Raw genomic sequence first — 57671 nt, forward strand, 5'->3', positions numbered from 1 at the left:
TCTGCGTAACATAGGTACTATATTGTACAATGCCTGGAGACATACGTCAATCTCTTCTTCCGTGGTAAATACGGAAAAGCTGAAACGTATGGTGGAATCCAGCAGGGATTTATCGATGCCGATGGCTTTCAGTGTAGCAGAAGGCTGCGGCTTGTGTGCAGAGCAGGCGCTTCCTGCAGAAACATAGATTCCCTTGTCCTCCAGTGCATGCAGGAGTACTTCACTCCGGACTCCCGCAAAGGATACACTGACGATATGCGCCGCCGTACCCTCTCCGTAAGGAGCATCCGGCAAAAGTCCATTGACCTTCACCTGATCCAGTCTTTCCACACCTTCAATGAATCGTCTCTTGCAGGCGCAGAGTCTGGCATGATCCTCATCAAAATGACTATAGAGCATTTCCGCTGCTTTTGCAAGTCCCGCAATACCGGGCACATTCTCGGTACCGGAGCGGAGGTTCTGCTGCTGTCCGCCACCGAATACGATGGGCTGGATCTTCACCCGTTCCCCTACATACAGCAGTCCGACGCCCTTCGGTCCGTGGATCTTGTGTCCACTGACGGACAGCAGATCAATGTGCATCTTCTTGGGATAGATCCGGGATTTTCCGAATCCCTGTACCGCATCCACATGGAACAGCGTATCCGGGTTCATCTGTTTGATCAGAGCTCCGGCTTCCTCAATGGGCTGCAGGGCTCCGATCTCGTTATTCGTGTGCATGATAGATACCAGAATGGTCTCCGGTGTCATGGCTCTGCGTAAGTCTTCCAGCCGGATACGTCCGCAGGGATCCACCGGCAGATAAGTGACACGATACCCCTGGGTCTCCAGATAACGCATGGTCTGCAGGATAGCGGGATGTTCGATCTGCGTCGTGATCAGATGATTGCCTCTGCGGCAATTCGCCAGGGCGCAGCCGATCAGTGCCATATTATCGGATTCCGTTCCCCCGGAAGTAAATAAAAGCTCTCTCTCCTCCACCTTCAGAATCCTTGCCAGAGTCTCCTTGGCATAGCGGAGGTATTTCTCTGCCTCCACTCCCTTCATATGCAGGCTGGAGGGATTACCGTAATCTTCACACATGATCTTCGTCATCAACTCTGCCACTTCCGGGAATGTCCTTGTGGTAGCGGAATTGTCCATATAGACTTCCATTCTCTTCTTCTCCTTGCTATCTATCTCTTCAGTAACTATTCAGCGCCCTATTCGCCAAATCGACTCTTCCGGGCTTTCCTTTTGCTCTGAATAATTACTATATTCTTCTTATGATTAAAATATGCCGCAGGCAGGCGATCCGTGCCGTCCGCTGTCTAATTTTCCAACTGATACATCAGCCATGCGATAGTCGTAAATCCGGCCGTCTCCGTCCGCAGGATCCGTTTCCCCAAAGTGATCGGTTGAATTCCCGCCTCCGTGGCAAGTCTTATCTCCTCCGGATCAAATCCGCCCTCCGGGCCGATGAAAATAGCGATCTGCTGTCCGGGTCTTGCGCTTTCGATGAGCTGTTTCGTCTGTGGCATTCCTTCCGCCAGCTCGTAAGGTACCAGTTTCAGATCCATTTCAGAAGCCGTTTTCACCGCCTGCACATAACTCATAACCGGTGCCACCGTGGGGATCACGCCACGCTTACTCTGCTTGGCTGCTGCCTCCGCAATTCCCTGCCAGCGTTTGATTTTTGCATCCGCTTTTTTCTCATCCAGCTTGACCACGCAGCGCTTCATGGACACCGGGATCACCTGAAAGGCTCCCAGTTCCACGGCCTTCTGGATGATGAGCTCCATCTTGTCCGCCTTGGGCAGTCCCTGGAACAGATAGATCTTCGCCGGAAGCTCTACTCCGTCTTCCTTGATAAAACGAAGCTCCAGACGGACACAGTCCTCTTCCAGTGCAAGGATCCCACAGCGATATTCCTTCCCGTCGATTCCATTGCTGACAGCCACTTCTTCGCCGGGGCGCATCCGCAGTACATTTTTGATATGATTCACATCGGTTCCCCGGATGATAACGCTCTTCGCTGCCACGTCGATCTGTTCCGGTTCTACAAAAAACTGATACATAGAAACTCCTATTTTAAGCGCTTAATTCTTTCTTGCGGTAACGCTGACCCATTCTCCCTGGTAGGTCACTTCCAGTACTTCCAATCCAGCGGCCTTCACAGCCTCCACCACGGTCTGCTCCTTGTCATCAATGATGCCAGAGGTGATGTAGATACCGCCCTTCTTCAGCTGATGTACGATGACAGGAGTCAACGGTACCAGTACATCTGCCAGAATATTGGCCACCACGATATCATAACACTCATAGCCTACCTTGTCCTGCACTTCTTTGTCTGTAATGATATTGCCGATCATCATGTCAAACTGTGCCGGATCGATTCCATTCACTTCGCAGTTCTGTGCCACAGCTTCCACAGCACAGATATCCAGATCGGTTCCCACGGCATGTTTTGCCCCGAACATGAGGGATAAAATTGCCAGAATACCGCTGCCGGTGCCGACATCCAAAAGCTCTGTCTCAGGAGTGATGAACTTACGCAGCTGACGGATACACAGCTGTGTGGTCTCATGCATGCCGGTGCCAAATGCCGTACCGGGATCGATATGAAGCACCATCTTGTCAGTATCTTCCGGTTTGATATTTTCCCAGGAAGGGATCACCAGGATATCATCGATATAGAACTGGTGGAAATACTGTTTCCAGTTGTTGATCCAGTCAATGTCCTCCGTCTCATCTACCACAACAGAAGCCTCGCCGATATCCATAAACTGGCGTAAGTCTTCCAGTTCCCGCTTTACATCCGCAAGTACAGCTTCGGTCGTGGTCTTCTCCCCGGCCACTTCCAGACTGCCGTCCTCTTTTTCCTCTACAAAAAAACTTAAATAGGCAATGCCGTCATCCTCCGGTCCGTCCGGCAGGATATCTACAAACATCTGCTCCTTCTCCATGGCGGTCAGGGGCACCTTGTCTTCGATCTGTGCTCCTTCCAGTCCGAGATCGTACAGGGTGCTGATAATAATATCTTCCGCTTCCGTTACCGTCTTTATTCTGAATTTAACCCACTTCATTGTTCTTTTTTTCCTTTCTTTTCCATTGTTCCAACACAGCATATATCATTGCAGCCACTATTGCAATAAAACTGTCGATTTCCAATACGCTGACCGCATCCAGCTTCTCTCTCCAGGTGTACCGGTTCAATGCCTGTCCGTCCACAGTTGCTTCATGTACCACCAGTTGCTGATTTTCCGGTACATGCGCCTTTTCCGTAGTAGTATATACTACCTGCGGCAGATTCTCGGAAATACTTTGATTCACGATCCGGTATTCATATACAGCGCCCCTTTTCAGCCGGGTCTCGATGACGGCAGGGAAAAATGTTGTCGATTCCATGGCATCATAAGGAATTACACCTTCATATATCTTCTGATCCTCTTTCCATATCTCCAGACCCAGAAGTCCGTTCCGTTCTTCCTCCTGATTATAGCTCACCGCGATTTCCAGTGTTTTCAGAAAATCTGTCTCCGCAACAAAATACTGCGAAGCATATTCTCCCACCTGCAGGGGCTCTGTATATCCATAATCCTCACTTAAGGAACTGTCCTTTTTATCTTCACGGATTCCTCCATACGGCCATACAAACAACATGGAAAGTATCGCTGCCAGCAGGACTCCTCTTTCCACCCATTTAATCATTTCCCGTTTCCTCCGTTATGTTCACCTTTAAAATATCAAAATCCGTATTCCCGTCCATATACTGAAATCCATAATGTCCCATATTTTCATAGGTTACGGTATATTTATCCGATTCCTCCAGCAGATGTCCGAAACACTGGAAATACCAGACTCTTTTCCCCACCAGTTCTTCCAGATCCGGCACCTCTTCCATGGTATAAAAGATCTGGTCCGGCATATAGCATCCGAATAGCTGTCCGAAGCGGGAATCCGTATCGTAGACGACCACATCTCCCGGCTCCATATTCTCCGCTATAAATGCCTTCGTCTCTTCCAGATATGAGATTGTACCATATTCTTCATGATAAGAGATTCCGTAGGCCGACACTCCCATCCACACAGTGAAGGACAGACAGGCGATCCATTCCTGTAAATTGATCCTGGATAAAATGATCGCCATTCCCAGCCAGAACAATCCCATGCTATGCATAACATGGCGGTAGGTAAAAAAGTGGGACGCATGTAATGCCAGCAGCGCCGCCATCAAATAGCTTACTGGGAAAATACAGGTACACAGAACCGCAAAAACACCGTTTCTTCTCCCCAGCCGCTTCCAAAAGAGGATCGCACAGACCAGTGTCAGTACAAAAAGAAGTTCTCCCATTTTGGTCGCATACTTCACTCTGGTTCCGAAAATGAAATTAAAAAATTCGTAAATACCGAATTTGGACTGGTTCGTCGGGTTTCCATCAGAAACCAGCAGATGAAAGAAATCGGATTTTATCAGCCATGCCACAAAAAGCAATACAACGGAACCACCACAGACAAACGGCTTCCAGATCTGTTTTCTGTCCTGCTGCCAAATCACCGCCACCAGATACAGGTAGATAAACAGGTAACTGAACGCGGTAAAGTAATGACTGAAAATACCGCAGAAGGTCGTCAGAAACAATATCGTCCACAGGGCCTTACTGTTCAGCCGCTCCCGCAGGAAATAAGCGGTCAGTCCGCAGACGGTAACTCCAAACACCGTCCAGGAATACATTCTGTTGTTCACACTGATCTTCATCATTGCAGGTGTCAGGCTTACCATGATCATATAAAGGGCTGCTGTCTTCGCTCCCCACTGCCTGCGGATCACAACAGGCCCCAGCAGCATGGACAATACCGTTCCCAGCAATGCAAACATTTTGTAGGCAATAATGCCGTCTCCTACCAGAAACGACCACAGCCGCAATCCCATATACCATACCGGCACATCCGTATCATGGGCCGCCAGTACCACGCGAATGATTCCCATCATCGTATTGTCATGGGCGGTGCGATAACTGTATGCTTCATCATAGTCGATCCCCTCACTGAGACACAGGGAGAACAATACCGCCGTGCACAGAATGAGGATCAGCCATAAGCCAATGGTTGTAATTTTATGTTTCTTTTCCGAAGTCATTTTTTTCATCTTCATCAGATCATTAATCCTGTCTTCTCTTTACTCTTCTCTATCATATGATTCAGCTTGCGGAACGGCGGCTCCAGTGCCAGACCAAGCAGCAATGCAATGATCATGAACAGTGCCATCTTACCGACATTGATCCAAAAATCCACTCCGTACATTCCCGCAATACATTCCTTGAAAGCTTTCATGCCGAACTGAAAAGGCAGGAACGGATAGATCCACTGGAATACCTGCGGAAGAACCTCGATAGGGAACGTTCCGCCGCTTCCCGCCACCTGGATGACCATGACTACAATAGCCAGTGCCTCACCCACGTTTCCAAAAGCGAAAGTCACAGAATACATAAAGCAGCTGAATGCCGCACTGGCCACGGCTGCCGCCAGCCAGTATAAAAACCTGTGCTGACACTGTATCTCAATATAATAAAGGTTCCCAAGAACAATAAGCAGTGTCTGTGCCTGTCCGATCAGGAAAAACAGCAGATATCTGCCAAAATATCTCTCATGCGCCTTATAATGATCCCCCGGTTCAATGGGTTTCACACCCACGTGAATAATAGCCACCAGGAACAGCGCTCCCACCCAGATTGCCAGGATCGTATAGAACGGCGATGCCGCAGAGCCGTAATGATCCACCGGATAAACAGGTACCGTCTCCAGTCTGACCGGAGAAGATACGAAGTCTGCCACCGCCGTCGGATCGGCAGCCATAGCGCTTAAAATATCCTCATAGGTCTCCGCACCGGTGATCCGTTTTATATTATCTGCTATTTTGCTGACCTTGTCCAGCAGTTCCTGTGCGATCACCAGGGAATCCTGCAGGCTGACATTACCTTCCTGCAAAGTCTGCTGATACTCTTTCAGAATATCGGAAATTTCATCCATATTCACATCCGTACCGTTCATCATCGCTGCGGCATTCAGGAAAGCCTGCTGCATGGATTTGCCGGTAGCCCGGAAAGAAGGTCTGACATTGTTATTGTAATCACTCATCAGATTATTCAGCTGTTTGTTGCAGATCTGGATCTGTTCCCGGATCTGTGCCCGCAGAGTATTGATATCATGATCCACATCTCCCTTGCTGTCTTGCAGCTGTTTCAGATCCGCTTCGATCGTTTTCAGAGACTGGTTGATCTCCTGAATCTGAGCATCCTGTCCGGTGATCAGGCTTCCCAGCACATCCATATTGGCCTGCATGCCCTGTACCAGTCCGATGGCCGTGCCCAATCCGGTGTCCGTGGTGCTTCCCACATTGTTGCTGCCCATCTGCTCCAACAATCCATCAGAAAAGACCGACAGATACTGCAACGCTTCCGTGACCATGTCCATACTGCTGCTCACCATATCTCCCATAACGTCAACCGCATCGACGCTGGAATTGATCATGGTCTGCATACCGATCATGGTATTTCGTCCATTCTCCAGCATATTATCCATATCCGGGAGCATATTCTGGCTGGTCTCCATGATCATCTCCGCGGAGGTCATAATACTCTGGAAGGACTGTAACATAACCACATAATCCTGCAACTGTGCCTGCATGGTATCCAGAGATTCTTCCACACTGGTCTGCCCGCCGGCATTCACCACCGAAAGGGCATTTCCCGCTTTCATCACCGCTTCTGCCACAGTACTGATAAAGGTGGCATTTACCTGTTCCTGCACAGCATTTTTCGCTTTGCCCGTGATTTTGGGGGCAATACCATTCTTTTTCTCATTTTCATAGTAGTAAATGGTGGGATGATCCACTTCACCGTCGATAAATCCCAGCATTTCCTGAGTAAAAGTCTCCGGAATAATCAATGCCGCATAGTAATCACTGTTCTTCACGCCTTCCAGTGCTTCCTCCGTGGTCTCCGGGAACACCCAGCCGATAGTGGTATTGGCTCCCAGAGCCTCCAGCACACTGTCTCCCACGTTCAGAGACAGCCCCATGATCTCCGCCCCGGCATCATCGGAAGCCACGGCTACTTTCAGCTGACTGGTAGCTGCGGGCTCGTAAGGATCCCAGTTGGAGAAAATGTTGAACCAGGCATACAGTGCCGGGAGGATGCTGAGTCCCATGATAATAACGACCGCCACCACATTATTGCTGATCCGGCGGATGTCGGTGGTAAATATTTTCCAGATATTATACATACTATTCACCATCCTCCCAGTCTTCGGTCTCGTCTTCGTTTTCCTCTTCGCTTTCGTCTTCCGGATTCTCTTCGGTTTCATCTTCCGGATCCTCTTCGGTCCCGGTCTCGGCTGGGGAATTCAGGCCTTCACCAATCAGTTTCCGGGTCTCCCGGATGATCTGCGCCGCCCGGTCAAAGTCTGTCGGAGTCACCGCTTTGAGATCGCCTTCTTCTCCTTTGAGCTCCATGATCTTCTCCTGCAGATTATAATCCATATATTCCACAACGATCAGATAGATTGACAGGGCAAACAGCGACACGATCCACAGGATCAGGAAGATGACCTTGTTGCTGCCAGTCAGGAACAACAGTGCCAGAAAAAACAAGGGGACGATCCAGATACATTTCAGACCGATCTTTATTCTTTTTCTATTCTTCTCATGAAGGGCCTGCTCGTAATCCAGAACCTTCTGAAAAATTTCTTCGTAATTTCTCTCCATGATTTTACCTTTCTGCCTGTTCGGAACTTCATTCACAAACCCACTCCTGCGGAGTTTTCGTTTTCATGGTTCTGAACAGGTGTCACATTAACTCAGTGTCTTCCATACGCTCTTCCACAAAATGGTTCAGTTTTACGAACGGGATCCGGATCACCAGGCCGATCAACAGTCCCTCGATCATAAACAGGCTCAATTTTGCCAGTGCTTCCATATAGGCAGTACCGTACATACCCGCCAGTGCCTCACGCATGGCCCGGATGGCATAGGGGAAGGGAAAGAAAATATAAATCTTCTGGTAGGTGTCCGGTAGCAGTTCGATCGGGAAGGTACCGCTGGAACCAGCGATCTGCAATACCATAACAATAACGCAGATGGCCTTGCCCACATCTCCGAATGCCAGTGTCAGAGAATAGATCAACAGGGAAAATGCCGTAGCCGTAAAGCTTGCCGCCAGGAAAAACAGCCCCGGTTCCACAATGTTTACTTTTAACAGCCACAGATCTCCGGCCACAATGATGGCTGCCTGAATCTGTGCCAATAAGAAAAACAGCAAATATCTGCCGAAATACAATTGATAGCTCTGTACATTTTCAAGCCCTTTCGGAGAGGCTTTTACTTTCACCAGTGCCACCAGGATCGTAGAACCTACCCAGATCGCCAGTGTGGAATAGAACGGTGTCATGGCAGAACCATACGTAGCCACCGGATACATGGCTATGGTCTCCATGGTTACGGGAGATGCAAAATATGCCCCCAGACTATCCGGATCTCCTCCAAGGAAACGCACCAGAATATCCATCATTTCCTCTTCGGATGCACCGTCCAGCTTCTCTGTCAGATCTGTAAGTTTGGCGCTGATATTATCTACCACATCTTTGATCTGTCCCAGACTCTCACTGGTTCCGGACACAGTGTCACCGACACCTTCCATGACAACTCCGACATTTTTCACCGTATTGCTCAGGGTATTTACCAGATTGGTCACCTGATTCAGAGAATCTGACATATTTGTCAGAACCTTCTGCATCTGGGGCACCAGATTATTCTTATAGATTCCCTGCATATTACTTACAGAAGTCTCGCAGCTGTCAATGGCGCTCCTTAAATTATTCATGGCATTGTTGACATTGACCTTTGCATTCTCCGCAGCCTTGTCGTCCGTGGATTCCAGAACGCTGCCCACTACGGTATTCATCAGATCCAGTTCCTTCTGCATGGCTTTCAATGCTTCCATAGCCGCATCAGTTGCCGCTGCGTTGATATTGCTGCCGGTGCCGCCGTTCGCAGCATTACCGTCAGAGACGCTTTCCAGCTTTTGTTGGATCAGTGCCGCCAGCAGTGTATTTACTTGTCCGTTCAGCGTATTGGTATCTCTTGCCACCCGGTTCAGATCTCTCGTCATCTGGGCGGTATCCTCCGCCAGTTTGCTTTCATCCAGAGCCTTTTTGATACTTTCCAGAGAGTTATTGATATTGCTCATGGAAGTATCGATGTTGTTGCTGAAATTGCCCAGGGTGTCTCTGGTAGAAGACAGATCCTGACTGCTCTGGTTCAGACTGGCTGTGGTGCTGTCCAGTTTCTTCTGCATCGCGGGAATCTCATAGTTGACATGGGTGATGGCAGACTCCAGCCGCGCATTGCCTGCCTGAAAGGAGTCGATCATGGCACTGTATTCCTTCAGATTGTCATTCAGTTCCTCCAGTTTGGAACAGAATTCCTCTACATAACTGTCCCCCTGTACCTGATCCGACACCGTATTGCCCTCTTCAAATACCGTGGTAGCCGCCACCTTGATAAAGGTCTCATTGATGGTATTCTGCAGAGTTCCTGCCACCGTATCCGTGATTTTGGTGGCAATGGCATTGCTCTTCTGATTCTGATAATAGATCAGCGCCGGATTCTCAAAATCATCCGAAAATACATTGTACATACTATAAGTAAATTTATCGGTAATGACGACGGCTGCATAATATTTTCCGGCTTCCACGCCCTCTTTTGCTTCTTCCTCGGTATCCAGAAAGATCCATTTTACACTGGTGTTGGAATGCAGGCTTTCCAGTACGGATTCTCCCATATTTACCACCGATCCGTCTTTCAGCGTATAGTCCTGATCCAGGGATACTACCGCCACAGGAATTCCTCCGGTATTGGCATAGGGATCCCAGTTGGCAAATATATTAAACCACGCATACAGCGACGGTATCACGCACAACCCGATAATAATAACCAGCGCAAAAGGCTGCTTCACCAGTTTTTTCAGATCTCCGGTAAAAATCTTCCAAATATTTTTCATATAGCTTCTAGCAACTCCTCATCCGTATCCATTTGATTGGTTTTGGTCTTTTCTCCCCGGGCCGCCGCTTCACACAATCCCAGTATCAGGAAGAAAAGCGGCGCATTCAGCACCTGCTGAAAGCTGATCAGGGAATGTATCCCGTAGGTAAGCAGTAACAATACTGCGAGAAAATTCTTCCTGTATGTCTGCAGCGCCGTGATAAAAACAGCTGCATAGGCAGCCACACCCAGCAGTCCCATATTGACCAGTGTGGTGAGCCACTCATTATGTGCATTGGTAAAAACAGAACCTTCAAAATATCCTTTATCAAAAAGCACCGTGCCTCCCGGCAACAGTTCTCCCAGATACGATGCAAAACAATCCGGGCCTGCTCCCAACAGCTTCTGATGCAGATTTCCTTTCCGGAAACCCATCCATGCCATCTGCCACAATCTTCCCCGGCGATTGCCCCATTCCGCAAAATCGATTACCAACAACCGATGCAGATACCATGCCAGCACTACCGCTATTCCTGCCAGTGCACAACACAATACTCCCTCTTGCAATATTTTTTTCTTATTCTCCGGAATCCTGCGACAGGCTCCCCAAAGCAGCAGACACCCTGCTGCAACCGGAATCCATCCCTGCCAGGCTGCCAGTTTTTTGGCGATGCCATCCTGCAGGAGAATGTCAAACGTTCCCAGATATAACATCCATTTACCCCAACGGCACATTCCCAGCGCCACCGCTGCAAGAAAAAGGAAATATACTTCCCAATGTCCGGTTTGCTTCCGGTCGAGCCAAAAGCACACCCCCATGACTGTGCATGCCACGATCACACCGCTGTCACTTCCCTGTAAAAGCAGAAGCATCATGGCCAACATATTGCACGTTCCTGCCAGCAGTGTGGGACCTTTTTTCCCTGCTTCCACTGCCCGGTGAAACAGCGTCATGGAAAAGGGAAACATCACACTGTAATACCCGCTGAGCCAGTTGCTGTTCCCCAGCGTGGTCAACATATGGGTAAATTCCCAGTCCCCCACAACGTAACCCTTGAGAAGTCCCAGAGGATCATAGCCCAGCTTCTGCAACAGGCCGATCAGGGTGACCGCCACAAAAGCCGCCTCTCCTAACCATATCGCCGTTTTACAACTACCTCCGTACTTCGCCGTCAGTAAAAAACCTCCGATCATCAAACAGATCGTGACAGCTCCCATGTACCATTCCCGCTCTCCGTTCCACGCGATACTGCCATAGGGGCTGCAGATTGCAGAGAGTAACGCACAGATTCCGTACAGGCAGACCGCCGTCGTTACCGCATGTGTTCTGCATTTATCGACCGATTTTTTCACTACTTCAGCCAGAGATCTGGCAAAAATCCGATGTTCCCCTGTCCACCGGCTGCTTACAGCAAAGACACACAGTGCCAGCAATGCGATCCCCTGGCAAAGCAGTGAAACATTGCGATACAGGTAATATTTGGTATCACCCAGTTTATAATATCCATTCCAGGGAATATAATAAAGAGGCAGCACTGCCAGAATAACGATCAGATAACTCTGACATACAATTTTCAGAAATTCCTCTTTCCGGTTCTCCATCCTGCAGGCTCCTTCGTGTCACAGACAGCATAACTACTTGAATTGTAAGCGTTTCTGCCCATTCTGTCAAACCGTTCACCCTGCCTTTTGACAAAAAAACCAAACTGTATTCTATATCATTGGCCTTCAAAGATACCTTTAACTTTTTCCCAACAAACCAGTAGCCCCGGCTGGGTGTAAGAATAAGCAGTGCCGCTACGCTCTGCGATAGAGCGCGAGCGTGCCGCGTTTCTTACCCCAGCCGAGGCTACGGGGAATTTTATTTATTAACTTTTACTTCCAAAACTTTTTCTTCTTGCCGTCCCTGGAGTCATTCTCCCTGGACTCTCCCTCTCCGCTTTCCGTTGCTTTCTTCACAGCATTCAGGGAATCTCCGGTCAGTACATCGAACTGCTTTAGCAGTTCCTTTGCTTCCGGTTTCAACTTGTCGGGAGTCTGAACCACCAGTGTTACATAATGGTCACCGCGGACATCCTTATTTCTCCAGGAAGGAACACCCTTGCCGCGCAGACGGATCTTGGTGTCGGTCTGCGTTCCGGCCTTTACATCATATACCACCTTGCCGTCTACCGTATCGATCAACACTTCGCCGCCCAATGCCGCTACTGCAAAAGAAATAGGTACGGTAGAGAAAATATCGAAATCCTGTCTCTGGAAGATAGGATGACGACCTACGATCACTTCTACCAGCACATCGCCTCTGGGGCCACCGTTGACACCTGGCTCACCCAGTCCCGGCATACGGGTAGACTGTCCGTTGTCGATACCTGCGGGAATATCCACCGCATAACGTTTCTTCATAGGAATATATCCGGTACCACGGCAATCCGGGCATTTGTCCTTGATCACCTTACCGGTACCCTGACAGTCGGGACAGGTCTGTACATTACGCACAGTACCGAAGAAAGACTGCTGGGTAAATACCACCTGACCCTTACCACCACACTTGGTACAGGTCTCAGGGCTGGTTCCGGGCTTCGCACCGGAGCCGTTACAGGTCTTACAGGTTTCCTTTACCGTAAGATCGATCTCTTTCTTGCAGCCGAAAACTGCCTCTTCAAAAGTGATATGAACACTGGTACGGATGTTGGCACCTTTCATGGGGCCGTTATTTCTGGCACCTCTGCTTCTGCCGCCGCCAAAGATATCTCCGAAAATATCTCCGAAAATGTCTCCAAAATCAGTTCCATTGAAATCGAAACCACCGGCACCTCCTGCGCCACCGTCAAATGCCGCATGGCCATACTGATCATACTGACGTCTCTTCTCGGGATCACTCAGCACGGCATAAGCCTCGGAAGCTTCTTTAAATTTCTGTTCTGCATTCTTGTCTCCGGGGTTCATGTCGGGATGGTATTTTTTCGCCAGTACCCGGTATGCTTTTTTAATTGCAGCATCATCTGCATTCTTATCTACACCGAGGACCTCGTAATAGTCTCTCTTCTGCTCTGCCATTTTTGCACCTCTGTCATTTAAATCTAAAAACGGTTATGCACAGGGCACGCTTTCGCATACCCTGTGCCCCCTGTTATTCGCAATCACTGTTACACAGCATTTACTGTTATACCACGATTTGCGTTATTTGTGAAGTTTAATTATACTTCTCTGAAATCTCCGTCGATCACATCATCGTCTGCGTTAGATCCAGCATTGCTACCGGCCTGTGCATTCATGTCAGGGCCTGCTGCACCCTGTGCACCCTGCTGTGCCTGAGCAGCCTGCTCATACATCTTGGTGAATACAGACTGAGCACTCTGGGTCAGTTTCTCTTTTGCAGCCTTCAGCTCATCTACATCGCTGTCGCTCATCTCCTGGTCTTTGGTTCTCTCCAGAATTGCCTTAACAGCTTCCAGATCAGCCTGTACCTGAGTCTTGTCACTCTCGGGTACCTTGTCACCTACTTCATTCAGAGCCTTCTCGGTCTGGAATACGAAAGAGTCTGCTTCGTTTCTTGCCTCGATAGCTTCCTTACGCTTCTTATCCTGTGCTTCGAATTCAGCTGCTTCCTTGACAGCCTTCTCGATATCGGAATCGGACATGTTAGAGCCTGCGGTAATGGTGATGTGCTGCTCCTTGCCGGTACCCAGATCCTTAGCGGATACATTTACGATACCGTTGGCATCGATATCGAAAGTAACCTCGATCTGAGGGATTCCTCTGGGAGCTGGAGCAATACCGTCCAGACGGAACTGTCCGAGGGACTTATTATCTTTGGCGAACTGACGCTCACCCTGTACTACGTTGATATCTACTGCAGTCTGATTATCAGCAGCGGTAGAGAAGATCTGGCTCTTCTTGGTAGGAATGGTTGTATTTCTCTCAATCAGTCTGGTAGCAACACCACCCATGGTCTCGATAGACAGAGACAGAGGAGTTACATCCAGTAACAGAATATCACCGGCACCTGCATCACCGGCAAGCTTACCACCCTGGATAGAAGCACCGATTGCTACGCACTCATCAGGATTCAGAGACTTGCTGGGCTCTTTACCGGTCAATGCTCTTACCTTATCCTGTACCGCAGGGATACGTGTAGAACCACCTACCAGCAGTACCTGACCCAGATCAGAATAGTTCAGGCCAGCATCCTTCATAGCGTTCTGTACGGGGATAGCAGTCTTATCAACCAGATCTCTGGTCAGTTCATCGAACTTAGCACGGGTTAAATTCATATCAAAGTGCTTAGGTCCCTCTGCAGTTGCGGTAATGAAAGGAAGGTTGATATTGGTGGTCATTGCGCTGGACAGCTCTTTCTTAGCCTTCTCAGCTGCTTCCTTCAGTCTCTGCATAGCCATCTTATCACCGGACAGATCTACGCCTTCTGCCTTCTTGAATTCATCCAGCATCCACTGAATGATCTTGTTATCGAAATCATCACCGCCAAGGTGTGTATCACCGTTGGTAGCCAGTACTTCGATGACACCGTCACCGATCTCGATGATAGATACATCAAAGGTACCGCCACCAAGGTCGTATACCATGATCTTCTGTTCTTTTTCATTGTCCAGACCATAAGCAAGTGCTGCTGCGGTAGGCTCGTTGATGATACGCTTTACATCCAGGCCTGCGATCTTACCTGCATCCTTGGTAGCCTGACGCTGGGCATCATTGAAGTATGCGGGAACTGTGATAACTGCCTCGGTAACCTTCTCACCCAGATAGCTCTCGGCATCTGCTTTCAGCTTCTGCAGGATCATTGCGGAGATCTGCTGAGGAGAGTATTTTTTGCCGTCAATGGTACGGCCGCGATCGGTACCCATATCTCTCTTAATGGAAGAAATGGTCTTCTCTGCGTTGGTAACTGCCTGACGCTTTGCAGGCTCACCGACCAGTCTCTCACCGGTCTTGGTAAATGCTACAACAGAGGGTGTGGTTCTTGCACCTTCTGTATTAGCGATAACGGTGGGTTTACCACCTTCCATAACAGCTACACAGCTGTTGGTTGTACCTAAGTCAATACCAATAATCTTACTCATAATATTTTCCTCCTGTTTTTATTCTCTGTTTTCATTTTATAGTTTCTATTCTCAAAAATATGTGATAATCAAATTATTGAACAACGCCTACCATGCTGTGTCTTACGACCATGTCATGATATGTGTAACCCTTCTGAAGTTCCTGGGCTATCACACCGGATTCATACTCATCGCTCTCCACCTGCATCACTGCGTTGTGAAGATTCGGGTCGAATTCCTGTCCGACTGCCTCGATTGGTTTCACACCGATGTTCTCAAGTTCTGTCATCAGCTGTTTGTAGATACGGTTCATACCGTCTACGAAAGGATCCTCTTTGGATTCCTCGGGAACCGTTGCCAGGCCTCTTTCAAAATTATCTACTACCGGAAGGATCTTCTCGATCACACTCTTGGCACCGGTATCGAACATTGCCTGTTTCTCTTTATCGGTTCTCTTGCGGAAGTTCTCGAACTCTGCCATCTGACGCTTTACTCTGTCTTCCAGCTGATCGATCTTCTCCTTGTAGGAATCTTCCTTTTTGTTCAGCTTTGCCTGCTTCTTTGCTGCCTTTTTGTCTTCCTTGCTCACGGGTTCCTCATCTTCTGTCTCTTCTTCCTTCAGTTCTTCGGCATCTGAAAGATCCTGTTCCATTTCTTCCTCTAATATTTCTTTTTCCTGATCTGCCATTCTTACTTTCCTTTCTGGAATCTGTCTATTCTTTGCGGTAAAGGTCATCCAACTGGTTCTGCACCGTCCGCAGCGTTCCTATGACCTTGTCATAATCCATTCTCTTGGGACCTATGATTCCTATGGTTCCCTTCATGCCTTCTCCCAATTCATAAGTAGCTGTGACAACACTGCAATCCTTCATGCCCTGTACCGGTGTCTCGTCTCCGATGTACACCTGAATACCTGTGCTGCCTTCATCTGCCAGGGACTCCTGGATCAGACCGCCCAGCTGCTGCTTCTCCTCGAAAGCATTGATCAGTTCACTTGCCTTGGACTGATCTGCCAGTTCCGGATACCGGAAAATATTGTTGGCACCGCTGGTGTAGATCTCCAGGTCCTCGTCTGCCTTGATGGCATCCGCCACAGCATCGATCACCTCACTGACGATCTCACTGTGGATTCCGGCCTGCTGCTTCATTGCTGCGATCATTCCCAGATTGATCTCCTCCATGGACAATCCATTGAGGTGGGTATTCAACAGAATGTTCAGCTTCAGCAGTGTCTCATCATCCAGTTCCTGATTCACCGCCAGGATATTGTTCTTGATCACATTACCTTCGGCAACGATGACCGCCAGAATCTGTCCGGCATCTACCCGGGACAGCTGGATGAACTTTACCTTGTTGCGATGTACCTGCGGAGCACTGATCATGGTGGCGTATTGTGTGTTCTGAGCCAGGGTCTTCACCACCTGTTTTAACAGGTTCTCCAGCTTATCCTGCCTCTCTAAGAGCATATCCTTCATCTCATTGACTTCCTGCTCTCTGGTGGCCATCATGGTATCCACATAGAAGCGATATCCCTTATCGGAAGGAATTCTTCCTGCGGAAGTGTGCGGCTGTATGATATAACCCATCTCTTCCAGATCCGCCATCTCATTACGAATGGTCGCCGAACTTAGATTCAGATCTGTGTATTTTGAAATGGTCCTGCTGCCTACCGGCTCTCCCGTTTCCAAGTAGTTCCGGATAATGGCTTGCAATATAATTCTTTTTCTGTCATCCAATTGCATTCCATCACTCCCTTTGGGATTATTAGCACTCATCTGAAAGGAGTGCTAACATCTTCTTACCCTAAAATATCACTACAGGATATTATTGTCAACTGATTTTCCCGAAAATAATTCTAAACAAAATATTAAAAAAAACTATTCAGAGCCTCATTCGCCAAATACAGATTCTTGTGCAAGCACAAATCTGTACTTGGCTCATCGTATACACAAAAAGGACCGGCACTATTTCAGTACCAGTCCTGTCTCCAGATATACGGGAAGTGCCCGTACATATACCATATCTATTGTGCCTCCGACAAGGATCAGAAAACATATCGCAACCCCTGTATTCACCAGCCACCGGGGAAAGGTTCTGCCTTTGATCTTCAGTTCCGAAAGTTTTTGAATTCCTTTTATCATATAATACATCAGGGGGAGCAGCGCTGGGAGCAGGTACCGTCCCTGATTCTGATAATCCGTGGTGTATGCATAATAAATCGTCAGAAATGCCGGCATAAAAATGCAATAAAGCATATTAATATGGAAGAACCATTCTCTTCCGGATATTTTGCGACGCTTCTTATAGCAGATCACATACAGAAGGCTTCCCGCGGTGCCAAGCACAAAAAATGCTTTATACGCCCGATACAGCCAGATGCTTCCGTAGATGGACATGGAGCCGAAAGCTGCCACGAAGCTGTGGAACAGACCGGACAGTGTGCAGCGTTCCCGGAACATTTCCAGCACCGTATAACCCATGGACTGATAAGTCTGCATGGTCAGCGGATTGACACTCTCCACCGCATATTGGATCGCCATCTTTTCCCGGGTGGCCAGTCCCAGCAGATCTCCGTCCAGAACGATATAACTTCGGATGAACCACCAGCCGATCCCCGCCAGAACTACTCCGGCGATCAGACAGCCGTATTTCAGCATATTCTTCCAGTCATAGAAATAGCCGCCGTTTTCCTTCTTCTGCAAAAAGGACAACAGAAAGAGTAAAATGCAGCTTACGATATATCCGTAGGCATTATAATAAGAAAGAGCACACAGAATAATACCACCGCTCATCCACAGACTGTTGCGGAGATTTATACCATCCTGATATACGCATACCAGAGCATATACCATCATGGCTGTGGATAACATACAGCAGGAATCCGTATTCACATAAGTGTGCAGGAACAATCCCTCCGGCAGGTACGTTACTGCAAAGCAGAACAGCCAACGGAATCGGTCATCCCGGAACACTCTTTTTCCAATCAAATATACCACTACTGCCATCAGCAGGCCAAAGGTTACGTTCACCAGTCTTGCGGTATAGAGCAGTACCACTTCCGATTCCGTAAACAGGCTCACAAAGCGCATGAGATATCCCTGCACGATATAGGGAAATACGTTATACAGAGCATAGGAAAATCCGTAGGCCGGAATCCGCACCTCTTCCTCCCATCCCGTAGGGATCTTCCCATACTTGCAGATAAACTGCGGGATCAGATATCTCGCATGTTCATCCGGCGGATTACCATACAGCGGCGGTGTGTTGGCCAGCGGCTGCAACAGTGCAAGTGTAAGTGCCAGTGCCAGGAATCCCAACAGATATAATGTAAAAATAATCTTTTCTGATTTTTTCTGCATTCTGTCATCCTTTAACATTTTTATAGATACGAAGACCCCAAAGTGGTAAATTCAACTTTGGGGCCTGGTAAACTATTCAGACCCTATTCGCAAAACCGCACCTTCGGTGCTTTCCTTTTGCTCATAGGGTTACTTCGTAATATAAAAATAAGTATATATCCTTATGAATGCAAGCATTCAACGTATATATACTTATTTTTTATTACTCTGAATAGTTTATATGTAGAAGCTTCCGGTGATCTCTTTGTTCATTACATAGTAAACCATGTTCTCTTCGGGCTTTACATACAGCTCTACGCTGGTCAGGTCAGCTGCCTTCTGCTTCAGGTCGTATTTCCATACATCCTTGGCGATCTTCAGCAGATCGTCCTGAGAATAAGATTTTCCGCCGAACTGAACACTGATCTCGCTCTTTAACTCTGCTTTCTTGGCTGCAGGCTTCTTAGCGGGCGCTGCCTTCTTGGTCTCTTTCTTAACTGTCTCTTTCTTGACTGCAGGCTTCTTAACCTCTGCCTTTACAGGTGCTTTTTCTTCTGCCTTTGCTACCGGTGCCTTTTCAGCTTCCTTCACAGCGGTCTTGGTTTCTGTCTTCACTGGAGTTGTCGGTGCTGCTTTCTTCACTTCTGCCTTAGGGGCTTCCACTTTAGCTGCTGTTACAGGTGCTACAGTTTTCTTCACTACTGCCATGTTACCGTCTCCCTTCTGTACGAATCATGTACAAAAAACATTTTCATTCTCCTCACAAGTACCGTATTTCGGCGCTCGATAAGGGTAGTGTATTCCTTTTCCCTATAATTGTCAACTGTTATGCGAATACCAGAAAGTACAGCAATACGATAATACCCAGCACAATACGATACCATCCAAAGACTTTAAAGTCATGCTTTTTGATATATCCCATCAGGAAACGAAGTACGAACAGGGATACAATGAAGGATATCACTGTACCGACCAGCAGGCAGGCAAGCTCCATTCCCGTGAATGCAAATCCGAACTTCAATACCTTCAGAAGACTCGCTCCAAACATAACGGGAATCGCCAGAAAGAAGGTAAATTCCGCTGCCACCGTTCTCGATATACCAATCATAATAGCACCCAGGATCGTAGCTCCGGAGCGGGATGTTCCGGGCAGCGCCGCAGCCACCAGTTGGCAGAAACCGATGATCAATGCATCTCTGTAGGTCAACTGTGACAGTGTTGTGGTGGTAGGTACACGATTCTTGTTCCAGTTCTCGATCACGATAAACAATACACCGACCAGTACCAGCATAACTGCTACCACGATGACCTGGACCGTTACTCCACTGGTTCCGATCTCTTTTTTGAAGGCTTCGCTCACCGCATCATCAAACAGCAGGCCGTAAACGACCGCAGGGATACATGCTACAACGATCTTCACCCACATCCAGAAAGCATCCATGCTCAGTGCCACATTTCCTACCGTAAAATCTTTTTTAGATCTTACAATACCACCTTTTTTTGTCTGCTGATTTTTCTTCATATAAAAAGGCCAGATCTTGTTCCAGAACAGAACGACTACCGCCAGGATAGCTCCCAACTGAATGACAACATCAAACATATCGAAGAAACCTTCACTGGTCTCCTGAAAGGGAATCAGACGCTCCACCAGGATCAGATGTCCTGTGCTGCTGATGGGCAGCCACTCGGTGATGCCCTCCACGATACCGTAGATAATTGCCTTGATAATTTCTAACATTTTGTTTCTCCTATCTTTTTTATTTTCTGACGAATCAGAGCTTTTATTTTTCCAGATATGCCAGCAGATCTTCATAGCAGTTCTCTGCTTCCTGATAGCCCTCTTCATATAATGCGATCAGTTTGTCCTTGTCTTTCTCTATCCGTCCCACATCACTCTTCTTATGAGGTCTGATCACGAAAGCCTGACCGTTTTTCTCCTGTCTGTCAATATAGTCCAGGCACTCGTTATAACGGATATGTCGGTCTGCCATGAGTTCATATACTTTAGGATATTTCAGGTATCTGAGTTTTATGAGTCCCAGCTGTGACGCAGATGCGGGCTTTCTCACGAATCCCACCTCTTTGGTCATGACCAAGATGTTCTTCCGGTTGCCGTCCAGAATAGATTTCTCCAGCGGAATGGCATCGCTGATGCCACCATCCAGATACAGCTTCCCATCGATCTTCACATTCCGTGCCACCAACGGCAGGGATGCGGATGCCCGGATCTTGTCGATATCCTTGCGGATATCACGGACACGCAGATACTCCGGCTGTCCCGTCTCGATGTTGGTCACCACGCTGTAGGCCTTGCCAGGATATTTTTCAAAGGTATCGTAATCATACGGATACAGGTAATCCGGAATCAGGTGATAACAGAAATCCACATTGAACAAATCTCCGCTGGTCAATAAGCTTTCCAGGCTGCAATACCGTCTCGTATCCAAATAATCCACACTGACACTCAGCGCCCGTCCCTTTTGTCTGGACAGGTAGCTGCACATATGGCATGCACCGGCGGATACTCCGTAGATGTGGGAAAAATCAATTCCCTTTTCCGTAAAAAAGTCCAGTACGCCGGCGGTGTATACACCCTTCATTCCGCCGCCTTCCAATACCAGTCCTGCCTGATACATTCTCATTACTCTCCTTTCTGCTTCTGCAACTATCCAGAACCACATCAGCATATCGAAAAGCTCATTCGTGCAAGCACGATTCGCTTTTCGCATTCACTCCATGCAACTATCTAGAACCACATTCGCAAAATTGCATCTGCGATGCTTACTTTTTGCTCATGTGGTTATTTCGTCACATCAGCATATCGAAAGGCTCATTCGTGCAAGCACAATTCGCTTTCGATATGCTGCGTGACTCTAGATAGTTGCATACTCCGTCTTCACAAACTTCCGCAACGCTTCCAGAGATCTCTCCACTTTTTCGGTGTCCACACAGTAGGCCATGCGGAAATATCCCGGTGCACCAAAGCTATCACCCGGTACCAGAACGAGATCATATTTTAATGCTTTCTGACTGAATACCTTGGCATCCTCTTCCAGCGCCTTCGGGAAAATGTAGAAGGTTCCGCCGGGCTTCACGCAGGTGAATCCCAGGTCTAGCAGTTCTTTATAGAGAATGTTCATATTCGTCTCATACACTGACAGATCTGCGGTCTTATCCAGTACCTGTGCCACTGCCAGCTGGATAATGGATGGAGGACAGTTGTGTCCGATACCCCGGGAGATCTGTCCGCACATATTGATCATGGTCTCCGCATCCTCACATGCCGGGTTCACTGCCACATAACCGATACGTTCTCCCGGCAGAGACAGAGATTTGGAGAAAGAATAGCACATGATGGTATTGTCATAAAAATAGGATACGCAGGGACTGTCTACACCTTCAAACACGATCTCACGATAAGGTTCATCAGAGATCAGATAAATAATATGACCGTATTCCTTGGACTTTTCGCTCAGGATATCTGCCAGTCTCTGCAATGTCGGGGTGGAATATACCACACCGGAGGGGTTGTTGGGAGTGTTGATCAGTACTGCCTTGACCTTCTCCGTCAGCATCTCCTCAAACGCCTCGAAGTTGATCTGGAAGTTCTCCAGATTGGGGGGAACCACCTTCAGTACCGCTCCGGTGAGATCCACATAAGGATGATATTCCGGGAAAAACGGTGCAAAAGTCAGGATCTCATCTCCCGGCTCCGTCACCAGACGAAAAGCATGTGCCAACGCTCCTGCCGCCCCGGATGCCATGAAAATGTGCTCCTTACGATAAGGCAGCCCAAACTTTTTCTCCAGGTTCTCCGCAATTGCCTCCCTGACACTTGTAATACCGAGGCTGGGACTGTAGCCATGCAGTTCCAACGGTTCCTTCGTTGCCAGCATATGGATCATACGATCTGTAAATTCTCTGGGAACCGGAACGGAAGGATTCCCCAGGCTGTAATCAAATACGTTCTCGTATCCGATTTCCTGTCCCCTTGCCGTAGCAAATTCCGAAAGCTGCCGAATCACCGATTTTCCCGACAGCATGTCTTTATATTTCTGAACTAACATACTAATCTCCTTTCCGCAGACGATTCCTTTCGTCGGAGGAATCGCAAATCAAATTTCAAATTTGATTCTGCGCTGTTTATTTGATCTCTATAAACTTATCTCCGAACCTTTCCGTGGACAGACAGATACTGTTTCTTCCACAGCTTTTGGCCTTATAGAGAAGATCATCCGCTCTTGATGTGAAATCCCATTCCTTGTTATTGCCCACCGGAATCCGCACAAATACTCCCTGGCTTACCGATACATAGTTGCTGCAATTACTGCATTCATGGGGAAGTTTCAATTTGCGGACCTTCCTCAAAATATCTTCCGCCACTCTTCGTATCTTCTCCACCGTCATTCCTGTATAGAGGATCATAAATTCATCCCCACCGTATCTGGCACAGAAAATCTTACCCGGAACCTGCTGTTTCCGCAGAACTCCGGCAATCGCTTTCAGGCACTGATCTCCGGCCAGATGTCCGTAATGATCGTTGTATTCCTTGAAGAAATCAATATCCATGAGTTCTACTCCCATGAGCTCATGTTCCTCATAGGCATGTTCAAAACTGCTCGTAAAGTGTTCATGTAAAAAGGTCCGGTTTGCCAGTCCCGTCAGCTCATCATGCATAGCCAGACTTTCCAGCTCCCGGTTGGAAGCTTTCATGTTCGTCCAGTCCAACGTAACGTTCTTCAGCCGGTTCTGCAATTCTATGACATTGATCAGCGCTTCTCTGTTTTCCTGTTGGTATTTCTCATAAATATCAAAATACTGGCGGGTATAATCTATGTATTCCCAGGTGAGACCCTTCTTCTGCAGAAGTTCACTCTTGAAAGGATACAGATCCAGGAAAATATTATAATGCTCTTCGATATGCTTTTCATCAATGATCCGGATCAATTCTTCCAGATATTTTCCATCAGGCAGGATTGCCAGGATTCCCGCCAGGATCACCAGTTCATCCATGATCTCTTCAAAAACATCCCGGTCTGACAATTGCTCCAGAAGATCTGCTGCAAGCTTTAAAGCCTCTTCCTCATGCCCTTGTAATAATTCGCAGGAAATACGATACATTTCTAATGTTATTTTCGAATAATAGCTTTCCGGTGCCTCTCTGATGATCTGTTCTATTTGATTCCAAAGCCGTAAAGCCTCTTCCATTTCTCCCATATACATGTGACAGCAGCCACATTCGATCATACAGTTGATCCTGTTATAATTCAGCTGATATGTTTTCTCTGACTTACTATAGGAGTCGATTGCTGTACGGTAATGCTGTATCGCCTCCTGCCGCAGGCGCATCCTGACCAGGGTATAGGCAATATTACTCTCCGCCATGCCCTGGATATAATAAAAATGGTATTTTTCTGCATATTGAAGGCAGTTATAATAGGAACTTAAGGCCACCATCCGGTTATTCTTCCGATCGGACACCGCTCCCATCATATTATAGGTTCTGGCCAGCAGTTCATACATCTGCTCATTTTTCAGATAACCGATACTCTCTGTCAGACATTGCAAGGTGTTTTCATACTGGTCGTTCTGCCAATAATATTCTGCAAGATAATAAAGCCCCAGGCCGGCCAGCTTCTGTGAGCCGGTGTCTGCTGCATATTCCATCACTTTCTGACAGGTCTCGTTGTCCGGAAATTTACCGTTTTCCCGGTTTTGGATGGTTTCCTCTATGAAATTTTGAACGGTCTGTGGTAAACCCTTTAAATCCATGCCGGTTCCTTTCCGGAATCCCCAAGCTGTCATTGATCATCCCCTGTCAGAGGCCATCATAAACAGCCATGGTATTCTAAATAGTTATCATACCACAGTACTTTGTCACTTTACAAGATTGCTCCGCCAAAAATACACGTCACCCGTAAAAAATTAAGGTTTTATTTAGATTTCATCCTCTGCCCATGCAAGAGCACATTTCACCGCACGATGCCAGCCCTTTAACAGTTTCTTGCAGTCTTCTTCATCCATTTCCGGTGCAAAGGATGCTCCGATCTGCCAGTTCTCACGGATCTCATCACGATTCTTCCAATAGCCTACCGCAAGTCCTGCCAGATAAGCCGCTCCCAGAGCAGTCGTCTCGATACATGCCGGACGGCGTACCTGGGTGTTGACGATATCTGCCTGAAACTGCATGAGGAAATCATTGGCACTGGCGCCGCCGTCTACTTTCAGGCTCTTTAAATCAATGCCGCTGTCCTTCTCCATGGCTTCCAGCACATCTGCCGTCTGGTATGCGATGGATTCCAGCGTGGCCCGGATGAAATGTTCCTTGGTACAGCCTCTGGTAATGCCGACGATGGTTCCTCTGGCATACTGATCCCAGTAGGGGGCTCCCATGCCCGCAAATGCCGGAACAATATAGACCCCTGCGGTATCCGGCACATGCTCCGCATACTCCTGGGACTGTGCGGAGGTCTTAAGCATACGCATACTGTCTCGAAGCCACTGGATCCCGGCACCGGCTACGAACACGCTGCCCTCCAGGGCATATTCTACGTTCTTGCTTGTGCTGGCAGCAATAGTGGTCAATAGACCCGACTGGGAGGTAATGGCTTCGTGTCCGGTGTTCATTAATAAGAAGCACCCGGTTCCGTAAGTGTTTTTCACTTCTCCCTGCTCAAAGCAGCACTGTCCGAACAGCGCCGCCTGCTGGTCTCCCGCCGCACCGGCAATAGGAATCTCGCCGCCCAGTACAGAAGCATCGGTCCTGCCGTAGATTTCGCTGGAACAACATACCCTGGGCAGCAGGCTCTCCGGGATATGAAAATGCTTCAAAATCTCCTGATCCCAGCAGAGATTATGAATATCGAAAAGCATCGTACGGGAAGCATTGGTATAATCCGTTACATGTACGGCACCCTTGGTCAGATTCCAGATCAGCCAGGTATCTACCGTACCGAAAAGCAATTCTCCCCGCTCTGCCCGTTCTCTGACACCGGGTACATTATTCAGGATCCAGGCAATCTTGGAAGCACTGAAATAAGCATCCGGGATCAAGCCGGTCTTCTTCCGGATGATCTGATCAAAGCCGTCTTTTTTCAGTTCCTCAATCATATCGGAAGTACGGCGGCACTGCCATACAATAGCATTGTATACAGGTTCGCCGGTATTTTTATCCCAGATAATCGTGGTTTCCCGCTGGTTGGTGATGCCGATGGCCTCGATCTGGTCATCGGTGATACCCAGCACCGCCATACTTTCAATGGCCACTCCCAGCTGGGAGGACCAGATTTCCATAGGGTTATGCTCTACCCAGCCTGGCTGGGGATAGATCTGTGTGAATTCTTTTTGTGCCATGGAACAGATATTTCCCTGTTTATCAAACAGGATACAGCGGGAACTCGTGGTTCCCTGATCCAGTGCCATGATGTATGTCTTTTTCTGTGTGTTATGTGTATCTCCCATTGTGTTATGTAACCTCCCGTTGTTCGTTCCAGGCTCTGCCCATAGCATATCCCAATCGTGTCATTGGAATATATTGTGTCCATTGCCCCAAATATGCTCTATTCTCAATAGTTCTGTCCTCTGTCACCCACGAAACGACCGGGTTGCCACTATATTGACACCCGTGTCAGCTACGTTTTCCACAATGACATCTCCTACATGAATGGGTGCAGCCACAGTGACATCTGCCAGGGCTTTCATGCAGTCATCGATCCTGCCTTTGGGAATATCGGAAGCCGTCTTCACGGATACTACTGTGTCCGGATACCCTTCCACACGCACGGTGGAGGTGACGATCCGGGTAGGATTCGTGACTTCTTTTTCTCCGTAAGCCGCCCCTCTGGGGCACCGGTTGCCGGTCACTGTGACACTATTGTCACCTTCTATGGTCACAGTCAGAGCACACCCCACCGGGCAGCAGATACAGGTCAGTTCTCTTTGTGTTGTGTTCTTCTCTGCCATCGTCTCACCCTCTTTTCTGCCGAATATATTCTACAGCGTAGTTTCCCGCCTTTTCCGCTTCTGCGGATACATGGTCTACCAGTTCATGGACGTGGAGCACATTGCCGCAGGCGAAGACTCCGGGGATACTGCACTCCAGATTCTCTCCCACTACCGGTCCTCCGGTCTTGCCGTCCATATCTGCTCCTAAGCCTCTGGTCAGTTCGTTCTCCGGGATCAGCCCGCAGGATAACAACAGAGTATCACAGGGAACATCCCATTCGGAACCGGGAATCGGTTTTCCATTATCATCCACTTTCGTAAAGGTCACACCCTCTACACGGTCTTTGCCGTGGATCTTTGCTACCGTAGTATTCAGATACAGTGGAATATTAAAATCATCCAGGCACTGGACAATGTTACGCTTCAGTCCGCCGCTTTGGGGGCGAAGCTCTGCCACGCACTGTACTTTGGCACCTTCCAGCACCATACGTCTCGCCATGATAAGTCCGATGTCTCCGGAACCAAGGATCACCACACATTTACCGGGCATCCGCCCTCTGATATTTACATAATACTGTGCCGTTCCGGCGCTGTAGATGCCTGCCGGTCTGCTGCCGGGGATATTTAACGCACCACGGGAACGCTCTCTGCAGCCCATCGCCAGGATCACGGTCTCTGTCTCGATCTCCAACAGACCGTCCTCTTTGTTCATGGCGGTGACTTTCTTGCGTCCATCGGAGCGCAGGGAAATATTTGTTACCATGGTATTCAGCAGATAAGGGATTTTTGCTTCTTCTGCCATGTCAATATAACGTTCCGCATATTCCGGTCCGGTCAGCTCCTCTTTAAAAGTATGCAGTCCGAAACCGTTGTGGATACACTGGTTCAGAATGCCTCCCAGTTCTCTGTCACGCTCTAAGATCAGCACTTTTTCACAGCCGGCCTTTCTCGCAGACAGCGCTGCCGCCAGTCCCGCAGGACCTCCTCCGATGATGACGATATCTTCTGTGCGTTTACTCATGGAGTGCCTCCTTTCCGACAGGCGCCTGTGTCCTCTTCCATGTTCCGCCCTCTCCGGGTGCGGTGTCTTTATTTTTACCGGTCAGAATCTCTGAGCCGGTTCCTTCCTTAGTGATCTGTGCCAGATCGAGATGCAGTTCTCTCGACAGGATTTCCAACGTCTTCGGGGAACAGAAGCCTGCCTGGCATCTGCCCATTCCGGCTCTGGTGCGGCGTTTGACACCATCTAATGTCGTCGCTCCCACCGGACGGTGAATGGCTTCCAAGATCTCTCCCTCCGTCACCAGTTCACAACGGCAGATCACATTGGCAAACGCGGGATTTTCCCGGATCAGTGCTTCTCTCTCCTCTTCCGTGGCAAGTGCCATGCTGGGGATTCCTTTTCTGCTGTCAATAAAATCCGTCTTACGTTCTGCGGGATAAATATTTTTAACAATCCGTGCCACATACTCGCCAATAGCCGGTGCACTGGTGAGTCCCGGAGATTCAATACCTGCCACATCAATAAAGCCAGGATGTCCTTCTGCCTCGCCAATGAGAAAATCCGATTTTTCCGCAGGTTCTTCATGTACCAGATGAGCTCGCAGTCCGGCAAAAGAGGTGATGGTCTGTCTGCCGTCCAGCGCATCCACACTGTTACTTCCCAGATTCAGAACCTTCGTCAGTCCTTCTGCCGTGGTGTCCACATCCTGCTTATCCGGAATATCCTCCGCTGTCGGACCTACCAGCAGATTGCCATGGACAGTAGGAGTTACAAGGATACCTTTACCCATTTTAGAGGGCTGTTGGAAAATAGTGGAATTTACCAGATCGCCACAATTTTTGTCCATCAGACGATACTCGCCTCTGCGAGGCACGATGCGGATCTTCTCCTCACAGATCATATTGTGAATTTCATCCGCATAGACACCTGCCGCATTGATGACGATGGGTGCCACGAATATCTCACCATCCACCTGCACCTGATACATCCGTCCTTCCTTCGCAGGTGGGTTCTCGGTCCATACCGGTCTCTGTTCCACGATAGCTGTCACCTTGTGGTCACGATAGAACTCTACGCCGTTTTCCGCCGCATTTTCTGCCAGCGCAATATTCAGTCCGAAGGGACAGACGATACCACCGGTGGGGGCATACAGGGCTCCTACGATGTCACGGGACACCGCCGGCTCCATTGCCCAGACTTCCTCCGGGGACAAAAGCTTCAATTCTTTTACCCCGTTCTCCATGCCTCGCTGATACAGTTCTTCCAGACCGGACATGGCATCTTCTTCAAAGCATAACACCAGGGATCCGTTCCTGCGGAACGGGAAGTCCAGCTTCTTCGACAGTTCCTCCATCATTTCATTGCCCCGGACGTTTAACTGTGCCTTGAGAGTTCCCGGTACTGCATCATACCCCGCATGCACGATACCGCTGTTGGCTTTGGAAGTACCTTCGCAGACATCACTTTTCGCCTCCAGTACAGCGATCCTTAGCTTTCCCTTCGCCAGTTCCCTGGCAATGGCGCAGCCACTGACTCCGGCGCCGATAATGATCACATCATAATCCTTCATAACCTCGCCCTGCCTTTCCTATGTTTACATTTATATTTGAATGTCCACCTTTACCTTCTGAATATCCGTTTTCTCTTTATGAATGTCCATTTTTTATTTGTCGCAAATGTCTCTTTGCTATTTATTTTACCATATTCTGCGGGAAAACACGACCGAAAACCAGCAACACTCTGTGTAAAATGTAGTCGAAAAAACCGGACAGCAATCGCTCACCATCCGGTCTCTTATTATTGTTCTATTTTTCTTCTATAATCGCATATCCCATACTTCCAAGCTTTCCGGCTTCATAGGATTCACTCAAAAGCACGCTGCCCTTTCCCAAATACTCCCGCAGATCAATCGTTGTACTGCCATTATTGAGACAGACTGTAATCTTGTGATCTCCCCAGGTTCTCTGATAGATATATCCTCCGTCATGATCCATATATCGCAGAGTGTAATCTCCATAGGTCAGCTCCTCATGTTCTTTACGAATAGCAATCAGCCGGGAAAAGAAATCATCCTCTTCATCCTGCACCTTTTCCCAGGGCATGGGCCCCCGCAGTGTTGTCTCGCTACTTCCGTCCATTCCCAGTTCATCCCCATAGAATACGCAGGGGATTCCGGGAGAGGTAAACAGGAACACCTCTGCCAGCCGGAATCTTCGCAGGTCCCCCTCGCAGTACGACAGGAACCGGTTGACATCATGGCTGTCTAATAGGTTTAACTGCCCACGCAGCGTTCCGGTACGATATCGCAGTAGCATCTTCACGATACGATCATGAAATTCCTCTGCGGAAATTTTCCGAAGGGCAAAGAAATCACGACAGTTCTTCCGGAAATCATAATTCATGGTGGAATCAAACATGTCTCCGTTCAGCCAGGTCTCCGAGCTCTCCCATATCTCCCCTATCATAACACTCTCCGGATTTTCCTCATGAGCAGCCCTATGGAAATCTCTCCAAAATCCCCGATCCACTTCATTTGCCACATCCAGACGCCAGCCATCCACCTTAAATTCCCGAATCCAATAACGGCATACTTCCATAAAATAAGCTCTTTCCTCCGGATTAGAAGAATTCAGCTTCGGCATCTTCCGCTCATAAGCGAAACAACTGTATGTCGGCTTTTCTTCTTCCGTTGCCGGGCGTATCACCGGAAACTGCAGCCGATAAAACCAGTTGGCATATTCGGAGCTTTCTCCTTTTTCCACCACATCGCTAAACTGCGGGAAATACCAGCTGCAATGGTTGAACACACCGTCAATGACAATGTGCATTCCTCTGTTGTGAATATCCTGCACCAATTCCCGGAACTCTTCGTCCGTTCCCATATTGGGGGACACATGAAAATAGTCTAGCAGGTCGTATTTATGATACTCTCCCGCCGTGAATACCGGGTTCAGGTAGATACAGTTGAATCCCAGCTTCTGAATATAATCCAGATTCTCCCGGATCCCCTGTATGGTTCCGCCCAGACGGCTTTTCAACCGGATGCCGTTCTGCCATTCCATCTCTTTTCCCTGTCCTACGATCTCGCGGTGTCCGCTGGCAAAGCTGTCCGGGAAAATATTGTAAACGATTGCCTCCCGGAACCACTTCGGTTCCTCACAAATCTCTTCTCTGCGGATAAACGGATACTGGTAAAATTCGCTTCTCTCTACCGGAAGATATTTTGCGCAGATATCTGCATAATAGAACCTCGTCTCTTCCGGGTCTTTCAATTCAAAATAGTAGCATACCCTGTCATACGGAGTCTCAAAAGTTGCATCATAATAGTCAAAATGCATATCCGACAGTATCTTCTTCATGTACACTGCCGTAAACACAATAGGATCACCGGGTTGTACGCGGTCTCCGTACCACAGAACACAATCTGTCAAATTATCCTTCGCCACCCGGATACGAATTGTAAGATTCCTCTCACTGTTCGCAAATGCATACTGCGACAGCGGTATATGTAAAATTGCTTCTTGTAAAATCATAAGTTCCTCCTGCTTTTAACCTTTGACACCTCCCGAAGACAGTCCCGATACCATGTATTTCTGCACCAGGAAAAACAAAATCAATACAGGAAGTGTTGTCAGAATTGCCGCTGCCGAAAAAAGCGGCCAGTTACGCGTATAGTCCGTAGCCTGCAGAGAATACAGCGCTACCGCCAGTGTATTTTTCTCCGCGCCTGACAAAAAGACTGTGCTGAAAATATATTCATTCCACACATAGATCACCACCAGAACAGAAGAGATGATGATGCTTGGCCTTGCCAGCGGCATGACGATCTTCGTGATCAATTGTCTGTCATTCACACCATCAATTCTCGCTGCATCCTCGATAGCCTCAGGAATACTGTCAAAATATCCCTTCATATTCCAGAAAACAAAAATCGCCATACTTCCCGCATAGATAAATACCAATCCCATATAAGAATTCAACAGATTCAGAGTCTTGATAATCCGATAAATTGCAAACATGGAGAGAATTGCCGGGAACGCATTTAACACCAGTAAAATATATAAAGTCCTCTTTCGTCCGGCAAACCGCATTCTGGAAAATACATACGCAGCCGGCACAGCCACCAGCATAGTTAGCAGAACGGTCAGTGCGCTTAGCAGAAGACTGTTCACAAACCATCTCCCAAAAGGTCTCTCCGTCAGGATCGTAATATAGTTATCCATAGTGATTGTCTTCGGCAAAATATGAAATTCTGTGGAAATAATACTGTTACTCCCACTGATAGATATACTGAATGCATACAGGATAGGAATCAGTGTCAGGAAAGAAAGTAAAATGAATCCTATATTCAGCAATATCAGCTTTACTTTTTCTTTAATTTTTTTCCCTGTCATATTCCCCTCACTGTTCCGAGATTGAAAACTCTCTTCGGTTCATGGTCTTGTAAAGCACCAGTATAATCACAAATACAATAAACGCCACAGCGGATGAATATCCATAGTTGCTGGTAATAAACGCTTTTTCATATACATAGGTGATTACCGTATTAATATCTGCACCAGTCTTCGAACCGGTCTGCATCGTCATCAGATACACAATGTCAAACTGCTTAAACGCCGTGAATGTAGCCATAATGATCACCGGCATCAGAATGGGAAGAATCTGTGGAATGGTCACATAGAAATGTTTTTTCCAAAATCCCGCACCATCTAATTCCGCACTTTCATAGATATTCCGGTCAATACTCTGCATGGCACCGTCCATCATCGTGAACATATACGGAACTCCCAGCCACAGGTTCACCACCAGACAACTGATAAATGCCATACCGTTTGTGGACAGAAAATTTACCGTTTTGCCTCCAATCTGTTTCAGTATCTGATTAAACAGTCCGAATTCCGTATTAAAAATTCCCATGCGCCATAACAGAATTGATACATATGCCGGCATCGCCCAGGGCACGATCAGCAGAGTCTTGTAGACCCTTCTCAGTTTTAATCCCTTCGCATTCAGCCCAACGGCAACGAAAAAGCCAAAGATCAACTGTAATGCCATACTGGATACAGTCCATAATAGAGTCCGTAAAAAAGCAGGAAGAAATCCAGAATCAAAAGCCAGCAATGCCTTTTTATAATTGTCCAGTCCAACACAATGATAATCCTTCCAATGATAAATACTCATATTGGTAAAGGATATTTCTACGGTATACAATAAGGGCACGACAATCATCAACCCTACAATGATCAGAAACGGCATACTGTAGAACCATGCTTTCTTCTTTCCTCGTTTCATCCTGCTTTCACTCCTTACCTGTCATTACATCTGCAAATTACTGCATTGCAGAAATCTGTTCCAAAGCTTCCTTCTGATGTGCATCGCATGCCGTCTGCACATCCTCTCCACGCTTATTCACTGCTGCCAGCAGGTCATCTGTCACTGACCACATCACATCCATTTCCGGAATGTTGGGCATAGGTACTACATTGTTTGCCATAGTCTTCAGTGCCATGATCATTTGGTCCTCTGACACAGATGCATCTTCATAAGCTTTACTGTTGGCAGGTGCACAGCTTGCGGCATTTGCCAGTGCCACACCGGTCTCCTTGGATCCAAGTACCTTCAACACTTCTGCCAACGCCTCCTTTTTCGTCTCTGCTGCATGCTTCAGTACATGAACGCCCTGTACTCCGGAAAAAGGTGTCAGAGATGTGCCGTTCGGCAGGACCGGCATCGGCGCAATTCCCAAGTCAATACCGGCTTCTTTGATACCCGGTACCAGCCAGGGACCTCCGATAGTACTTGCTGCTTTTCCTTCCGTAAACAGAGTTGTCACGGTATTGTACTCACCATCTGCCGGCATATATGACACAAACTGCTTATGATATTCCATAGCTTCTACCGTCTGGGGCAGATTCAATCCCGGCTCTCTGTTCTCATTGATCAGATAACCGCCAAAGCCCTGGATCCAGGCTGCTGCATTATAGGAAGTGGAATGCTGCTCGACAAATACATACTGATCTGCCGTGGTCTCATTTTTCATAAGTTCCAACAGTTCATCCGTGGTCTCCGGTGCAGTCTCCATCAGATCCTTATTGTACAGAAACAGCAATGCTTCATAGTACAACGGTAATTGATATTTGTCTCCCTGATACTCCCCGGCGCTTAACGTCATAGGAAGGAAATCCGCCAGATCATCCTCCGTCAACACATCGGTAATCGGAGACAGGATTCCCATCTGTGCAAAGGTACCTACTTTATCATGCGCCCACATAAACATATCCGGCGCACTTTCCGGATCGTCACCCACTAATTTTAAGGCATCCGACATATTTTCTTTTCTTTCAAAAGTGACTACAATCTCCAGTGCCAGTGCATCGACCTGCTTCTGTAACGTATCGGCAATAGTGGCATCCGCACAATGCCATACGGTAATATTCACCGGCTCTGTCGTCTGCGTATTCTGATTTTCCGTTGTCGTGGTTACATTACTTTCTGTATTTACGGTTGCCTCTGATCCGCATCCGCTTAACATGGATACTACTAAAAGTGAACTTAGCAACATTGCAATTTTTTTCTTCATAGCTTCCTCCTTTTGATAAAACGTTTTTCTACTTTTATAAAACACAGCGCTATGTTTAAAAAGTATTGAATCTTCTTTGCGAATTCGATATACTAAAAATAGCAGACCGCCTGCGAAATAGCAACGAAACAGCCCATAAAAAATGCACAATTTACGCAAACGTTTTACCAATGGAGGATCTCAGATGGTAGCAACAATCAAGGATGTAGCCAAAAAAGCCAATGTATCTATTTCCACAGTCAGCCGAGTACTGAGCAATCAGATGCATGTCTCTTCTTCCACTTATAAGCGAATCCAGGATGCCGTAGCCGAATTGAATTACATTCCCAATTCTTCCGCAGTATCCCTGGTTAAAAAAAGCAGCACAACTGTCCTCTATGCTGACAGTTTTTACAAGGGACGCCCCTACGAGAATCCCCATATGTTCGACATTATCTCCGGTTCGTCCCATGAATTACGCAAAAAAGGATATTTTCTCGGCTTATTGGATCTGGATCGTTCCAAAGAAAAAGCTGAAGAGCAGATCATCAATGCCATACAATCTAAAAAAGCAGATGGCATTCTGATCAACGGTTATTACGTAACTCCTGCAATTGAGAAAGTACTATTAGCCACCGATTTCCCGCATATCTGTATCGGAAAACCCTCTTTCGACTCCATGCTGTCCTGGATTGACACCAATCATTCTCTGTCTTCTAATCTGGCAATCACTCACCTGGTCTCTCTCGGGCATAAAAAAATTGCCTTCGTCGGCGGTTCTGACAAAGACAATATTTACAGAGATCGTTTCCTGGGATATCGGCTGTCTCTGGAGCGCAACAATCTCTCACCCCGAGATGCTTATGTCATCCCTACTTCTTCCAATCTGGAAGAGATCATCCAACATACCACGGAGCTTCTGCGACTACCGGAACCTCCCGACAGCATTCTGTGCTTTAACAGCCTTATCGCCGTCGGCGTCATCCAGGCAATCCGTCAGTTCCGCCTGCGCATTCCGGAGGACATTTCTATTGTCTCCTTCGACAATTACCCTTATGCACCTCTGATCACACCATCTCTGACTGTCGTGGATATTGATATGTACAGTCTTGGCACCCGTGCCGGAGCATCTCTGCTGAAAAAGATACAGAACCCGGAGATGCTGATCCAGACCTATACCGCCTTGCCACATTTGATTCAACGAGACAGCACGGTGTTACACAGTGAAACATAATTCGTATATATCCTTAAATCTTGCGGAAAATGTTCCGAATTTTAATAAAGACCATAGCTTTTCACTTAACATTTGCTCATTAGAATTAATCAGCAGACTGGCTCCTTCATCATCATATGCGATATCAAAACAATATTCTTCCTGCTCAATCTGCTTTCGTATAGAAATCATTTATAAAATCTCCAGTCTGATAGTTTCCATCACCATGTTTGTCTTTGGCAGTTCATATGCATATTCCATAATTTGTGTCATGTCCATTTTATGGATCAGCTTTCTATAGTTACTTATTATTTCTTTGTATAGATCAAAAGAAAATTTGCGCTTATTACGTATTAATTCAATCAGCAGTCTCTCTTCATTATAAATTGTTATATCCACTCCATCATACTCTATCGTTGTCTTCCCCATTTCAAAAGCATTACTGTTCTCATAAATCTGCTTCACCCGTACATCTTCAATTTTTCTATTACTTTTGGGCGTTGCGACATAATAATGATCCGGTATGGTGTCGGTCAGTCCATAATAATAAAATGCGCTGTTAAGTGTCAGTATTGCATTCGGATCTTTTTTCATGATGATCTCTAATTCCGGCACATACCTATCCTCTGAATAGAGACCATTTTCTGTTATAAATAGATGACCTTCCTGTATGTTTTTTTAATTCGATAATCTGTACCATATTTTTCCAGACATTCATGATATGATAATAACATATTCCCCTCCTAGTTTTAGCTATTGTAGGTAAAATATATTTTTTACCTGTTTCTATTTCAATATCATCATAACTTATTATATTTGTCCCTATTTACCTTTGTGTGTCTAATATCAAGACAGTATAATTATGCATTTCACGAATTGCGTATGCAGTTAGAAAATCAAGTAGTCCAAATTCAAATACAATCCTAAGAGGCTTTTCAGATAATCTGGAGAGCCTTTTTATATTTTTAGAAACGTTAAGTTATTATTTTGTTCTTGTGTCTATAAATATTATAATGTCTATACTTCATGTAGTTGTACATTTAAGGCAATGAATACACATCTTAGGTAATGTCTATGAACCATTTTTTCAACACCTCAATATAGAAAATATAATTTATTTTTGAAAGGAACATTTTATGGAAAGCAAATCACAGACATTAGTTTGGCTGTAGTGCTTTTTATCAACATGTGTTAGACTACTGTTATACAAAATCGATATTTGTGGAGGTAAAGAGTGTATGAAAAAGGAACTGCGTATTCTGGTTATTTTAATTGCTGTGTTATTGGTAGGAACAGTAGGTTACTATTTCATGCCAAAGAAATTCGGTAAGAATGTAAATCCTTCTGAGGTAGACCATATAAATGTGTTCGATGGAAATACAGGAACTGGTTTTACTATCACCGATTCAGAAGATATCGAATATATAGTGGCGAATATTCAAGGTATTTCAATGAAAAGAGATGGCATTTCACTTGGAAGAACAGGATACAGTTTTAAAATTAGTTATATAAACAGCAACGATAAAGATATCATACCTGTATTTATTCTCAATAGTGATAATACAATTTGTAAAGATCCATTTTTCTATAGATGTGATGGTGGATTATGCTTTGATTACTTAAAAGCATGTGAAGAGAAATATAAAACTAATGCAACAGAATCTATAGAAGAAAAATAACTTATTGCTGATAAATGTTTTGATGGGGCGATGGTTTTTACATTGATAATAATGGTAATTATTTTATTGGTTTTGATACCTGTAGGAATTGTTGTAGATAAAAAGATTGAAGCTTATTTTGAAAATAAGAGAGAACCTTAAATTCTTATTTATGGAGGTATATATTATGAGAGTAATCATTTCAATCATTCTTATGGTAATTGCAGCGTTGGTCGGTTTTTTCTTTGGTGCTGGAATGAACGAAGCAATGGGTGGAGCAATACTACTTTCAATGATTACAGGTTTTGCTTGCACTATTAATGCTATTGAAAAGAACAAGAAGGACTGACAACTTCCTGTTTTGAGAATTGAGAAAATCGGGATTTGTAGAATTAGTAAATCTCGATTTTGGGAAATACAAGAATGTGTCTCATTATGGTTTTAATGCGGTTTGTAAGGAGAAACAATATGATTGGGTTTGTTATATGGTCACTTTTGGGAGTGTTTATAATTGGATTAGGAATAAAAGATATGTTTTCTAAGAATCCCGTTGGATTCTGGGCTAATACCGAAACAATAAAAGTAAAAGATGTTAAAGGTTACAATCGTGCGAGCGGACTATTGTTTATAATCTATGGAATCATTTTTGTTATATTAGGAATTCCGCTGTTAGATGGTCAAAATACACCATACGTTCTGTTGTCGGTTATTGGTGTGATGGTGGAAACAATTGTAATTATGGCTGTTTATAGTTTAGTTATCGTTAAAAAGTATGAAGAGAAGTAAATAACTTTGAAGTTGCAAGGAGGAAATTATGAAATTTATGCAAACAGAGAAAAAACAGCTATTGATTTATGTGATTATAGCATACGGAATCACATATGTAATGGGACTTCTGATGTGGTATGGCTATGGAAAAGGTCTTGATCTCAGCGCTTTTCCAAATGCGCAGATGCTGTATCCAGCAGCAGGTGTGATGATGGCTTATTTAATTACCAAAAAAGGAGATAAAAATCTTCCAACGGCTTTTTTCATATTCTTTGTAGCTCTCACGGCGGTGCTGGTTGTCTGCACGGCGGCTTCTGTTCTGGCTCCCCAAAATAGAGATCTGATGAGCATGCCATATTCTCAGTGGGCAACGATCATGGAGTACGTTATAATAGGTGGCAGCGTTATTTTCTGGATTCTTCTTCTTCTGCAATCCGGTAAAGAAAAGCGCAGATCCTATGGACTGAACAGCGAACATTGGAATATATCTATTCGTATGATCCTGTTGTTTATTGGATTATATCTTCTCAGATTTGTGATTGCCTGTGCTCTGAGCGGCCAGCTTTCTGAATTTGGCAAAATAATGGCAAATCCTACTACCTGGATCATTTTTTTTACTGTTTTGGTAAACTTTTTCCTGTCAGTAGTGGCATTCTTTGGAGAAGAATACGGATGGAGATATTATCTTCAGCCTCTTCTTCAGAAAAAATTTGGACTAAAAGGCGGCGTAATCCTTTTGGGCTGTGTGTGGGCTGTATGGCATCTGCCAATAGACTTCTTCTATTACACTACGCCGGATATGGGGCTGACGGCTCTGGCAAGCCAGTTTGTTACCTGTATTTCACTGGGGATTTTTATGGCATATACTTATATGAAAACCCAGAATATCTGGGTTCCGATAATTATTCATTTTCTGAATAATAATATGGTGGTAGTTTTTTCAGGAACGTACTCTGCGGATGTACTTCAGAATCAGCAAACCCACTGGGGAGCTATTCCTGTGGCACTGGTAATGAATCTGCTGATCTATGGATGGGTGATCTTTCTGAAGCCATTTAAGGAGAAAAAAGCATAATATTGAATTCATTCAAATTATTTAGAACAATTTGCAGGAGTACCTGCATTTTTAGGAATAGTTATTTTAATTTCATGTATTGCAGATTGGATGATATTTGCAAAAATTGAAGTGGCATAACTTATAATAGGTTAATCATAATTGTAATCAAAAATCAATGTCCATTCTGTGGCAAATCATTAAGGGTTGTACCTATAAATAGTGAAGAATATTGTCCACACTGTGGTTGTAAAATAGAACAGGAGCATAAGAAAATTCAAGTTTGTAACGGAGGTATTTGCTATGAAAGGAATTAAGGTTGAGTTATTGGGGATTGCAACAATACTTTTAGGAATTGCTGTGACAACAAATAATTTCTTTGGATATGTCCTAGGTTTTCTTGGATTTGGCGTCGCTGTAGCTGGCTGTTTTCTAAAAGATAAGCACTAATAACTTCCAGTTTGGAGAATCGAAAAAAACGGAATTTACCTATTAGGACATATAAACTGTTGACAATAAAGCTCCTATATAGTATGTTTTTGATAAACTACTATATAGGAGATTTTGTATGGAAATGAATGGAGGATTTCTTGTCACCAAAATAAAACAGCTTGGAGACCGGATTTTCGAGAAGATTCTCAGTGAAAAGAATATTGATGCGTTTAATGGAGCCCAGGGACGTATTCTTTATGTGCTGTGGCAGGAGGATGGTATCTCAATCAGGTCACTCTCGACTAAATGCGGATTAGCGATAACATCTCTTACTACAATGCTGGAAAGAATGGAAAATCAAGGGCTGATAAGCCGTGTTCAGTCTGAAACGGACAAAAGGAAAACACTCCTGTTTCTGACTGAGAAAGCACATGCCTTAAAGGGCGAGTACGATTCTGTATCTGATGAGATGGGCAGTATTTACTACAAAGGTTTTTCAGAGGAAGAAATTACCCGGTTTGAGGAATGTCTCGACCGCATCAGAAAGAATCTTGAGGAGTGGCAGAAGTCATGAGTATTTGTATCAAAGATCAGATTCAGAACATGAATATTGTCATTGGCTGCACAGTGGGGTGTACATATTGCTATGCCCGCAACAACGTGAAACGCTGGCATATGATTGATGACTTCGCTAACCCTGAATTCTTTCCGGGTAAGCTCAAGATGATGGAAAAGAAACGTCCGCAGAACTTTCTTCTTACCGGGATGAGCGATCTCTCCGGATGGAAGCCGGAATGGAGAGACGAGGTACTTGCAAAGATCCGTGAAAATCCGCAGCATCAGTTCCTGTTCCTTACCAAGCGACCTGATTTGCTGGATTTTGATACCGATCTGGAAAACGCATGGTTTGGCGTTACGGTGACGAGGAAAGCAGAACTGTGGCGTATCGATGCCCTTCGGAAAAACGTCAGAGCAAAACATTACCATGTTACCTTTGAGCCGTTATTCGACGATCCCGGCACAGTTGACCTTTCCGGAATCAATTGGATCGTTGTCGGCACCATGACCGGAGTTCAGAACAGGAAGATTCATACGGAGCCGGAATGGGCATGGTCTCTGGCGGACCAGGCACATAAGCTCGGCATTCCGGTGTTTATGAAGGAAGACCTTGTCCCTATCATAGGGGATGAAAATATGATTCAGGAAATGCCGGAAGAATTTAATAAAGTGTTAGAGGTACAGAAATCATGGAAGAAGTAATAAATGGAATCCTCATTCGTGAGGTGGAAACAAAGAACATCATGACTAAGTCTAGTCTGCCGGTAGGCGGTTACTCGGTCAATCCCTATGTGGGCTGTACACATGCCTGCAAGTATTGCTATGCTTCTTTTATGAAGCGCTTTACCGGGCACAAGGAGGAATGGGGCACTTTCCTTGATGTGAAGCATTGGCCGGAAATTAAAAATCCGAAGAAATATGCCGGACAGCGGGTGGTCATCGGTTCTGTGACAGATGGCTACAATCCACAGGAGGAGCAATTCGGGAATACCAGAAAACTTCTGGAGCAGCTGATCGGCAGTGACGCAGATATTCTGATCTGCACAAAGTCTGATCTTGTGGTACGGGATATTGATCTGCTGAAAAAGCATGGACGAGTGACCGTTTCATGGTCGATCAACACACTGGATGAAAATTTCAAGAACGATATGGACTCTGCTTCAAGCATTGAGCGTCGTATCGCTGCTATGAAGCAGGTATATGAAGCAGGGATCCGTACAGTCTGTTTCGTATCCCCGGTATTTCCCGGTATCACGGACTTTGAAGCGATCTTTGAGCGGGTAAAGGATCAGTGCGATCTGTTCTGGCTCGAAAATCTCAATCTTCGAGGCGGTTTCAAAAAGACAATTATGGATTATATCGCCGGACAATATCCTGATCTTGTACCACTTTACGACGAGATCTATAACAAGCATAACCGCAGCTACTTTGAAGCACTTGAAGTAAAAGCTGAGAAAATGGCTAAGAAGTATGATTGTGCCTTTGTGGATAATGAAATGCCTTATGGCAGAGTCCCGCAGGGGCATCCGGTGATTGTAGATTATTTCTATCATGAGGAAATCCGTGGGACAGAGAATACCGGAAAAAGAAATCGCTAATTTCCAGTTTGGAGAATTGAGAAAATCGGAATTTGACGAGGTAAGTAATTATGGATGTATGCAGTTTTATTAAGGCTGTGTTGGCTCAAGATGAGAACACAATCAGAAGTTTTTTTCACAAAGATGCGTATGTGAATTGGCATTGTTCCAACGAACACTTTACGGTCGATGAGTTCATTATTGCAAACTGTGAATATCCAGGTGATTGGGATGGAACAGTTGAACGAGTTGAAGTGATAGGCGATTTATTCATCACGGTAACAAAAGTTTATCCCCAAGATAGAAGTGTATATTTCCATGTGGTGTCATTCATAAGAACAGCAAATGATAAAATTACGTCAATGGATGAATACTGGGCTGATGATGGAAATCCTCCACAATGGAGAATAGATAAGCACATAGGCACACCAATTATATAAATTCAAGTTTGTCAATTACAGGTGACATTGAAAGAGACAGCCCATTCAAGGTGCTGGCTCTTTCAAAAATTCCATTCTAATAAATTGCACGACAACTTATCAAAAAATAAGCTCCCCATCCGGTCTTTACTATCCTATCTTTCTTACTGTCTGTCCGCAAGTTTTATGGTTTTCATCAGTGTATTCTCCAGCACACCTGCCGGACAGTCATCGCTATCCGGCTTAACTTTTTACAGCAATGTATTCAGATCCACCAGGGTTCCGCCCTCGATCTCCACGCACTTGTCACTGTTTAACTGCAGCCATACGCTGCAGGCATTGGGGTTATATACCTTTTCGTAATCCGCAGAGAACTGTAAACGTTTCGCTGCATCCATATAATCAATGATCTCGATGTTGGTGGCGTACCAGATGTCGTCTCTGCCGCCCATGTATTTACAGAAGTTCTCGATCACATCCCAGTTGTCATTATTATCGAACTCGTAGCTGTGCCCCCAGACATACATCAGCTTCAGGTACTGGCTCTTCTTGAAATCGGCGAAAAATTCCGCGTACTCCATCAGCTTCGGATCATTATGATGGCAGGTAGCATGCCACTCCAACGGATCCTTTGGCAGTGCAAAATCCGGAACCGTCTCTACCACTCTGGCATAAGCCACGCCCAACTGACGGTACAGCTGTTTGATCTCTTCACTGTAAGAACCGTTGGGATATGCATGTCCTCTGATGATCCGGCCGGTCCATTTCTCCAGACCTTTCCGGTCTTCCAACAGTTCCTCTGCGACTTCCACCAGTGGGCATCTCTCAATGGTGGGATGGGTCATGGTATGAGTTGCGATCTCATGACCGTCGTATAATCCTTCCATTTCCTCGAAGGTCATACGGGGCCGCTCTCCGACCTGTCCGTAATTCAGGTTGAAGGTTGCCTTGATCCCGTATTTATTAAAAATACCGATCAGCCGCTTATCCTGTAACTTACCATCATCATAACTCATGGTCAGAGCTTTGGCTTTTCCGCCGGGAAAACAAGTATATACTTTCATCTTTTCCATCCTTTTCTACTGTAATTTCTGTTGTGGTTTTAAAATATGATAATTTTCATCCCACATGTTTTCATCATATTACGACTGGAACAATTTTGCAACTGATAAGAATCCGGCATTAACCCTCTTTATCGTGCAGAATTTTCCATTGCCTTCCTTTCATTCATCCTTTAATATAGTAAAATATACAACCAATAAACGAATTACAATGAGAAGGGAGCATATTTATGAAAAAATTCAACTCCTTCCGTAATCGCCAGAACGGCTTTGAAGATTTAGGTTCCGGCACCGCGGAAGCAGCAAAAACGAAAAAAAGCTGGTGGAAAGTCCCCGGCATCATTCTTGTGATTCTGGTAATCGCTATTTTTGCTTTTAATTCCACTTACCAGATCCGTGAACAGGAGCAGGCGGTTCTGATCACTTTAGGCCAGGCCAAAGCGGTAACGGATCCCGGACTTCATTTTAAGATACCATTCATCCAGCAGGTTCGTAAAGTAAATACCACCATTCAGGGATTTTCCCTGGGATATGATGTAGATTCCAATTCTTCGGAAACCGATGATTCTCTCATGATCACTTCCGACTATAATTTTGTCAACGTCGATTTCTTCGTAGAGTATCGTTTCAGTGACCCGGTAAAAGCTGTCTATGCATCCAAGGATCCCGTACTGATCCTGCGTAACATCAGCCAGAGCTGTATCCGTACCGTGATCGGCAGTTATCCGGTGGACGATGTCCTGACTACCGGAAAAAATGAGATTCAGGCCGCTATTAAAGAAATGATTCTGGAGCGTCTGAGCGAACAGGATATCGGTATCCAACTGGTAAATATCACAATCCAGGATTCCGAGCCGCCTACCTCCGAAGTCATGGAAGCTTTCAAGGCCGTGGAAACCGCCAAGCAGGGAAAAGAAACTGCCCTGAACAATGCCAATAAGTACCGCAATGAACAGCTTCCTCTGGCGCAGGCACAGGCCGACGGTATCATCAAAGACGCTGAGGCGCAAAAGGCCGAGCGCATCAATGAGGCTACTGCACAGGTTGCGCGTTTTAACGCTATGTACGAGGAATATATCAAGAACCCGACCGTCACCAAACAGCGTATGTTCTACGAGACCATGGAAGAAGTACTGCCTGACCTTAAGGTTGTCATCGAAAGCCCCAACGGCAATACACAGACCTTCTATCCTTTGGAATCCTTCACAGGTACCGCTTCCGCTTCTTCGGAGAGCAGCACCTCTGAAGCTGCACAATAACCATTGTCTACAGAAAGGCAGTTTTATAAATATGAAAAAAGTGAAAAATATATCTCTGATTCTATTAGTACTGGCATTGTTGATCATCGGATCCTCCAGCATTGTCGTTACCAACGAAAACGAATACAGTCTGATCCGACAGTTCGGTAAAGTAGACCATGTAGTGAGTTCTGCAGGTGTTACCTTTAAGATTCCTTTTGTACAGAGCGTCGATAAGCTTCCGAAGGAGATCCTGCTCTATGATCTGTCTTCCTCCGATGTCATCACCAGTGACAAGAAGACCATGATCTGTGACAGTTACATTTTATGGCAGATCAATGATCCTCTGAAATTTGCCCAGACCCTGAACTCCTCCATCTCCAACGCAGAGAGCCGTCTGGACACCATCGTATATAACTCTACGAAAAATATCATAAGCAGTACGACCCAGAACGACGTCATCTCCGGGCGTGACGGAGAGCTGGCTGCAGCCATTATGAAAAACATTGGGAACACCACTGAGCAATACGGTATTGAATTGCTCTCCTTCGAAACCAAACAGCTGGATCTGCCCAGTGACAACAAAGCCGCTGTGTACGAGCGTATGATCTCCGAACGTGAAAACATCTCCGCAACCTATACCGCAGAGGGAAGCTCTGAGGCACAGAAAATCCGCAATACCACAGATAAGGAAGTCAATGTTCTCCTGTCGGAGGCCAATAAAAATGCGGAGATTCTCATTGCCGAGGGCGAAGCGGAATACATGAGAATTCTATCAGAAGCCTATTCCGATGAATCCAAACAGGATTTCTATTCCTTCGTCAGAAGCCTGGATGCACTGAAGGCTTCCATGACCGGCGATAATAAGACGGTGATCCTGTCTCCGGATTCCCCGATCGCGCAGATTTTCTACGGAAGATAACATAAAGGCCGGTGTCTGCAATATTCTTGCAGGCACCGGCTTTTTTATGCCAGAATCTCCTCAATTCTGCGTCTCTCTTCTTCACTGAATGCGGTTGCATGTACAATACCGATATTATCCAGGATCTGTGATGGCTTAGATGCTCCGATCAGAACACTGGTAATATCCCCATCCCTTAAGATCCACGAAAGTGCCATCTGTGCCAGGGTCTGTCCTCTCTGGGCTGCCAGATCGTTCAGTGCACGTACCTTCTTCAATGTCTCTTCCACGATCGCCGCTTCTTTCAAGAATCTGCCGTCGGTACGGACACGGCTGTCCTCAGGAATACCGTGGAGATAACGGTCGGTCAGAAGTCCCTGTGCCAGCGGGCTGAACGTAATGATGCCGATGCCATGGGCAGCCGCATAATCCTTCAATCCGTCCTTCTCAATATCTCTTACAAACATGGAATATTTTCTCTGGTTGATAATAAACGGTGTCCCCAGCTCCTTGAACAGTTCTGCTGCCGCAATGGTCTGCTCCTTATTGTAGTTGGAAATTCCCACATACAATGCCTTACCGGATCTGACAATGCCATCCAGTGCACGAACGGTCTCCTCCAACGGTGTATTTGGATCCGGTCTGTGATGGTAGAAGATATCCACATAATCCAGTCCCATGCGCTTCAGGCTCTGATCCAGGCTGGCCACGAGATACTTTTTGCTGCCCCAGTTGCCGTAAGGTCCGGGCCACATATCATAACCGGCTTTCGTGGAAATGATCAGTTCATCTCGATACCTTCCCAGTCCTTTTGCAAGGATCCGTCCAAAATTTTCCTCCGCACTGCCCGGTACAGGTCCATAATTGTTTGCCAGATCAAAATGTGTAATGCCATGGTCAAATGCTGTGTGGCACATGTCCTGCATATTATCAAAATTCCCATTGGAGCCGAAATTGTGCCATAATCCCAGAGAGACTGCCGGAAGCTGCAATCCACTGGCGCCGCAGCGGTTGTATTTCATTTCTTCATATCTTTTTTCATCTGCCTGATACATTTAAATACCTCCTTTTTCCGAAAGAACATTATAGACATTATTGTAACTATTCAGACCCCATTCGCAAAACCGCCTCTGCGAGGCTTCCTTTTTGCTCATGAGGTTACTTCGCCATATAAAACTGCTTATCTGCCTGAATGCAAGCATTCGCAGAACACAGTTTTGCATGGCTCTGAATAGTTACACATTATTATAAATTTATTTTCATCCCGTTTCTATGCAAATTTTATAGAATAAAGTGCAATATCTTACAAATCATCTCTTACGTTCCACGATCTTCAGCCGGCTGAAAAACAGGTAATACACAATAAAAGCAATACTGGTCACCGTCCAGGTCAGCGGATAGCTGAATACAATGGTGAGAATGTCATTTTTCAGAGGTACGGCTGTCAGGATCCATACCACGCGCAGTGCGCAGATCCCCAGGCAGCATATGATCATGGGAAGCCAGCTGTCGCCGATACCGCGCAGAGTACCGGACAAAATCTCAATGGCAATATAGGTAAAATATGTAGGTACCAAAAAATGCAGAATCTGTTCTCCGATCACTACCACCTGTGCATCCGTGGTAAACAGTTGATAACAGATCGATGCATAATTATAGAGGATCACGGACAACAGTACGGTTGCCCCGGCTGTAATCCCCATACAGGTACGGACTCCCTTGTGTACACGATCCATTTTCCCCGCACCATAATTCTGCCCCACAAAGGTAGTGATCGATATGCCAAAGGCATTGACGATCATCCAAAACAGGCTGTCAATCTTGCTGTAGGCTGTCCATGCCGCTACCGTATCCGTTCCCAGTTCGTTAACGCTGGACTGGATCAGAATATTGGACGATGTATACATCACCGACTGCAATCCCGCCGGAAGTCCGATCCGGATGATCCTGCGGAACATTCTTCCATCAAAACGGATCTTTCTCAGTTCCAGACGATGCATATCCTTCGTCCGCATCAGCACCCACAATACCAGCACCGCACTGAGTGCCTGCGACAGAATGGTCGCCAGTGCGGCTCCAGCCACACCCATATGCAGTCCGATGACAAATGCAATATCCAGCACAATATTCGTCAGGCAGCTGGCGATCAGGAAATATAACGGTCTCTTGGAATCCCCCACAGCCCGCAGGATGCCGGCTCCCATATTGTAGATCAGGTTTCCGATGACTCCCAGGAAATAGATTCGGATATAGGTTGTCGCCGGTCCCAAAATATCCTCAGGTGTAGACATCGCACGCAGTGCCCATGGTGCCGCCGTAATACCCACGATCATCATGCCGACTCCCGCCACCAGACTGAACGCAATGGAGGTATGTACGGCATAGCCTACCATCTCGGCACGTTTTGCCCCATAATACTGGGAAATAATGACCGTGGCACCGCTGGACAATCCTACGAAAAATCCCACCAACAGCTGGATCAGCGTACCGGTGCCGCCACCTACCGCCGACAGAGCTTCTTTTCCGACAAAACGCCCTACGATCACTGCATCTGCCGCATTATATAATTGCTGGAAAAAGGTTCCGAACAAAATAGGGAAAAAGAACAGGAGCAGCTGCTGCCAGATGACTCCCGTTACGATCTTGTTTTCTTTCCCTATAGCATTTTCTGTCTGCTTTTGTGTTTTCTTTGTATTTTCTTCCATATAAATCATGCCCTTTGAAAATCTGTACTTCTACGATGATAGTATCATTTCCACAGAACCTTTTCAAGAGGGCAATCTTATCCACAGCTCAGGGCAGGAAAATCCCCGGGTGGTGGAAGCACCCGGGGATCCTTGTCTGCACCTGGATGAGTCGCAGCATCCGGGCACAGCCCTGTATATACCAAATTGAGGGATTAGATAAAAGCTAAGTTAGGGGCAAGCCACTCCCGTGCAGGCACATCGTGTCTTAGGGATTATAACCCTGGCATTATTACTCCACGTCTTGCAGAGCTGCGAAGTCTTCTTCGCCGGTACGAACCTTTACTACTTTGTCAACGTTGTATACGAAGATCTTGCCATCGCCGATATGTCCGGTGTACAGAGCCTTCTTGGCAGCATCGATGACTGCGCTTACGGGAATCTTGCTGACAATAACTTCTACCTTCACCTTAGGCAGCAGGGTCGCATCCATTTCAACACCACGATACATCTCGCCGGCACCCTTCTGTACGCCACAGCCCATGACCTGTGTCATGGTCATACCGGTTACACCCAGATCGTTCAGAGCCTTCTTCAGTACCTCGAACCGGGCAAGCTTTGCAATAACCACTACTTTGTAGATTCCGGTTGCAGGAATTGCTGCCGGAGCTGTCTCTACCTTTACTGCCGCTTCCTTCATGGCTGCGGAAGCTGTGTCATAATCACTTACGCCAAGGCTGGTATTTTCATTTACCTCCATGGTCATAGTGTTGGAAATATCCATAATGCTGAAGCCTGCATATGCGGAAGGAAGACCATGCTCACAGGAGTCCAGACCAACAATCTCTTCTTCCTCAGATACACGTAAGCCTACGGTAGCCTTGATGATCAGGAAAGCAATAGTAATCGTTACTGCAGTCCATGCCGCCACACTTACAAAACCTAACAGTTGCAAACCAAGCTGCCTGAAGCCACCGCCATAGAACAGGCCTACCACACTGTCATTGCCGGGTGCGGAAGTGGTTGCAAATAAACCGGTTGCGATAGTACCCCAGATACCATTCATGCAATGTACTGCAACAGCACCTACAGGGTCGTCAATATGAAGCTTATAATCCAGAAGCCATACACCAAATACTACCAGAAGTCCTGCTACTGCACCGATCACGATAGCGCCGAAGCAGTCAGTCACATCACAAGGAGCGGTAATCGCTACCAGACCTGCCAGAGATGCATTCAGACACATGGATACATCAGGTTTGCCATATTTGATCCAGGTAAATACCATACATACTACAGTTGCGATTGCGGGAGCTACGGTAGTGGTAAGGAACACGGAGCCTAACTGCTCTACGGAAGTACAAGCAGCACCATTGAATCCATACCAGCCAAGCCACAGGATAAATACACCAAGGCATCCAATCGGAAGGTTATGTCCGGGGAATGCATTTACTTTTACAATCTTACCACTCTTGTCCTTTTCAAACTTACCAATACGGGGACCTAAAAGCTTTGCTCCGATCAAAGCAGAGATACCGCCTACCATGTGAATTGCGCAGGAACCTGCGAAATCATGGAAGCCAAGCTGTGAAAGCCAGCCGCCGCCCCAGATCCAGTGAGCTTCAATGGGATATATCAAAGCGGAGATCACACCGGAATAAATACAATAGGATAAGAACTTGGTTCTCTCTGCCATAGCGCCGGATACGATGGTAGCTGTGGTAGCACAGAACACCAGATTAAATACAAAATTTGAATAATCAAAATTCTCATAGGCAGTAAAGATGTCCAGTCCCGGCTTGCCGATCAGACCTACTACATCTTCACCAAGTAACAATCCAAAGCCAATCAAAATAAATACTACAGTACCGATACAGAAATCCATCAGATTCTTCATCAGAATATTACCGGCATTTTTGGCTCTGGTAAATCCGGTCTCCACCATTGCGAATCCTGCCTGCATCCAGAATACCAGGGCCGCACCGATCAGAAACCAGACTGCAAATAATTGACCATCTACTGCGCTTAAGATTTCTTCTGTCATAACATTTTCCTCCTCACTCTTCGTGAAATATCTTCCACCATACTTCACCGGTGTAAAAAAATATGCGATACTATGGTCTCATCCTTCGAAGCCCCATTGCATCGCATCCTTAGGGTATAGCAGTCAAACTGTTTTCCACCATACCCTTACGCTATTTTTGTCCGGCCACGCGCGTTGTGATACTTCCGGACAATACCTGGGATATACATCCCGGTATGATTAGCGGTCGTCAAGTGACCATTCGTGCCAGCACGATGTTCACTTTCCTCGTCGCCATAACAAAAAGGGCGCTACAGTTTTATTCTGTAGCGCCTTTGCTATGTTGAGAGTATAGCACCGTGGTTTTAGAGTGTCAACATGTTTTTTATATTTTCTTTATATTTTTACAGTTCCATAAGAAGTCGCTCATAGCAAGTTCCTTCCCAGGTGACCTGATCCAGTTGGGAAAATCCCAGTCTTTCTGCAAGATGCAGGGATATTTCGTTCTCCGGCATCACCAGCATCTGCACCTGTTCAAATCCCAATTCCTCTTTCCCGTATTCCAGCAATGCCTTACACACCTCCGTAGCATATCCCTGCCGCTGCCACGGGACACCGATGACGAAGCCCAGCTCCGGATCCTCGCAACCCTCGCGGTTGGAGAATCCGGCTCTGCCGATCACCTGTCCGGTCATCCGGTCACAGATCGTCCAGACGCCGTAATTATAAAAATAATACATATTTTCCGTATAATCCTTCAGATAGGCCTCTTCTTTCGCCCGCTCCGGATAGAGTCCTTCTGTGTACTTCGTCACAGAAGGATCCGCATAAATCTCATAAAGGGCATCCAGATCCTCCGCACCGGTCTCCCGGATGAGACACCTCTCCGTGGTCAGAATCTCCCAGGGAATGCCCACGTATCTGCGATAGACCTTCTCCAGATAATCAAAATCCAGTTCACTGATATTTTCGCAGGCATAACGGACACCGCTAAAATCCTGATCCCTGTTGTCCTCATGGAGCCAGACAAGCACCGGGCAGCCCTGTTCCAAGAGTTCCTGTGCACGTTTTCCGTTATCTACGATCCAGAGTTTTCCCTGCCCGCTTTCATACCCGGACATCATGCTATCCCGGACGCTTTTCTCTTCGAAGCACTCTTTTCCCGACCCGTTTCTTTGTTGGGAAAATTCTCTTTCCTGTCTCTGTCTGCGAATCGCATCCAGCAGGGCGTGCATCTGCGCACCATATTTTTTACTGTAGCTTTTTCGTTCCTCGTCCGATGCACCTTCCGGATATATTTCTATTGACACCTGCTTCAAAAAATCCATCTGCAGCAATTCTCCTCTTTACGTTTCCCCGGGAATCCATTACAATAATATTTATATTTTATGATGCCAGGGTCAAAAGGTCTAAGCCCACATGAGCTTGCTCATAGGTGGGTGAAAGACCTTAGGACCCGCTCCAATATGAGCATAAAAGTGGGATGATAATCCCACGATATGCGAATATTGGGTATAATTGTGAGAGTGCGTAGCACGAAGCAATTCGTAGGCATCAAAGTCGGGGGCTTTTGACCCTGATATCATTTTATTCTATTTCTGTCAAGAAAGAAAGGAAATTATTATGGCAAAGAATCCTATTGTTACTATTACTATGAAGGATGGCGGTGTGATCAAATGCGAGCTTTATCCTGAAATTGCCCCCGAATCCGTCAACAATTTTATCAGTCTGATCAACAAGCATTTTTACGATGGTCTGATCTTCCACCGTGTCATCCGCGGTTTCATGATCCAGGGCGGATGTCCCGATGGCACCGGCATGGGTGGTCCCGGCTACAGCATCAAGGGTGAATTCGCTGCTAACGGCGTGACCAATGATCTGAAACATACCGAAGGCGTTCTGTCTATGGCAAGAGCTATGCATCCTGATTCCGCAGGCAGCCAGTTCTTCATCATGCACAAAACCAGTCCTCACCTGGATGGCTCTTATGCCGCTTTCGGTAAGGTCATTGAGGGCATGGATGTGGTAAATAAGATTGCAGATACCCCTACTGATTACAGTGATCGTCCTCTGGAGGATCAGGTAATGGAAAGCGTTACCGTAGATACTTTCGGCGAGGCCTATCCCGAGCCCAACAAGCTGGACAGATAAGATTTCAAAAAATAACCTCCGAAAATCAGATGCACTCTGACCTTCGGAGGCCTTTTTTATTTACACACAGGCAGATCAATATTCCACATTTTCGCAATTCTCGATGAATACAGGATCTTCAACTTCGCCTTTCATATCCTCTGCGATCTCATAAGAGAAATCCCGGAACAGAACATTTTCCGCATTGCGGGCATACAGCACTCTGAGAGAATCCTCCAGGATCACATTTCCCTCGTTGGGACGCAGATCATGGTAGTTCTTCGGCCAGTCCGTCTTCTTCTCCAGTTGGACATGAATACCGTCAAATGTGATATCCCGGATATTTTTCGAATCGTCACCATAGATCAGGATGCCATTCTCTCCGACACAGTTGATATTCTGGAAACGGACATTCCGGATATATCCCACATTCGTCTCCGTATTTCTCTTCACCGCAGTGATGGTAATGGGTTCTGCCTCGCCCCACCAATGTACCTTGGAGAACAGGCGGGTATCGATATTCAGATTGGAGAATGTCACATTTTCTATACAGCCTTTATCACGTAACTGCAGGGAAATTGCACGGTTGGTGCGCTGGATACTACAGTTGGTCACGGAAATGTTCCGGAAAGGTGCTTCACTCTCCGTGCCGAACTTGATAGCAGCACTGGTGGAGATCATGGTACAGTTATCCACTACAATATTTTCGCAGGGACCATATTCCATGGCAGCCGCCGTATTCTTAAATACAATACAGTCATCTGCGCATTCAATATGACAGTTGGAGATTCTCACATTGCTGCAGTGATCCGGATCAATGCCATCGCAGTTAGCCAGACGCAGATTATTGATAATACGGATTCCCTCAATCAATACTTCCTTACATCCCACCAGATGAGTGGTCCAGAATGCACTGCCGGTCAGGGTTACCTGCTGGATGGTCAGATGCCTTACATTTTCCAGGAACAGCAACGGTACTCTGGGATAAAAATATCCGTCAATATGCCATTTGGTCACCTTTCCATAGAATATCTCCTCGTTGCCGTCAATCTTGCCAAATCCGGTGATAGCCACATTCTCGGCATCCTTGCTGTATACAAAATTCAGCGTCGGTTTTCCATTGTAATCACAGGCATTGTAGGTCGGAGTGTCTACCTTGCTGATCTGTGGGGTTCCCACTTTCAACATATCGAAATCTTCCAGATGGTCGCTGGCTTTCAGGACAGCCCCCATCTCCAGATGAAATTCCACATTTGATTTCAGAAAAATGGTTCCGCTCCGGAAGACATGTCCTCCCTGTAACAGGACCTTACCGCCGCCAGCCTGGCTGCAGGCATCAATCGCCTTCTGGATGGCTGCAGCGTCATTCGTCACGCCATCACCTTTTGCACCGTATTCCAATACATCGTATATCATCTCTCTGCTCCTCTCTTAGCCCTTCAGGCCGGAAGTGGAAATTCCTTCTACCAGATATCTCTGCAGGCAGAAGAAGATCAATACTGCAGGCAGAATAGACAAGGTCGCCATAGCGAACATAGCACCGTAGTCGGAAGAAGAACTGGGGTCACAGAACATTTTCAGTGCCAGACTGACAGGATATTTCTCTGTCTTGTTGACATACAATAATGCTCCAAGGAAATCATCCCATCTCCACATAAAGGAGAAGATACATCCGGTGATCATGGTAGGAACCATCAGCGGGAAGATGATCTTGGTGAAAATGGTATAATAGGAGCAGCCGTCAATCTTTGCTGCCTCATCCAGCTCTCTGGGAATGCCTTCAATAAAGTTTGTCATCATATAAACGAAGAAACCCTGAATAGCAAAGCAATAAGGCACGATCAGCGGCAGATTGGTTCCAACCCAGTTCAGCTTCTGATACCAGAGATACTGAGGGATCATCAGTACCTGTGCCGGCAGCATCATAGATGCCAGCATTGCTGCGAAGAGAAGCTTTCTGCCGGGGAATTTGCATCTGGCAAATCCATAGGCTACCACAGAGGAAGAAAGTACGGTTCCAATGGTGGCGGTAATGGAGATAAACAGAGAGTTTTTGAAGAAGGTTCCAAAACCTACCTTTGCAAAACCCTTCCAGCCGTTTACATAGTTCTGTAATGTGAATTTTTCCGGGATCAGGCTGGTGGCTGTGGTAAAGATGGTGTTCGTATCCTTAAAGGAACTCATTACCATCCATACCAGCGGATAGATCATTACCAGTCCGAAGGCACATACTAAAATGTGATATATAATATTGCTGATTGTCTTTTTTCTTTTCATAATAACACCCACTTACGCGTTGCGGCGTACCTTTCCGATTCTATAAACCGCCATCGTATACCCACAGTTTTTTGGTTGCAAACAGGATCCATGTAATAAATGCGATCAATGCCAGCATGATCCATGCCAGTGCTGCGCCGTAACCGGTACTTCCGAAGAGGAAGGACTGCTGGTACATATATACCGTGTAGAACAGAGTAGAGTTCATGGGTTTACCCTGTGTGATGATCAGGCACTGTGTAAATGCCAGAAAACCGTTGATCATCTGCATTACCAGGTTAAAATGGATTGTGGGAGTCAGAAGCTTCAGTGTGATCTTCCAGAACTGCTGCCATCCGTTGGCACCATCCACTCTTGCCGCTTCATAAAGGCTGACAGGAATCTGTTTCAATGCAGACAGGAAGATCAGCATGGAAGAACCGAACTGCCATACTGCCAGAATGATCAGAGTCCAGATTGCGGTTCTGGTATCTCCCAGCCAGGCTACCGGCTCTTTCATTCCGAACACCATCAAAAGTTTATTTACAAGTCCGTCTACCGCAAACAGTCTCTTCCAGAGGATTGCTACTGCTACAGATCCGCCGATGATGGAAGGCAGATAATACAGTGCACGGTAAACGCCTGTCATTTTCGTACTCTTAAATAAAAGCAGCGCAACGATCAATGCGAAGATCAGTCGTAACGGAACCGAAATGATGGCAAATTTGAAAGTTACCACCAACGACTGATAAAACGTTGCATCAGAAAACATTCTCTTAAAATTCGCCCAGCCGGTAAATGTAGGGGGCTGTAAAATGTTGTAATCGCAGAAGGAATAGTACAGCGATATACACATGGGAATAATCATAAACGCCAGAAATCCAACGATAAATGGCATAGTACATACGATACCTGCAGCCTTTTCCGTATTCAGCTTCTGACGGATAGTCATATGCTTTGTTGTCTTCATAACGTTACCTCCGTTGCTGCAGCATTCATAGAAGCAGCCTTTTTTCAGAATGGGTACTGTGGGATCTTCCACAGTACCCATTTGGTCTTTCTAAAAATGTTGTAATACTTATACTGTGCTACTGCTTATGTAAGCCCTGGCAGCTTATCTGGACATGATCTGGTTGCCCATCTTGAACAGATCTTCTGCTGCCTCCTGTGCGGTCATCTGACCATAGAGGATCTTATCAACCAACTGGTTGTAGTAATCATATACTTCATTTGCTCCATCAGGGATCGCAGGGCTGATAGCGGAGCAGTTGGGAGTTACTACGTCATTTACATACTTGGTAACCACCTGTGCAGTCTCATCCTGCAGAGGAGCGATGGCGGATGCTACTACGGAAGAAGCAGGCACACCTCTCTCACCAAGAAGGATTTTGTTAGCATCTTCAGAGTTCAACAGATAGTTTACAACCTTAACAGCTTCTGCCTCATTCTCGCCGGCATCTCTGGATACTGCAAAGAACTGGCTGGGCTTTAAGAAGTTAGACTTCTGAGGGTTCTCGGAAGGCCATGTGGTGATGCCGATCTCCATGCCTTCGGGAGCGGCCGCTACCATAGCAGACAGCTGGTTGGACCAGAAGAATCCGCACCAGGACTGGGTTGCTTCGGAGGAGAAGTATACCAGAGGACTCTGCTCTACAGAGTTGGAAGTCAGTTCAGCGTGAACATCTGCGCCGATGATCCATCCGTCCTTGACACCATCTTCATAAATCTGGAAGCCCGGTACCAGACTTGCTGCATCTGTTACATTGAGGGAATCCTCATTGAACAGCTTCACCACATCATGAGAACGCATTGCATAGGGCAGATAGTTGTCACCTGCACTGTAAGGAAGATCAGTCTTAACACCGGACTTCTCATAAACCTCACGTGCCACTGCCTCGAACTCATCAATTGTCATGTTATCTTTTACAGTGATTCCCAGGCTGTCCAGCAAGGTCTTGTTGTAGAACAGGGAAGGTGCATTCATTCCTGCACAGACTGCATATAACTTACCGTCAATGGAACCCGCATCCAGAATACCCTGAGATACATTAGATACATCCAGCGTACCATCTTCTACATAAGGTGTCAGGTCTACCAGCAGATCTGCTGCTACATACTGTGCCAGATAGGAATAATCCATCTGTAAGCACTCAGGAAGGGAATTACCTGCTGCCAGTGTGGACAGCTTGGTCCAGTAATCATTCCACTCTGCAGGCTGGGTATCAAAGGTAACACCGGGGTTCTGCTCAGAATACAGATCCAGGGCTGCCTGTGTACGTTCATTTCTGGTCTGGTTGCCCCACCAGGTGAATGTCATGGATACATTTCCGGCCGCTGCACTTCCGCTGTTGTCAGCAGTCGTGGTTGCGGTATTACCGCTGTCGGTGGAAGCGGTAGCTGCGGGTTCATTGGAAGAACCACATGCAGTCAGTCCGACGATCATGGCGGATGCCATTAACAGGGATAAAACTCTCTTTTTCATTAATATAACCCTCCTTTTGGTATCGAAAGGTAAATCCGCTATGGATTTACTTCTTTTTGATGTTCTAATTATAACAGTTCTTATTTTTTCCAGGAATATACTTTTCCGTCTATTTGCACCAAAAAACCGATATCATTGTTGAAAACATGTGCATGTTGTGTATATAATCAATAAAGAACTGATGGAGGCTTGTATATCATGTCATTTTTTAATAAGAATATCTCGAGAAAAATAGCAAATCAGAAGTTAGAAACCAAGTTACTGCTCTCTACCATAGGGATTGACCTTCTCTTTCTGTTCTTTTTCCTGGTAGCTGCCTTTTCCATTATTACATCGCGTTATCATAAGCTGCTGTATCAGTCCATGCAGTCTTCCTCGTCGTTAGTCTCCTATGAATTTACTAACCGGCTGGAGGATCTGGTGACCATGACCAATATCGTCCGTTCAGATTCTACCGTCCAATCAACACTGGATGAAATCTACCAGCCCCAGGAAGACTATGCTGTACATTATTACTCTGATATTTATTCTGCTTTACAGAAACACTACCTGGAATACCGCCAGCCCTACCTGAAAATGGCGGCAATTTCCTGCCCCAGATTCATCACTTATACCAATGAAAATATTGCCTGTCGGCCGGATGCGGATCTGACTAAAGAACTGATAGCTCTGGCAGAGGCCGGGGAAGGCTCCCCGGTATGGGTAACTTCCCATGCGGAAGACCACGGTATATTTCTTGTCCGGGAGATCAAAAAGATCAAGAACTTACGACTGGATAATCTCGGAACATTGATCATCAATGTAAATCTGGGAGATCTGGTAACGGAAATGTCCAAGATCAGCAATGAATATAAAGGTTCCTACTGGATCATCTATGAGAAAGACCAGCTGCTGTTCTCTTCTCCGGAATTGGATACAGAGGAAGTACAGAAAATCAATGATAAAATCAAAAGTTATGCTGTTGTCACCCTGAATGGCAGAAAATATTTTGCCATCCGCGGCACCATGGACATCAATGAATGGAATTATCTGCATCTGATCTCTTATGACGAAGTGGCAAAATCCCAGCAGATGACTGCATTTCTATATGTATTGATCCTGTTCTGCGGTTTCCTGTGCTCCATTTTGATCGTCCACCTGATCGTACGTAAGATCACCAGACATTTTGATCTGCTGCTCTACCGTATGCAGCGGTTCGGTGAAGACTCCACCGTACTGGCAGAGATTCCTTATGATTATAATGATCGTACCGATGAGATTGGTATTCTGCACAGGCAATTTACACATATGGCAGAGCG

General features: G+C 46.3%; 50 protein-coding genes and 1 pseudogene (2 of these 51 cut by a window edge). 14 read left to right on the forward strand and 37 right to left on the reverse strand.

Annotated elements, in window-relative coordinates; all coding sequences use genetic code 11:
* The 27 genes and pseudogenes from DW835_RS07080 to DW835_RS07210 form a co-directional block, all read right to left on the reverse strand.
* Positions 1-1155, reverse strand: the 5' portion of a protein-coding gene (locus DW835_RS07080) for a cysteine desulfurase family protein (protein WP_118538165.1). The gene continues 15 nt to the left of window position 1, outside the view; only the first 1155 of its 1170 coding nucleotides appear in the window; it begins with the start codon at positions 1153-1155; its stop codon lies beyond the left edge, outside the window.
* 155 nt (positions 1156-1310) lie between these two features.
* Positions 1311-2057, reverse strand: a complete 747-nt coding sequence (locus tag DW835_RS07085; RefSeq protein ID WP_117465968.1) for a 16S rRNA (uracil(1498)-N(3))-methyltransferase — start codon at positions 2055-2057, stop codon at positions 1311-1313.
* A gap of 21 nt (positions 2058-2078) precedes the next feature.
* On the reverse strand, positions 2079-3065 hold the full coding sequence (prmA, locus tag DW835_RS07090) for a 50S ribosomal protein L11 methyltransferase (protein ID WP_022312143.1): 987 nt from the start codon (positions 3063-3065) through the stop codon (positions 2079-2081).
* Complete coding sequence (locus DW835_RS07095; RefSeq protein ID WP_117465969.1) at positions 3052-3690, reverse strand: hypothetical protein; 639 nt, start codon at positions 3688-3690, stop codon at positions 3052-3054. The genes prmA and DW835_RS07095 overlap by 14 nt, the downstream gene beginning before the upstream one ends.
* On the reverse strand, positions 3683-5134 hold the full coding sequence (locus tag DW835_RS07100; RefSeq protein ID WP_117465970.1) for a hypothetical protein: 1452 nt from the start codon (positions 5132-5134) through the stop codon (positions 3683-3685). The genes DW835_RS07095 and DW835_RS07100 overlap by 8 nt, the downstream gene beginning before the upstream one ends.
* A complete protein-coding gene (locus DW835_RS07105; RefSeq protein ID WP_118668611.1) occupies positions 5134-7263 on the reverse strand; it encodes a YhgE/Pip domain-containing protein in 2130 nt (709 codons plus the stop codon). Before DW835_RS07105 ends, DW835_RS07100 begins: the two co-directional genes overlap by 1 nt.
* A 1-nt stretch (position 7264) precedes the next feature.
* Positions 7265-7744, reverse strand: coding sequence for a hypothetical protein (locus DW835_RS07110; protein ID WP_147355072.1), 480 nt, complete (start codon positions 7742-7744; stop codon positions 7265-7267).
* Between the two features lie 82 nt (positions 7745-7826).
* On the reverse strand, positions 7827-10037 hold the full coding sequence (locus DW835_RS07115; protein WP_118668609.1) for a YhgE/Pip domain-containing protein: 2211 nt from the start codon (positions 10035-10037) through the stop codon (positions 7827-7829).
* Positions 10034-11620: an O-antigen ligase family protein gene (locus DW835_RS07120; RefSeq protein WP_118668608.1), complete on the reverse strand. Its 1587-nt coding sequence runs from the start codon at positions 11618-11620 to the stop codon at positions 10034-10036. Before DW835_RS07120 ends, DW835_RS07115 begins: the two co-directional genes overlap by 4 nt.
* Positions 11621-11893: 273 nt before the next feature.
* Entirely contained in the window at positions 11894-13075 is a 1182-nt protein-coding gene (gene dnaJ / locus DW835_RS07125; protein WP_118668607.1) for a molecular chaperone DnaJ, read from the reverse strand.
* Between the two features lie 140 nt (positions 13076-13215).
* A complete protein-coding gene (gene dnaK, locus DW835_RS07130; RefSeq protein ID WP_118538183.1) occupies positions 13216-15096 on the reverse strand; it encodes a molecular chaperone DnaK in 1881 nt (626 codons plus the stop codon).
* A 73-nt stretch (positions 15097-15169) separates the two neighbouring features.
* Positions 15170-15763: a nucleotide exchange factor GrpE gene (gene grpE / locus DW835_RS07135; RefSeq protein ID WP_118503160.1), complete on the reverse strand. Its 594-nt coding sequence runs from the start codon at positions 15761-15763 to the stop codon at positions 15170-15172.
* Positions 15764-15788: 25 nt separating this feature from the next.
* The gene (gene hrcA / locus DW835_RS07140) at positions 15789-16817 is read right to left on the reverse strand and encodes a heat-inducible transcriptional repressor HrcA (RefSeq protein ID WP_118668606.1); all 1029 of its coding nucleotides are present in this window, start codon (positions 16815-16817) and stop codon (positions 15789-15791) included.
* Positions 16818-17039: 222 nt separating this feature from the next.
* Complete coding sequence (locus DW835_RS07145) at positions 17040-18434, reverse strand: DUF2142 domain-containing protein (protein WP_118668605.1); 1395 nt, start codon at positions 18432-18434, stop codon at positions 17040-17042.
* Positions 18435-18650: 216 nt separating this feature from the next.
* Complete coding sequence (locus tag DW835_RS07150; protein ID WP_118668604.1) at positions 18651-19121, reverse strand: DUF6465 family protein; 471 nt, start codon at positions 19119-19121, stop codon at positions 18651-18653.
* Positions 19122-19239: 118 nt separating this feature from the next.
* On the reverse strand, positions 19240-20151 hold the full coding sequence (locus DW835_RS07155) for an undecaprenyl-diphosphate phosphatase (protein WP_117465981.1): 912 nt from the start codon (positions 20149-20151) through the stop codon (positions 19240-19242).
* Between the two features lie 43 nt (positions 20152-20194).
* Positions 20195-21049 (reverse strand): patatin family protein, encoded by an 855-nt coding sequence (locus tag DW835_RS07160; protein WP_118668603.1) that lies wholly within the window; start codon positions 21047-21049, stop codon positions 20195-20197.
* Between the two features lie 237 nt (positions 21050-21286).
* Positions 21287-22480: a pyridoxal phosphate-dependent aminotransferase gene (locus tag DW835_RS07165; protein ID WP_117465983.1), complete on the reverse strand. Its 1194-nt coding sequence runs from the start codon at positions 22478-22480 to the stop codon at positions 21287-21289.
* A 76-nt stretch (positions 22481-22556) separates the two neighbouring features.
* Positions 22557-24185 (reverse strand): GGDEF domain-containing protein, encoded by a 1629-nt coding sequence (locus tag DW835_RS07170; protein ID WP_181968680.1) that lies wholly within the window; start codon positions 24183-24185, stop codon positions 22557-22559.
* A 165-nt stretch (positions 24186-24350) separates the two neighbouring features.
* Positions 24351-25874, reverse strand: a complete 1524-nt coding sequence (glpK, locus tag DW835_RS07175) for a glycerol kinase GlpK (protein ID WP_117465985.1) — start codon at positions 25872-25874, stop codon at positions 24351-24353.
* A 123-nt stretch (positions 25875-25997) separates the two neighbouring features.
* On the reverse strand, positions 25998-26375 hold the full coding sequence (locus tag DW835_RS07180) for a DUF1667 domain-containing protein (RefSeq protein WP_117465986.1): 378 nt from the start codon (positions 26373-26375) through the stop codon (positions 25998-26000).
* A gap of 19 nt (positions 26376-26394) precedes the next feature.
* Positions 26395-27378: pseudogene (locus DW835_RS07185) on the reverse strand (FAD-dependent oxidoreductase); the annotation flags it as partial.
* Entirely contained in the window at positions 27371-28930 is a 1560-nt protein-coding gene (locus DW835_RS07190) for an NAD(P)/FAD-dependent oxidoreductase (protein ID WP_118668601.1), read from the reverse strand. The gene DW835_RS07190 and the pseudogene DW835_RS07185, both read right to left, overlap by 8 nt.
* A gap of 235 nt (positions 28931-29165) precedes the next feature.
* Positions 29166-30893, reverse strand: a complete 1728-nt coding sequence (locus tag DW835_RS07195; protein ID WP_118668600.1) for a glycoside hydrolase family 13 protein — start codon at positions 30891-30893, stop codon at positions 29166-29168.
* Positions 30894-30908: 15 nt separating this feature from the next.
* Positions 30909-31754 carry an ABC transporter permease subunit gene (locus tag DW835_RS07200; RefSeq protein ID WP_117465990.1) on the reverse strand — a complete coding sequence of 282 codons (846 nt, stop codon included), beginning with the start codon at positions 31752-31754 and terminating at the stop codon, positions 30909-30911.
* Positions 31755-31761: 7 nt separating this feature from the next.
* Complete coding sequence (locus DW835_RS07205; protein WP_118503177.1) at positions 31762-32652, reverse strand: sugar ABC transporter permease; 891 nt, start codon at positions 32650-32652, stop codon at positions 31762-31764.
* Between the two features lie 37 nt (positions 32653-32689).
* Positions 32690-33940 carry an extracellular solute-binding protein gene (locus DW835_RS07210; protein WP_118730915.1) on the reverse strand — a complete coding sequence of 417 codons (1251 nt, stop codon included), beginning with the start codon at positions 33938-33940 and terminating at the stop codon, positions 32690-32692.
* A 184-nt stretch (positions 33941-34124) separates the two neighbouring features.
* Here DW835_RS07210 and DW835_RS07215 point away from each other — a divergent pair, with 184 nt between their 5' ends.
* Positions 34125-35153 carry a LacI family DNA-binding transcriptional regulator gene (locus tag DW835_RS07215; RefSeq protein ID WP_181968681.1) on the forward strand — a complete coding sequence of 343 codons (1029 nt, stop codon included), beginning with the start codon at positions 34125-34127 and terminating at the stop codon, positions 35151-35153.
* A gap of 171 nt (positions 35154-35324) precedes the next feature.
* On the opposite strand, the gene DW835_RS07225 is transcribed toward DW835_RS07215, so the two are convergent.
* Positions 35325-35747 carry a hypothetical protein gene (locus tag DW835_RS07225; protein ID WP_118503181.1) on the reverse strand — a complete coding sequence of 141 codons (423 nt, stop codon included), beginning with the start codon at positions 35745-35747 and terminating at the stop codon, positions 35325-35327.
* Positions 35748-36370: 623 nt separating this feature from the next.
* Between DW835_RS07225 and DW835_RS07230 the strand changes: the two genes are divergently transcribed.
* From DW835_RS07230 to DW835_RS07260, 9 genes are all read left to right on the forward strand, one after another.
* Positions 36371-36811: a hypothetical protein gene (locus tag DW835_RS07230; protein WP_117465994.1), complete on the forward strand. Its 441-nt coding sequence runs from the start codon at positions 36371-36373 to the stop codon at positions 36809-36811.
* Positions 36812-36977: 166 nt separating this feature from the next.
* Positions 36978-37139, forward strand: coding sequence for a hypothetical protein (locus DW835_RS17940; protein WP_015554547.1), 162 nt, complete (start codon positions 36978-36980; stop codon positions 37137-37139).
* 119 nt (positions 37140-37258) lie between these two features.
* Positions 37259-37576: a hypothetical protein gene (locus DW835_RS07235; RefSeq protein WP_117465995.1), complete on the forward strand. Its 318-nt coding sequence runs from the start codon at positions 37259-37261 to the stop codon at positions 37574-37576.
* Positions 37577-37604: 28 nt separating this feature from the next.
* Positions 37605-38633 carry a CPBP family intramembrane glutamic endopeptidase gene (locus DW835_RS07240; protein ID WP_118730916.1) on the forward strand — a complete coding sequence of 343 codons (1029 nt, stop codon included), beginning with the start codon at positions 37605-37607 and terminating at the stop codon, positions 38631-38633.
* Positions 38634-38915: 282 nt separating this feature from the next.
* Positions 38916-39062, forward strand: coding sequence for a hypothetical protein (locus tag DW835_RS17945; protein ID WP_181968682.1), 147 nt, complete (start codon positions 38916-38918; stop codon positions 39060-39062).
* A 118-nt stretch (positions 39063-39180) separates the two neighbouring features.
* Positions 39181-39618 (forward strand): radical SAM mobile pair system MarR family transcriptional regulator, encoded by a 438-nt coding sequence (locus tag DW835_RS07245; protein WP_004853467.1) that lies wholly within the window; start codon positions 39181-39183, stop codon positions 39616-39618.
* Positions 39615-40304 carry a radical SAM mobile pair protein A gene (locus tag DW835_RS07250; protein WP_117465997.1) on the forward strand — a complete coding sequence of 230 codons (690 nt, stop codon included), beginning with the start codon at positions 39615-39617 and terminating at the stop codon, positions 40302-40304. The genes DW835_RS07245 and DW835_RS07250 overlap by 4 nt, the downstream gene beginning before the upstream one ends.
* The gene (locus DW835_RS07255) at positions 40292-41200 is read left to right on the forward strand and encodes a radical SAM mobile pair protein B (RefSeq protein ID WP_117465998.1); all 909 of its coding nucleotides are present in this window, start codon (positions 40292-40294) and stop codon (positions 41198-41200) included. Before DW835_RS07250 ends, DW835_RS07255 begins: the two co-directional genes overlap by 13 nt.
* A gap of 50 nt (positions 41201-41250) precedes the next feature.
* Positions 41251-41619, forward strand: coding sequence for a nuclear transport factor 2 family protein (locus tag DW835_RS07260; RefSeq protein ID WP_117465138.1), 369 nt, complete (start codon positions 41251-41253; stop codon positions 41617-41619).
* A 230-nt stretch (positions 41620-41849) separates the two neighbouring features.
* Here the strand turns inward: DW835_RS07260 and DW835_RS07265 are convergent, their stop codons facing one another.
* Positions 41850-42662, reverse strand: coding sequence for a polysaccharide deacetylase family protein (locus tag DW835_RS07265; protein WP_117465137.1), 813 nt, complete (start codon positions 42660-42662; stop codon positions 41850-41852).
* 227 nt (positions 42663-42889) lie between these two features.
* Between DW835_RS07265 and hflK the strand changes: the two genes are divergently transcribed.
* Together hflK and DW835_RS07275 are read left to right on the forward strand one after the other, a co-directional pair.
* The gene (gene hflK / locus DW835_RS07270; protein ID WP_117465136.1) at positions 42890-43918 is read left to right on the forward strand and encodes an FtsH protease activity modulator HflK; all 1029 of its coding nucleotides are present in this window, start codon (positions 42890-42892) and stop codon (positions 43916-43918) included.
* A 31-nt stretch (positions 43919-43949) separates the two neighbouring features.
* Positions 43950-44819, forward strand: a complete 870-nt coding sequence (locus DW835_RS07275; RefSeq protein ID WP_022312342.1) for a protease modulator HflC — start codon at positions 43950-43952, stop codon at positions 44817-44819.
* Between the two features lie 44 nt (positions 44820-44863).
* Here DW835_RS07275 and DW835_RS07280 read toward each other — a convergent pair whose 3' ends face one another.
* From DW835_RS07280 to DW835_RS07295, 4 genes are all read right to left on the reverse strand, one after another.
* Complete coding sequence (locus tag DW835_RS07280; protein ID WP_022312343.1) at positions 44864-45853, reverse strand: aldo/keto reductase; 990 nt, start codon at positions 45851-45853, stop codon at positions 44864-44866.
* 255 nt (positions 45854-46108) lie between these two features.
* Positions 46109-47503 (reverse strand): MATE family efflux transporter, encoded by a 1395-nt coding sequence (locus tag DW835_RS07285; RefSeq protein WP_242993402.1) that lies wholly within the window; start codon positions 47501-47503, stop codon positions 46109-46111.
* A gap of 271 nt (positions 47504-47774) precedes the next feature.
* Complete coding sequence (locus DW835_RS07290) at positions 47775-49526, reverse strand: ammonium transporter (protein WP_118730917.1); 1752 nt, start codon at positions 49524-49526, stop codon at positions 47775-47777.
* 383 nt (positions 49527-49909) lie between these two features.
* Entirely contained in the window at positions 49910-50833 is a 924-nt protein-coding gene (locus DW835_RS07295; protein ID WP_118503190.1) for a GNAT family N-acetyltransferase, read from the reverse strand.
* A 295-nt stretch (positions 50834-51128) separates the two neighbouring features.
* On the opposite strand from DW835_RS07295, the gene DW835_RS07300 reads away from it, so the two are divergent.
* Positions 51129-51656 carry a peptidylprolyl isomerase gene (locus tag DW835_RS07300; RefSeq protein ID WP_117568806.1) on the forward strand — a complete coding sequence of 176 codons (528 nt, stop codon included), beginning with the start codon at positions 51129-51131 and terminating at the stop codon, positions 51654-51656.
* A 75-nt stretch (positions 51657-51731) separates the two neighbouring features.
* On the opposite strand, the gene DW835_RS07305 is transcribed toward DW835_RS07300, so the two are convergent.
* The 4 genes from DW835_RS07305 to DW835_RS07320 all read right to left on the reverse strand — a co-directional run bounded on the left by DW835_RS07305 (position 51732) and on the right by DW835_RS07320 (position 56373).
* Positions 51732-53051 carry a glycosyl hydrolase family 28 protein gene (locus tag DW835_RS07305; RefSeq protein ID WP_118730918.1) on the reverse strand — a complete coding sequence of 440 codons (1320 nt, stop codon included), beginning with the start codon at positions 53049-53051 and terminating at the stop codon, positions 51732-51734.
* 15 nt (positions 53052-53066) lie between these two features.
* The gene (locus DW835_RS07310) at positions 53067-53912 is read right to left on the reverse strand and encodes a carbohydrate ABC transporter permease (protein ID WP_118539901.1); all 846 of its coding nucleotides are present in this window, start codon (positions 53910-53912) and stop codon (positions 53067-53069) included.
* 40 nt (positions 53913-53952) lie between these two features.
* Positions 53953-54861, reverse strand: a complete 909-nt coding sequence (locus DW835_RS07315) for a sugar ABC transporter permease (RefSeq protein ID WP_022313101.1) — start codon at positions 54859-54861, stop codon at positions 53953-53955.
* Between the two features lie 144 nt (positions 54862-55005).
* On the reverse strand, positions 55006-56373 hold the full coding sequence (locus DW835_RS07320) for an extracellular solute-binding protein (protein WP_117465128.1): 1368 nt from the start codon (positions 56371-56373) through the stop codon (positions 55006-55008).
* Between the two features lie 198 nt (positions 56374-56571).
* Here DW835_RS07320 and DW835_RS07325 point away from each other — a divergent pair, with 198 nt between their 5' ends.
* On the forward strand, positions 56572-57671 hold the 5' portion of the coding sequence (locus tag DW835_RS07325) for a histidine kinase (RefSeq protein WP_118539902.1). The gene runs 670 nt beyond the window's last position; the window shows 1100 of its 1770 coding nt (coding positions 1-1100); its start codon is at positions 56572-56574; the stop codon falls past the right edge of the window.

Origin of the sequence: Clostridium sp. AM34-9AC, assembly GCF_003480225.1 — a bacterium.
In the GTDB taxonomy this organism is placed as follows: Bacteria; Bacillota; Clostridia; order Lachnospirales; family Lachnospiraceae; genus Acetatifactor; species Acetatifactor acetigignens.

What these genes read in the sequence shown, in the direction of transcription:
- DW835_RS07085 (WP_117465968.1), bottom strand. Translation starts at nt 2,057, where the DNA reads ATGTATCAGTTTTTTGTAGAACCGGAACAGATCGACGTGGCAGCGAAG.
- prmA (WP_022312143.1), bottom strand. Translation starts at nt 3,065, where the DNA reads ATGAAGTGGGTTAAATTCAGAATAAAGACGGTAACGGAAGCGGAAGAT.
- DW835_RS07095 (WP_117465969.1), bottom strand. Translation starts at nt 3,690, where the DNA reads ATGATTAAATGGGTGGAAAGAGGAGTCCTGCTGGCAGCGATACTTTCC.
- DW835_RS07100 (WP_117465970.1), bottom strand. Translation starts at nt 5,134, where the DNA reads ATGAAGATGAAAAAAATGACTTCGGAAAAGAAACATAAAATTACAACC.
- DW835_RS07105 (WP_118668611.1), bottom strand. Translation starts at nt 7,263, where the DNA reads ATGTATAATATCTGGAAAATATTTACCACCGACATCCGCCGGATCAGC.
- DW835_RS07110 (WP_147355072.1), bottom strand. Translation starts at nt 7,744, where the DNA reads ATGGAGAGAAATTACGAAGAAATTTTTCAGAAGGTTCTGGATTACGAG.
- DW835_RS07115 (WP_118668609.1), bottom strand. Translation starts at nt 10,037, where the DNA reads ATGAAAAATATTTGGAAGATTTTTACCGGAGATCTGAAAAAACTGGTG.
- DW835_RS07120 (WP_118668608.1), bottom strand. Translation starts at nt 11,620, where the DNA reads ATGGAGAACCGGAAAGAGGAATTTCTGAAAATTGTATGTCAGAGTTAT.
- dnaJ (WP_118668607.1), bottom strand. Translation starts at nt 13,075, where the DNA reads ATGGCAGAGCAGAAGAGAGACTATTACGAGGTCCTCGGTGTAGATAAG.
- dnaK (WP_118538183.1), bottom strand. Translation starts at nt 15,096, where the DNA reads ATGAGTAAGATTATTGGTATTGACTTAGGTACAACCAACAGCTGTGTA.
- grpE (WP_118503160.1), bottom strand. Translation starts at nt 15,763, where the DNA reads ATGGCAGATCAGGAAAAAGAAATATTAGAGGAAGAAATGGAACAGGAT.
- hrcA (WP_118668606.1), bottom strand. Translation starts at nt 16,817, where the DNA reads ATGCAATTGGATGACAGAAAAAGAATTATATTGCAAGCCATTATCCGG.
- DW835_RS07145 (WP_118668605.1), bottom strand. Translation starts at nt 18,434, where the DNA reads ATGCAGAAAAAATCAGAAAAGATTATTTTTACATTATATCTGTTGGGA.
- DW835_RS07150 (WP_118668604.1), bottom strand. Translation starts at nt 19,121, where the DNA reads ATGGCAGTAGTGAAGAAAACTGTAGCACCTGTAACAGCAGCTAAAGTG.
- DW835_RS07155 (WP_117465981.1), bottom strand. Translation starts at nt 20,151, where the DNA reads ATGTTAGAAATTATCAAGGCAATTATCTACGGTATCGTGGAGGGCATC.
- DW835_RS07160 (WP_118668603.1), bottom strand. Translation starts at nt 21,049, where the DNA reads ATGTATCAGGCAGGACTGGTATTGGAAGGCGGCGGAATGAAGGGTGTA.
- DW835_RS07165 (WP_117465983.1), bottom strand. Translation starts at nt 22,480, where the DNA reads ATGTTAGTTCAGAAATATAAAGACATGCTGTCGGGAAAATCGGTGATT.
- DW835_RS07170 (WP_181968680.1), bottom strand. Translation starts at nt 24,185, where the DNA reads ATGGATTTAAAGGGTTTACCACAGACCGTTCAAAATTTCATAGAGGAA.
- glpK (WP_117465985.1), bottom strand. Translation starts at nt 25,874, where the DNA reads ATGGGAGATACACATAACACACAGAAAAAGACATACATCATGGCACTG.
- DW835_RS07180 (WP_117465986.1), bottom strand. Translation starts at nt 26,375, where the DNA reads ATGGCAGAGAAGAACACAACACAAAGAGAACTGACCTGTATCTGCTGC.
- DW835_RS07190 (WP_118668601.1), bottom strand. Translation starts at nt 28,930, where the DNA reads ATGAAGGATTATGATGTGATCATTATCGGCGCCGGAGTCAGTGGCTGC.
- DW835_RS07195 (WP_118668600.1), bottom strand. Translation starts at nt 30,893, where the DNA reads ATGATTTTACAAGAAGCAATTTTACATATACCGCTGTCGCAGTATGCA.
- DW835_RS07200 (WP_117465990.1), bottom strand. Translation starts at nt 31,754, where the DNA reads ATGACAGGGAAAAAAATTAAAGAAAAAGTAAAGCTGATATTGCTGAAT.
- DW835_RS07205 (WP_118503177.1), bottom strand. Translation starts at nt 32,652, where the DNA reads ATGAAACGAGGAAAGAAGAAAGCATGGTTCTACAGTATGCCGTTTCTG.
- DW835_RS07210 (WP_118730915.1), bottom strand. Translation starts at nt 33,940, where the DNA reads ATGAAGAAAAAAATTGCAATGTTGCTAAGTTCACTTTTAGTAGTATCC.
- DW835_RS07215 (WP_181968681.1), top strand. Translation starts at nt 34,125, where the DNA reads ATGGTAGCAACAATCAAGGATGTAGCCAAAAAAGCCAATGTATCTATT.
- DW835_RS07230 (WP_117465994.1), top strand. Translation starts at nt 36,371, where the DNA reads ATGAAAAAGGAACTGCGTATTCTGGTTATTTTAATTGCTGTGTTATTG.
- DW835_RS17940 (WP_015554547.1), top strand. Translation starts at nt 36,978, where the DNA reads ATGAGAGTAATCATTTCAATCATTCTTATGGTAATTGCAGCGTTGGTC.
- DW835_RS07235 (WP_117465995.1), top strand. Translation starts at nt 37,259, where the DNA reads ATGATTGGGTTTGTTATATGGTCACTTTTGGGAGTGTTTATAATTGGA.
- DW835_RS07240 (WP_118730916.1), top strand. Translation starts at nt 37,605, where the DNA reads ATGAAATTTATGCAAACAGAGAAAAAACAGCTATTGATTTATGTGATT.
- DW835_RS17945 (WP_181968682.1), top strand. Translation starts at nt 38,916, where the DNA reads ATGAAAGGAATTAAGGTTGAGTTATTGGGGATTGCAACAATACTTTTA.
- DW835_RS07245 (WP_004853467.1), top strand. Translation starts at nt 39,181, where the DNA reads ATGGAAATGAATGGAGGATTTCTTGTCACCAAAATAAAACAGCTTGGA.
- DW835_RS07250 (WP_117465997.1), top strand. Translation starts at nt 39,615, where the DNA reads ATGAGTATTTGTATCAAAGATCAGATTCAGAACATGAATATTGTCATT.
- DW835_RS07255 (WP_117465998.1), top strand. Translation starts at nt 40,292, where the DNA reads ATGGAAGAAGTAATAAATGGAATCCTCATTCGTGAGGTGGAAACAAAG.
- DW835_RS07260 (WP_117465138.1), top strand. Translation starts at nt 41,251, where the DNA reads ATGGATGTATGCAGTTTTATTAAGGCTGTGTTGGCTCAAGATGAGAAC.
- DW835_RS07265 (WP_117465137.1), bottom strand. Translation starts at nt 42,662, where the DNA reads ATGAAAGTATATACTTGTTTTCCCGGCGGAAAAGCCAAAGCTCTGACC.
- hflK (WP_117465136.1), top strand. Translation starts at nt 42,890, where the DNA reads ATGAAAAAATTCAACTCCTTCCGTAATCGCCAGAACGGCTTTGAAGAT.
- DW835_RS07275 (WP_022312342.1), top strand. Translation starts at nt 43,950, where the DNA reads ATGAAAAAAGTGAAAAATATATCTCTGATTCTATTAGTACTGGCATTG.
- DW835_RS07280 (WP_022312343.1), bottom strand. Translation starts at nt 45,853, where the DNA reads ATGTATCAGGCAGATGAAAAAAGATATGAAGAAATGAAATACAACCGC.
- DW835_RS07285 (WP_242993402.1), bottom strand. Translation starts at nt 47,503, where the DNA reads ATGGAAGAAAATACAAAGAAAACACAAAAGCAGACAGAAAATGCTATA.
- DW835_RS07290 (WP_118730917.1), bottom strand. Translation starts at nt 49,526, where the DNA reads ATGACAGAAGAAATCTTAAGCGCAGTAGATGGTCAATTATTTGCAGTC.
- DW835_RS07295 (WP_118503190.1), bottom strand. Translation starts at nt 50,833, where the DNA reads ATGGATTTTTTGAAGCAGGTGTCAATAGAAATATATCCGGAAGGTGCA.
- DW835_RS07300 (WP_117568806.1), top strand. Translation starts at nt 51,129, where the DNA reads ATGGCAAAGAATCCTATTGTTACTATTACTATGAAGGATGGCGGTGTG.
- DW835_RS07305 (WP_118730918.1), bottom strand. Translation starts at nt 53,051, where the DNA reads ATGATATACGATGTATTGGAATACGGTGCAAAAGGTGATGGCGTGACG.
- DW835_RS07310 (WP_118539901.1), bottom strand. Translation starts at nt 53,912, where the DNA reads ATGAAAAGAAAAAAGACAATCAGCAATATTATATATCACATTTTAGTA.
- DW835_RS07315 (WP_022313101.1), bottom strand. Translation starts at nt 54,861, where the DNA reads ATGAAGACAACAAAGCATATGACTATCCGTCAGAAGCTGAATACGGAA.
- DW835_RS07320 (WP_117465128.1), bottom strand. Translation starts at nt 56,373, where the DNA reads ATGAAAAAGAGAGTTTTATCCCTGTTAATGGCATCCGCCATGATCGTC.